Origin of the sequence: Actinomadura sp. 3N407, assembly GCF_052245875.1 — a bacterium.
GTDB lineage: Bacteria > Actinomycetota > Actinomycetes > Streptosporangiales > Streptosporangiaceae > Spirillospora.
In genome coordinates this window covers 1-55,719 of the sequence record NZ_JBQQBP010000011.1, presented here as the reverse complement: position 1 = coordinate 55,719, position 55,719 = coordinate 1, and the positions used below count along the sequence as shown (strand labels likewise).

Sequence of the window (55,719 nt, the reverse complement as noted above, 5' to 3'; positions counted from 1 at the left end):
CGCCCGCGGGCTGGCGCGGACCGCCAAGGTCATCACGGCGGCGGCCGCCATCATGATCGCCGTCTTCACGACCTCGCTGCTGGGCCCCGACGTCGCGGTCAAGCAGGGCGGCCTGGGCATGGCCGTCGCCGTGCTCATCGACGCCTCCATCGTCCGGATGATCCTCGTCCCGGCGGTGATGGAACTGTGCGGCAAGGCCAACTGGTGGATGCCCGGACGCCGGGCACCGGTGACGGCGCCGGCCTCACCGGCCGGCGTCGGGGAGGAGGCCAAGGTTTGACCGGACCTCTGAAGCGGCTGGGATGCTGAGCGCCCCGGTGGTGTGCCGGGGGCGCGGCGTGCGTCAGGGGGCCTCGGTGGGGTCCTCCTCCAGGAGGTCGTCGAACTCGCCGTCCTTGACGCCGGCGATGAAGGCGTCCCACTCGGCTTCGGTGAAGTAGAGGATCGGCCCCGCGGGGTTCTTGGCGTCGCGCATGACGACGGCCCTCTCACCGAAGTCCTTGTGCTGGACGGGGACGTCCTTGCCATCGATGAACTCGATGATGACCCCGTCGCTGAGGATCGGTTCCTGCTCGGTCACTGGCCCACCTTCTTCGTCCTGGCGCTGTCGGGCTCAAGGCTAGTGCGTGAGAGGGCGGTGACACGCCGGAACCGGATCCCGGCCGCCCGTGCGGGAGGGCGGCCGGGATGCGGGATCACGGAGTGTCGAAACCGAGGGTGTACTGGCCCGAGCCGCTGTAGGCGTGGACCCGGTACCGGTAGTAGCCGGCCGTGCCGCTGTAGGAGATGTTCTCGTCAGGGGTGGGGCTGATGGACTGCGCCACCGTCTGCCATCCCGAGCCGTTCCACTTCTGCAGGTACAGGTCGAAGTCGGTGCCGTCGGGGCCGTCGAGGCAGGCGGAGTGGGTTCCGGAGGAGGTGCTGCGGTAGTAGCTGCCGTCCGGCTGGTAGTCGCTGCCGCCGGAGCTCAGCGAGCCCGTCGCGGTGTCCTCGCGGCCGTCGCAGGCGCCGGGGTCGCCAGGCCCGGGGTCGCCGGGTCCGCCACCCGAGGTGACGAGGTCGCGGCCCTGCTGGGCGAGGATCTGCAGGACCTCGCCGACCGGCTGGAAGTACATCTGGTCTCCGCCGCCCTGGCCGTCCCGGCAGGTGCCCGAGCCGCCGGACGTGATGCCCTGCGCCTGTCCCTGCGGGGTGAACAGCGCGCCGCCGGAGTCGCCGGGGTCGGCGCAGATGTCGGTGCGGATCAGCCCGGTGACCGTTCCCTCCGCGTAGCGGACGGTCGCGCCGCGCTGGAGGATCTGGCCGCACCAGATCCGGGTGTTGGTCGTGGAGCCCGAACGGCAGACCTCGGAGCCGACCGGTGCCTCCACTGCGCCGTGGATCGTCTGGTACGTGCCGTCCCACTTGTTGACGGTGGGCGTGGGCGTCCACTGGCTGTTGGTGTTGACCCACGCGTAGTCGTTGCCGGGGAACGAGGAGCCGCCGAACGACCCCTGCGCGACCTGGTTGGCACCGCTCGTCGACTCGCCCTGGCCGCCGCAGTGGCCGGCGGTGACGTAGCCGCCGTCGACCGAGAACGCCACCGAGCAGCCTGCCGAAGGCGTCCAGTACCGTTCGCCGCCGACGATGTCGTAGAGCGGACGCGGTTCGGCCGTCGAGTGGACGTACCGCACTGCCCCGGCGTCGACGCCGCCGGCCTTGGCGAACCGCTTCACGGCGGCCTTGGACGACGCCTGCACGACGACGCGGTTGGTCTCCGGGTCGATGTACCAGGCGGTCACCGACTTGGGGGCCGACCGGGCGTGCTCGTTCAGCTTCGCCTGGACCGAGCGGAGGTCGCGGGCGTCGTACTTCACCACCTTGGGCACCGCGCCGGCCGCCTTGATCGTGGCGGTGGACGCGGCGTCGGTGGTGGCGACGACGACCTTGGAGCCGTGCTCGACCCAGGCCCCGCCGAACGCCGCGCCGAGCGAGATCTTCAGGTGCTTCTGGATTCCTGCGGCGCGGTCCGCGGGTGCGGCGGCGACCTGCGGCCGGTCGGTGGCGGTGGGGGCTGTGTGCGCGTGCACCGGGGTCGCCAGCGACGCGGTCAGGCCGGAAACGGCCATGATGCCCAGCACCAGGTGTCTGCGGGCCATGTGGGCGCTCCTGGGGGGTGGGGGAGGGATGGACGCCCCGATGCCCGGAATGCTGGACCGCCTGAACGCCGAGGACAACGAATCGCACCCGACTGGCTTTTCACAGTTGATTGCGTTTCGCCTGAACACCGCGAACGCTTGCCGGGCGGTGCCCGCCGGCCGCCGCCGTCAGGAGTCGATGAGCAGGCGGGCGGCGGAGATCTCCAGCCGGGCCTGGATCTCCTCCGCGGTGGCGTTCCCGCGCAGCATCTCGATCATCTCCATGGTCCAGATGCCGGCCAGCGCCCGGGCCACGAGGCGGCGCGGGTCGTCGTCGGCGATGTCCCGCGGCGGGCCGGACGCGGCGAGCAGCAGCAGGCCGGTCATCCGTTCGCCGAAGTCGGTCTTGACGTCCGACAGCAGCAGGGAGCGGATCAGCGCCTCGGCCAGCTCCGGTTCGCGCATCAGCCCGCGGGTGGCGCGCATGAGCACTTCCACCGCGCGCTGCGGCGGGTCGCCGGCGCGGGGCGGGCGGCGTTCGATGCTGCTTTCGAGGAGGTCGAGTTCCTCGCTGACGACGGCGACGACCAGGTCCATCTTGGACGGGAAGTAGCGGTACAGGGTGCCGAGGGCGACCCCGGCGCGCTCGGAGACGGTGCGCATCTGCATCGCCTCGATGCCGCCGCGCGACGCCAGCGCCGCGGCCGCCTGCACGATACGCTTGCGCCGCTGGTGCTGGCTGCGGGAGCGCACGCTCTGTCCCGGCCGGCCGGCCGCCTGTTCCGCGGGCTGACCCGGGGTCTGGCCCCCGGTCACTGTCGGCTCTGCGGTCACGGTCGATCCCTCCTGTGCGGGCGCGGTCGCCCGACGTGTCCTGCCAAGGATACAGCTCTTACAAGAACGTGTTATCTGATCGTCGGTGGGCGGCCGGCCCGCCGGGGCCGTCCATCAGGTCGATGAACCCTGGCATGCTAGGCGAATCTGCCCGCGAACGAGGTCGATCATGCCTCTGGACACAGACTAGAATCTGTTCTACTTTTTCGCCGTGGGGTGATCCTGGGGAGGTGGCGGGATGAGCGTCGCGGCACTGCTGGAGGCGAGGGCGGACGACGGCCGTCCCGGACTGCGCCCGGCCGACGGCGACCGGTCCTGGACGTGGCGGGAGGTCGTCGCCGAAAGCGCGGCCCGCGCCGCCTGGATGGCGGGCCGGCCGGGCGGGGAGCGTCCCGTCCACGTGGGCGTCCTCCTCGACAATCTGCCCGAGCTGGTTTTCCTCCTCGGCGGGGCGGCGCTGTCGGGCGCCGTGGTGGTCGCGCTGAACCCGACCCGGAGCGCCGCCGAACTCGCGGGCGACGCCGGACGCGCCGACTGCGACCTCGTCCTCACCCGGCCCCGGTACGCGAAGGCGGCCGCCGAGCTGGGGCTGCCCGTCCTGGACGTGGAGGACGACGACTACCGCGCGCAGCTGGCCCCCTTCGCCGGCTCCCCGCTCCCGGACACCTCGGAGATCGGCGACGGCACCCTGCTCATGCTGATCTTCACGTCCGGGACGTCGGGACGGCCGCGCGCCGTCCGCGTCACCCACCGGAAGGTGGTCGTGCCGGGCGTGATGCTCGCCGAGCGCATGCTGTCGCCGGAGTCGGTCGTCTACTGCCCGATGCCGCTGTTCCACTCCGGCGCGGTGATGGCGGCGTACGCGCCCGCGCTCGCCGCCGGCGCCGAGCTGGTGCTGCGCGCCCGGTTCTCGGCGTCCGCCGTCCTGCCCGACGTGCGCGCGCACGGCTGCACCTACCTGCACTACGTCGGCAAGGCGCTGTCGTACGTGCTGGCCACGCCGCCGGGCGAGGACGACGCCGCCAACACGCTCCAGTTCGCGTTCGGCAACGAGGCGGCGCCGCTGGAGCAGAAGACGTTCGGGGAGCGGTTCGGCTGTTTCGTGATCGACGGCTACGGCTCGACGGAGACCGCGATCTCCATGGCGCCCGACCCGTTCGGCCCGGCCGGCGCGCTCGGGAAGCTGGCCGACGGCATCGCGATCCTCGACCCGGCGACCGGGGAGCCATGCCCGCCCGCCGTGTTCGACGACGCCGGACGGGTCGTGAACGGCGAAGAGGCGATCGGCGAGCTGGTCAACACCGGTGACCTCGGCCTGTTCGACGGCTACTACAAGGAGGACGCCCCCGACCGGCTCCGCGACGGCATGTTCTGGAGCGGCGACCTGGCCTACGCCGACGCGGACGGCTACATCTTCTTCGCCGGACGCAACGCCGACCGGCTCCGCGTGGACGGCGAGAACTTCGGCGCCGCCCAGGTGGAACGTGTCCTGGCGGAACTGCCCGGCGTCCGGCAGCTCGCCGTGTACGGGGTCCCGGACGCGGCGTCCGGCGACCAGGTGATGCTGGCGATCGCCGCCGACGGCTTCGACCCGGAGGCGTTCGCCGCCTACCTGCGCGGCCGCGCCGACCTGAGCCCGAAGTGGCCACCGCGGTACGTGCGGGTGATGCGGGAGCTGCCCGCGACCGCCTCCAACAAGATCCTCAAACGCCGGCTGGTGCGAGACGGCTGGCATACCGATGACGCGGTGTGGTGGCGGCCCGGCCGGGACCTCGCCTACCGGCGGATGACCACGGAGGACGCGGCCGGCGTCCGGGCGGACTTCGAGCGACGCGGCCGGCTGCACCTTCTGGAAGGGAGCGGATGAGTGGACTTCAACCTGGACGAGACCCAGCAGGAGCTCAAGGGGCTCGCGGCGGACCTGCTCGCGCGTGAGGCGACCCAGGAGCGGCTGGAGGCGTTCGAGAAGAGCGGCTCCCGCCCGACCGGGGGGCGTGGGGGGTCGTCCCCCCACAGTGACGCGGCCTACGACGCGGTGACCTGGAAGGCCCTCGCACAGGCGGGGCTGCTCGGGGTCGTCCTGCCGGAGGACGTCGGCGGCGCGGGCTTCGGCCAGGTCGAGCTGGCGGTCATCCTGCGGGAGACCGGCAGGGCGGTCGCGCCCGTCCCGGTGTACGCGTCGCTCGCGCTGGCGGCCGTCCCGATCGGGCGGCACGGCACCGCTGAACAGCGCGCCCTGCTGGTCCCGCTGACCGAGGGCGAGACGGTCCTGACCGGCGCGTACCGCGAGGTCGGCCCTGCCGGGGAGGTCGCGACGACGGCCCGGCGGGACGGGGACGGCTTCGTCCTCGACGGGGTGAAGACGTTCGTCCCGTACGCGCGGGAGGCGTCCCGGATCCTCGTCCCGGCCCGTGTCGAGGGCGAGGGCGTCGGGGTCTTCCTCGTCGAGCCCGCCGCCACGGCGATCACGCGGCAGCCGTCGGCGACGACCGAGCCGCTGTCGCGCGTCGCGCTCGACGGTGCGCGGGTCGGCCCGGACGCCCTGCTCGGCGGGACGGCGGACGGCGCCGCCTGGGACACCCTGCGCCGCTCGGCCGTCGCCGGCGCGGTCGCCGTCTCGTCCGGCGTGATCGAGGGCGCACTGGAGCTGACCAAGGAGTACGTCAAGACGCGCGAGCAGTTCGACCGCGCCCTCGCGCAGTTCCAGGCCGTGACGATGCAGATCGGTGACGTCTACATCGCCAAGCGGGCCTTGGACGTGGCCGTCTGGGCGGGCGTGTGGCGTCTCGCGGAAGGCGCCGCCGACGCCGACGAGGTCCTCACCGTCGCCGCGTACAACGCCTGCGACCCGGTCGTGAAGGCCCTCTACACCTGCCAGCACCTGCACGGCGGCATCGGCCTGGACGTCACCTACCCGCTGCACCGCTACTTCGCTTGGGGCAAGCAGTGCGCGCACCTGCTCGGCGGTGCGGAAGACCAGCTCGACTCGCTCTGCGCGCTCGTCCCCCAGGAGGCCTGATGTTCATCGACCTGACCGACGAGCAGAAGACGCTCCGCGCCGAGCTGCGCGAGTACTTCGAGGGCTGCCTGGACGAGGAGCAGCGCGCCGCCATCCTGGCCGACCCGTTCGGGCCCGCCTACATGGAGCACTGCAAACGGCTCGGCCGCGACGGGATGCTCGGCGTCGCGCTGCCGAAGGAGTACGGCGGCCGCGGCTACGGCCCGGTCGAGCAGACGATCTTCGCCAACGAGATCGCCCGTGCGGAGGTCACCTACCCGCTCATCACGCTGAACTCCGTCGCGCCGACGATCCTGCAGTACGGGACGGACGCGCAGAAGGAGTTCTTCATCCCGCGCATCCTCGCGGGGGAGTGCCATTTCGCGATCGGCTACAGCGAGCCGGGCGCGGGCACCGACCTCGCCGCCCTGCGCACCACCGCCGTCAAGGACGGCGACCACTACGTCGTGAACGGCCAGAAGATCTTCACGTCGGGGGCGAACACCGCCGACTACGTGTGGCTCGCCGCCCGCACCGACCCGGACGCGAAGAAGCACAAGGGCATCTCGATGCTCATCGTCGACTGCCGGGACCCCGGTTTCTCCTGGACGCCGATCATCACGATGGACGGCCGCCACCACACCAACTCGACGTACTTCCAGGACATCCGCGTCCCGGCGGACATGCTGATCGGCGAGGAGAACAAGGGCTGGGACCTCATCGTCAACCAGCTCAACCACGAGCGGGTCACGCTCGGCCCCGCCGGAAACATCGGCCACACCCATGTCCGGTTCGAGCGCTGGGCCCGCACGACCGCCGGGCGGGACGGCCGGCCGCTCATCGAGGAGCCGGCCGTCCGCCGCGCCGTCGCGCAGATCTACGCCTACCTGCGCGTCAACGAGCTGCTCAACTGGCAGGTCGCCGCGAACCAGGACCTCGGCTGGCTGGGTGCGGCGGACGCGTCCGCCACCAAGATCTACGGCTCGGAGCGGGTCCAGGAGGTCGGCCGGATCGTCGGCGACGTCCTCGCCCGGTACGGCGACCCGGGCGACCCGGTGACCGCGGAGTTCATCGAGGCCACCGACCGTCTGGCCAAGGGAGCCCTCGTGCTGACGTTCGGCGGCGGCGTCAACGAGATCCAGCGCGAGCTGATCGCGATGATCGGCCTCGGGCTGCCCCGCGCCCCCCGCTGAGCCACGCGGTTCCCGGGTCGGGGGTCACCCGGTCGCCGGCGGTTCGTTGAGGCCGTTCTCCAGGATGGCGAAGGTCTGGTCGACCGTCTCGGACAGGGAGCCGAACGCGCCGCCGTGCCGGCGCATCGCGTCGGCGGCGGCTTGGAAGCCGCAGGTGGCGGCGGCCGCGATGACGTGCGGGCGCAGGTCGGTGGCGGGGTCGGCGCCGAGCCGCTCGGCGACGACCTCGATCAGCAGGGCCTGCTTCTTCTGCGCGTGCTCCAGGCTGCCGGCCATCAGGGTCGGGCTGTCGCTCATCATCGTCAGCATGCATGCGAAGCGGTCGGGGTCGAAGCCGAGTTCGCCGGCCTCGCAGGCGCGGGCGATGCCGACCACGGTATGGCGCAGCGACGTCATGATCGGCTCGTCGGGGGGACGCTCGGCCAGCACCGCCATGACGGCGCGGGTCTGCTCCTCCTGGAAGGTGAGCGCGACTTCCTCTTTCGAGGCGAAGTAGCGGAAGAACGTGCGGGACGAGACGTCCACGGCGTCGGCGATCTCCTCGACGGTGGTGGCGTCGAACCCCTTCTCGGAGAAGAGGGTGAACGCCGCGTCGACGAGCGCGTCCCGGGTGCGCTGCTTCTTGCGTTCGCGCCTGCCCGGGGGCCGGGGGCCGGGGCCGGTGGCTCCCGTCTCGGGGGCGGTCGCGGTCATGTGCGAAGTGTAACCATCCGGTGGTCCCGCGCCAAGCGTCATCGGGCGCCCAATGTCTGAATGTGACTAATGTCGTCCTACGACTGGAGTCGGTTGACGACAAGTGTCATGCCATGACACTTTTGGGTTCCGCCAATCCGGAGGTCGAATCCATGACTCACTCCCAAGGCGCCGGAACACTCGAACCCGGCGCCGTCCACGTCCCCCCGCGCGACAAGGCGCGCGGGCGCACCGCCAGGCCGGGGCACGGACATCCCTGGCTCACCCTCGTGGCGGTCGCGCTCGGCGTGATGATGGTCGGGCTGGACGCCACCGTCGTGTCCATCGCCAACCCCGCGATCGCCCGCGACCTCGGCGCGAACCTGTCCGGCCTGCAGTGGGTCACCAACGCCTACCTGCTGGCCCTCGCCGTCACGCTGATCCCGGCCGGGAAGATCGCCGACCGGTTCGGGCGCAGGCGGACGTTCCTCGCCGGCGTGGTCGGCTTCGCCGCCGCGTCGGTCCTGATCGGGCTCTCCGGCGGCCTCGGCATGGTCATCTTCTGGCGGGTCGTGCAGGGCTTCGCGGGGGCGCTCCTGCAGCCCGCGAGCCTCGCCATCCTGCGCAACACGTTCCCGCCCGAACGGCTCAACACCGCGATCGGAGTCTGGGGCTCCACCGTCGGCATCTCCATCGCGGGCGGGCCGATCGTCGCCGGGCTGCTCGTCGAGAACGTCAACTGGGAGTCGGTCTTCTTCCTCAACGCCCCGCTCGGCCTCGTCGCGCTCCTCGTCGGCATGTGGGTGATCCGCGAGTCGCGGGACGAGGAGGCCACCGGCTCCTTCGACCTGCCCGGCGTCGCGCTGCTCACCGGCGCGCTGTTCGCCCTGGTCTGGGGGCTCATCAAGGCCGGCGAGAACGGGTTCGGGGACGCCGTCCCGCTGGTGTCGTTCGCCGTGTCCGTCGTGTTGTTCGCCGGGTTCGTCCGCAACGAGCTCCGTGTGGAGCGTCCGCTGCTCCCGCTCGGGCTGTTCCGCTCGGTGTCGCTGTCGGCGGCGACGGGGCTCATCGTCCTCGGCTTCTTCGGAATGTTCGGGACGATCTTCTTCATCACCCTCTACCTGCAGCAGGTGCACGGCATGAGCCCGGTGGACGCCGGCGTGCGGATGCTGCCGATGACCGCCGTGTTCATCGTCTCCTCACCGCTGGCGGGCGCGCTGACCAGCCGGTTCGGGCCGAGGGTGCCGCTCGCCCTCGGCATGGCCTTCACCGCTGCCGCGCTGTTCGGGCTGTCGCGCATCGGGGTGGACGCCCCCTACGTCCAGATCTGGCCGTGGTTCGTGCTGCTCGGCATGGCCTTCGGGATGGTCATCGTCGCCGGCACCGAGGCCATCGTCGGCAACGCGCCGGCCCACCTCGCCGGGGTCGCGGGCGGGCTCCAGCAGACCGCCGCGCAGCTCGGCGGGGTCCTCGGCACCTCCGTGCTGGGCGTGCTGCTGTCCACCAAGGTCGGTGACGTGCTGTTCGGGCGGCTGACGGACGCGGGCGTCCCCGGCGCCGCCGCCCAGCAGCTCGCGGGCCAGGGCGGGATCGTCTCGCAGGGCGTCGCGCCGGTCCCGCCGGGCACGCCCGCACCGGCCGCCGAGGCCATCACCACCGGAAGCCATCTCGCGTTCATGGACGGTTTCCAGACGTCGCTGACCGTCGCCGGATCGGTCGCCGTCGTCGCGATCCTCGCGGCCCTGCTCGTCCGGCGCGGCACGTCCCCGGTCGAAGGCGCCGCGGCGGCATGAGCCCCGCGGCCGGACGGGCCCGGCTCCGTCCCGCTCAGCCTCCGCTTGGTGACGGCGCCGGGTTGGACGTGGGGCTGGGGCTCGGGGTCCCCGGGTCTTCCGTGCCCGGGTCGCCGGCGGGCGGGTCCGACGGGGTGTCCGGCGGCGGCGTGGTCGGGTCGGCGGAGCCGTCGTCCGGCGGGGTCGTCGGGTCGCTCGGCGTGTCCGGGGGAGTGGTCGGCGACCCGCCGGTCGGCGGGGTGGACGGGCCGTCCGGCCGCGACGGCGTGCTCGGCGGGGCCGGGCTCCCCTCCTGCGAGGGAGTGCCGGACGGGGACGTCGCCGGGGGCGCCGGGGCCGGAGCGCCGGCGCCGGGGGTTCCGCCGCCCTGCCGCGCCGGGTCGCCGCCTCCCGTGGCCGGGTCCCGCGGGGTGCCGGGCGCCTCGCCCGTCGCCCGCTCGGTGCCGCTGAGGCCGGGCAGCGGGTGCTGCGGGGCGGGGCCGCTCGTCGCGGACGCCGGGTTCGTCTGGCCGGTGCTCGCCGTCGGCACCAGTGAGGCGGCCCCGCCGCCGCCCTTGGCCGACGGCCAGGTGGCGAGCAGGCCGATGACCGCCGCGGCCGAGGCGGCGACGCCGGCGGCGGCGCCTAGGCCCTTGGAGATGCCGCCGGACAGCCCGCGCTTCACGCGGTCGCCGTCCCTGCCCGGGCGCCCGGAGCGTCCCGCGCGGGGCCCGTCCGCGCCGATCGCGACGAGGGGGCTCGGGGAGATGACGCTGTGCAGCGGCCGGACGGTCTCGTCCTCGCAGGCGGCGAGGACCTGGTCGCGCAGCCAGCCGGGCGCGCGGGCCGGTGCCCGCCGGGCGAGCAGCTGCGGCAGCCGCTTCTTCTCGAACGCGGTGATGAGGTCGAGCCGCGCCTCGGCGGTCCCGCGCATCAGGATGTCGAGGACGGAACGCTCCAGCCGTGTCCGCGCCGCGTTGAGCAGCTGGGCGACGGTGTCCGGCGCGATGCCGAGGACGCGGGCGATGTCGTGGGGTTCGAGCCATTCGCCCGCCCACAGCAGCAGCACCTCGCGGTGGTCGGAGCGCATCGCCCCGGCGGCGCGCAGCAGCGGGTCGGGGTCGGCGAACAGGAGGCCGCCCCGTCCGCCGAGGTTGCCGGTGAAGGCGCCGCGCTCGGCGCAGGCCGACCGGGAGAGCGAGTACAGCCACAGGACCCTGTCGCCGCGCGGCGGCTGGTGGACGGCCGCGGTGAAGGTGTCGCCGACGGCCGCCGCCGCGAGCTGGTCGCCGACGAGCGACCAGCAGTACGCGTACAGGCGGTCGGCGTGCGCGTCGTAGAGCGAACCCATGTCCCCGCGCATGTGACCTCCCGATCGTCTCCCCGGTACTCACAAATGGTGCATACCGCTGGTTGACGGACTCTAGCGCCTCCGGTCAATGCCTGAGAAGTCCGGGATTAGGCGTTACGTCGAATAGTACGGATGGTAACGGTGACCCCTGCGGACAGTGACGTTCACGGAGATTTAAGGAACTTCACGAAATTCGTCGGATTTCTGATGCGGTTCAGCAGGGAAGGTTGGGACGCGCCGACGAAAAGGTGAGGAGTGAGCCGTGACGCGGCTGACCGTGGACGACGTCTACCAGCACATTCGCGGTGTCTGCTTCAAGACCGGCCCACCCGGGACGGTCGGTGCGGAGACCGAGTGGTTCGTGATCGACGCGGCCGATCCCGCCGCCCACGTCCCCCGTGAGCGCGTGCGCGCGCTCGTCGGCGGGGCCGGCCCCCCGTCCGGGGGCAGCAGGGTGACCTACGAACCGGGCGGGCAGTTGGAGCTCAGCTCCGCGCCGTTCGGCGGGCTCGGCGCACTGCACTCGGCGCTCGGCGGGGACATCGCGCACGTCCGTGACGCCCTCGCGCCGGACGGGCTCGCCCTCGTCGGCCACGGCGTCGACCCCGTCCGGCGTCCGAGGTTCCAGGCCGACCACCCCCGCTACGCCTGCATGCGCGACTACTTCTTCGCGGGCGGCTTCCCCGACGCGGGCCTGGCGATGATGTGCTCAACCGCTTCGATCCAGGTCAACCTGGACATCGGCGCAGACCACACCGACGCGTTCCGCCGCTGGCGGCTCGTGCACGCGCTCGGCCCGGTGCTCGTCGCGGCGTTCGCGAACTCGCCTCTGCGCGCCGGGCGCCGCACCGGGATGCGCTCGTCCCGCCAGGGCATCTGGACAGAACTCGACCCCGGCCGGACCCTCCCCGTCCTCCGCGACGGCGCGGACGCCGACCCCGCCGAAGCGTGGACGCGGTACGCGCTGGACGCCCAGGTCATGCTCGTCCACACCGCCGAGGGCGAATGGGTGTCCGACCCCGGGATGTCGTTCCTGGAATGGCTCGACAAAGGCGAGCCGGGCGAGGACGACCTGTCCTACCACCTGTCCACCCTGTTCCCGCCGGTCCGGCCGCGCGGCTGGCTGGAGCTGCGCATGATCGACGCGCTGCCCGGCCCGTACTGGCCCGTCCCCGTCGCCGTCGCCACCGCGCTGCTCGACGACCCGGCCGCGTCGCGCGCCGCCGAGGCCGCGGCCGAGCCGGTGGCGCACCGGTGGGCGGAGGCCGCCCGGTCCGGGCTGTCCGACCCGCCCCTGGCCGCCGCGGCGCGGGCCTGCTTCGCCGCGGCGCTGGACGCGCTGCCGCGGCTCGGCGCGTCCGGCCTCGTCCCGCTGGTCGACGAGTACGCGCGCCGGTACGTCGAGCGGGGACGCACCCCCGCCGACGACCCCGCCCCCGATTCACCGCATTCGCCCCTGCCGCTGTCCGAGGAGGACCCGACATGGCCCCGATGAACCCCCCGGGCACGACCGACGCCTACACCGGTCACGCCGCCGCCGTCGACGAGGACGCGCTGAAGGAGCTGATCGCCGGCGAACTCGGCGCGGTCCGGGACCGCAGCTTCGGCCTCACCACCGACGTCCTCGCCGGGGACGACCTCACCGGCCAGGTCTCGCCGCTGATGTCGCCGCTCGTGTGGGACCTCGCGCACGTCGGCAACTACGAGGAACTGTGGTTGCTGCGCGCCGCGGCGGGGGCGGAGGCGATGCGTCCCGAGATCGACGGCCTGTACGACGCGTTCGAGCATCCACGTGCCGAACGGCCGTCACTGCCGCTCCTGTCACCGGAGGAGGCCCGCTCCTACATCGGCACGGTCCGGTCCAAGGTGCTCGACTCGCTGTCGTCGGTGCGGTTCGACACGGCGGATCCGCTCACGTCCGGTGGGTTCGTGTACGGGATGGTCGTTCAGCACGAGCACATGCACGACGAGACCATGCTGGCCACCCACCAGTTGCGCAAGGGCGCCCCCGCACTCCTCGACCCCGCCGCCGAGCCACTTCAGAAGACCTCTTCCAAGGGCCGGGACACCGACGAGGTCCTGATCGAGGCGGGCCCATTCCAAATGGGCACGTCGGACGACCCATGGGCGTACGACAACGAACGTCCCGCACACCTTGTTGATCTGCCCGCGTACTACATCGATGTCGAGCCGGTGACCAACGCCGCCTACATCGCCTTCATGGAAGCCGGCGGATACGACGACCCCCGCTGGTGGGACCCCGCGGGATGGGAATGGCGCAACGGCAGCGGCAAACGCGCCCCCGCCTTCTGGGTGCGGGAGAGCGGCCAATGGCTGCGGCGCCGGTTCGGGCGAACCGAACCCGTCCCGCCCGGCGAACCCGTCCAGCACGTGTGCTGGTACGAGGCGGACGCGTACGCGCGATGGGCCGGCAAGAGGCTGCCGACCGAGGCCGAGTGGGAGAAGGCCGCCCGCTGGGACCCGGCGGCCGGACGGTCACGCCGCTACCCGTGGGGCGAGACCTACGAAGAGGGACGCGCCAACCTCGGCCAGCGGACGCTCCGCCCGTCCGGGACCGGCGCCTACGCGTCCGGTGCGTCGGCGTACGGGGTCAGGCGCCTCCTGGGGGACGTGTGGGAGTGGACGTCGTCCGACTTCCACGGCTACCCCGGCTTCCGCTCCTTCCCCTACAAGGAGTACTCGGAAGTCTTCTTCGGCCCCGAATACAAGGTGCTGAGAGGCGGCTCCTGGGCGACGCACCCGCTCGCCATGCGCGGATCGTTCCGCAACTGGGACTACCCCATCAGGCGGCAGATCTTCTCCGGTTTCCGCTGCGCACGCTCCCTCGCGGGGGAGGCACGCTGAATGTGCCGCCATCTCGGCTACCTGGGGCCCGAACGGACGCTGCACTCGCTCATCTACGACGGTGAGCACTCCCTGGAGACCCAGTCGTACGCGCCGCGCATGACGCAGGGGTGCGTCCTCAACGCCGACGGGTACGGCGCCGGCTGGTATCAGGACGGCGAGGCCGTCCGGTTCCGGCGCGCCCAGCCCATCTGGACCGACCAGTCGTTCCGCGAGGTCGCCGGGGCCGTCCGGGCGTCGTGCGCGATCGCGGCGATCCGGTCGGCGACCGTCGGGTTCCCCGTGGACGAGTCCTGCGCCCAGCCGTTCCGCGCCGGGGCGTGGCTGTTCAGCCACAACGGGAAGATCGACGACTTCGGCGGCGTTGAGGGGAAGATACGCGAGCTGGCCGGGGACGTCGCCGGGGTACCGGACGCCCGCGCCCCGGTCGACTCCGCGCCGCTGTTCGCCCTCGCCGTCCGGCACTGGCGGGACGGGCTGCCGCTCGGCGACGGCCTGGCCGCCGTCGTCGGCGCGATCACGGCGCTCGCCCCCGGCCGCTACAACCTGCTCGCCTCCGACGGCACGTCCCTGGCCGCCACGACCTGGGGCGACTCCCTGTTCGTCCGCGAGGACGCGGACCAGATCCTGATCGCGTCCGAGCCGCTCGACGACGCCGCGGGCTGGCAGGCCGTCCCCGACCGCTCGCTCGTCACCGCCGGCCTCACCGCCGGCGTCTCCGTCACGTCCCTCTGAACACCGAACTCCCCTCCGAAGGAGAGAACCACGTGGACCGGTTCCTGACCGCCGACGACCTCGCCAAGACGCTCCGCCGGGACGTCCGGGAGGGGCTCACCGGCACGCCCAAGACCCTGCCGCCCAAGTGGTTCTACGACGAGCGCGGCAGCGCGCTCTTCGAGGAGATCACGAAGCTGGAGGAGTACTACCCGACCCGCCGCGAGCGGGAGATCCTCGTCGCGCGGGCGTCCGGCATCGCCGCCGCCACCGGCGCCCGGACCCTGCTGGAGCTCGGCGCCGGATCGGGGGAGAAGACGCGGCTGCTGCTCGACGCGCTCGCCGGCACGCTGCGCTCGTACGTGCCGGTGGACGTGAGCGGCGACTTCCTGGAGGAGGCCGCGGCGGGCATCGCGTCCGACCATCCCGGCCTGGCCGTCCGGACCGTCGTCGCCGACTACGAGCAGCACCTGCATCTGCTGCCGGGCGGCGAGCGCCGCCTCATCGCCTTCCTCGGCGGGACGATCGGCAACATGCCGCCCGCCGCGCGGATCGGGTTCCTCGGCGGCGTCCGCGCCACCATGTCCGACGGCGACTTCCTGCTCCTCGGCGCCGACCTCGTCAAGGACGCGGGGCGGCTCGTCCGCGCCTACGACGACGCGGCCGGCGTCACCGCCGAGTTCGACCGCAACGTCCTGCACGTCATCAACCGGGAACTGGACGCGGACTTCGACCCGGACGCGTTCGAGCACCGCGCCGTCTGGAACGAGGCCGAGGAGTGGATCGAGATGCGGCTGCGGTCCACCCGCGACCAGGACGTCCGCGTCGGCGGCCTCGACCTGGAGGTGTCGTTCGCCGCCGGTGAGGAGATGCGCACCGAGATCTCCGCCAAGTTCCGGCGGGAACGGCTGGAGTCCGAACTGGGCGCGGCCGGGATGGAACTCGCCGAATTCTGGACGGACGCGGAGGGCGACTTCTCCCTCAGCCTCGCCCGTCCCGCCGCCGGCTGACGCGCCCCGCCCGGCCCCGGCCGCTCACTTCTTGCGGACGGGCTGGGCGAGGCCCATCCGCTTCAGGTCCCCGGCCAGGCGGGTCGCCAGGTACCGGTGGCCCTCCGGGGTCGGATGGGTGCGGTCCCGCTTGATGTACCGCGGCGCGTTGCCCCTGCCGGCCAGCGAGTCGCCGGTGATCCACCGCTCGCCGATCGGGTCGACGAACGGGATGCCGAGCTGCCCCGCCAGGTTCTTCAGCGCGTCCCGCACGGCGATCGCGCCCCGCGCCGGCGTCCCCGTCCCCCAGATCGGGCCCATCAGCACGATGTGGGTGCCGGGCCAGCGCTGCCGGGCGCGCTCGAGGACCACGTGCGCGGCGGCGGCGACCTGCTGCGCCGGGACGCGGAAGTCGTTGTGGCCGCCGGACACGATGAGCATGTCGGGTGCGGGACGCCAGCCGAGCTGGCTCTCGAACAGCGCCAGGAACGCCTGCTGCCCCCGGCCCTTCGTGACGAAGCCGGTACCGGACCGTCCGCCGACGATGACCTGCCAGCCGAGCAGCCGCGCCGCGGCGGAGGCGTACGTCGCCTCCGGGCGGGGGCGCCCGTCGGCGACCGTGTAGCTGTCTCCGAGGAACATCACCACGGACGGGGCGTCGCGCGCCTCCCGCTCGCCGCCCTTCCCGGGGCCGTCCGCCGCCGCCGAACGGTGCACCGAGCCCCGGAGAGGGGAACAGCCGGTCGCGGCGAGGACCGCCACCAGGCTCAGGCACAGCACGAGAGTCGCCGCGCCGCGTCGGGCGCGGCGAGATGTCATCGAGGACCACCAATCATCCGGAGCCGCTCAGGGCTCGGGGGTGCATCGCATCCTACTGATCCACCGCGCCCGGCGGGCGGCGTCCGCACCGGCGTGGCGTGCCCGTACGCCCGCCGTACGGCGGCCCGCCGGGGGAACGATGTGGAATCGCGTCCTCGCCTACACCCGCCGTTCACCTCCCGGCTCAGGACGGGCAACCTGCCGTCGAGAGGGTTCCGCGGTGACTCGACGGGAACGGCTGCGTGAACTCGACCTCCTGCGCTTCCTGGCCGCGCTGGCGGTGGTGCTGTACCACTTCACCGGATTCGGCGGCGCCGGCGCGTGGCCCGACCCGGCGCGCGACGTCTTCCCCGAGGTCGCCCCGTTCACCCGGTTCGGATACCTCGGCGTCGACCTGTTCTTCGTCATCAGCGGGTTCGTGATCCTGATGAGCGCATGGGGGCGCGGGCCGGGGGAGTTCGGGATCTCCCGGCTGGTCAGGCTGATGCCCGCGTACTGGGTCAGCGTCCTGCTCGGCGCGTTCGTGTACGCGGTGTTCCGGCAAGGGCACGGCGTCCCCGGCCTGGTCGTGCCGAACCTGACCATGCTGCAGGGCGGGCTCGGTATCCGGAACGTGGACGCCGTCTATTGGACGCTCTGGGTCGAGCTGCACTTCTACGTGCTCGTCGCCGTCCTCGCGGGCATCGGGATCACGTACCGCTCCTGCCTCATCTTCATGGCGGCGTGGATGTTCGGCGGCCTGTTCGCCGACCAGGCCGACCACGAGTTGCTCCAGGTGATGCTCGTGCCGACGTGGAGCCCGTACTTCATCGCGGGCATGGCGCTCTTCATGATCCACCGGTTCGGGCCGACGCTGCTGCTGTGGGGGTACCTGGCCGTGTCGTACCTGCTGGCGCTCCGCTGGGGCGCCTGGCGCGCGGAGACGGTGTTCCGCGGGGCCGACGAGGTCGTGGTCAGCGCCGTCATCACCGGGATCTTCGGGGTGATGATCCTCGTCGCGACCGGGCGGCTGCGTCGTCTCCGGTGGAGCGGGCTGACCGTCCTCGGAGCGCTGACGTATCCGCTGTACCTCGTCCATTCGCAGCTCGCGCTGCCCCTCCTGGACGCGATGTACCCGGGCATCGGCCGCTGGGCGGCCCTCGGGGTGGTCGTCGCCGCGTCACTTCTGGCCGCCTACGCCGTGCACCGCCTGGTCGAACGTCCGGGCGCGGCGTGGATGCGCCGCCGCCTGTACGCGTCGCTGGAGCCGATGCGGGCGCCTGCGGAACCGTCCACGTCGGTCGGTCATGGCGGTCGGGGTGGACGCGGCGGTACTCGCCTCAACGGCGGTGAGCCTGAGACTCGCACCCCGGCTGATGTCACGAGAGATGTCACGCGGGTGTGACATTCCCGAGACGGTCCACGCTGAAGGAAATGTAGGCGCTCGGCCGATGTGAGCGGGCATCGGCCGAACGCGCCGCCTTCGGCGGGCTCGTTCACCCCCGGTCGAGCCCGCCGGAGGTTCCATCTCAGGACGACGCGGGCCCGGCCTCCCCGGCCTCCCCGTTCTCGTCGTTGTCGGGCTCGTCGCCGGGCTTCTCCTCCTGCGGGCGCAGTTCCTCGGTGTAGCCGACGGTCAGGCGGCGCATCACTCCCGACTCGTCGATGGAGTACTGCCCGAGGCGCTCCAGCGGCGGCGAGTACGCGTGGATCGAGACGCTCGCGTCGTCAATCCCGGTGAGCCGGTGGATGTGGTCGGGCCCGAAGCAGAACGACCGGCCCTCCGCGACCACGGTCCGCATGGGTTCGCCGCCGATGCGCGGGTTGTCCTCCTCCACGGCCCCGGCGACGACGCGGACCGCGCCGGAGGAAATGTCGTGGTCGTGCCAGCCGGTGTCGTTCTGGGGCGTCCAGCAGAGCAGCCAGACGTCCACGTGCTCGTCCCGGTACAGCGAGGCGTAGTGGCGCCGCCCGCCGGGGAACGCGACGTGCTGCCGCCACAGGTCCGGCCGCTCCGCCAGGCCGTCCACGAGCTCGTGCAGCTCGTGCTTGTCCAGGGGACGGCCGGGCAGGCTCTCGAAGCCGGCGGCGCGGGGCAGGACCTCGGATGTCACGGGTTCGCTCCTTTCGATTCTCTGGTCGTCGCGGGCCCGTTCAGCCAGGAGAGAATGCGGGATCTCCGCACCGTGCGAACAGGCTGGACACGGCTACTGAACCGCATCACTGAACCGCATCAGTTAACCGCTTCAGTGAACCGGTTCAGAGCCCCGCCCGTCAAGTCGGGTCCGCTGCGTTGTCGGTGGTGGGCCCTAGGGTTGGAGGGGTGTCGGACAAGCGCAAGCGCGCGACCATCCGGGAAGTGGCGCAGGCGACGGGGCTGTCGCCCGCCGCCGTGTCGTACGCGTTGCGCGGCATCCAGACCTCCGAGGAGACACAGGAGCGGGTCCGCGCCGCCGCCGACGAGCTCGGCTACGAGGCGCACCCGATCGCCCGTGCCCTCGCCAGCGGCCGGACCGCGCAGGTCGGGCTGCTGTGCGGCTCCCTTGAGGACTACTGGCAGCAGTCGCTCGCGGTCGGCATCGGCCGGGCGCTGCTGGCCCGCGACCGCTACGCCCTGATCGTGGACGCCGGCGGCGAACCCGAGCGGGAGCTGGCCCTCGCCCGCCGGCTGCGCGACCAGCGGGTGGACGGCCTGATCGTCCAGCCGCTCGACCCGTCCGCCGCGCTCTGGACGGAGCTGGCCGCCGTGATCCCGGTGGTGTCCATCGGCGACGCGCTGCACGGCGGGCAGGCGCAGGGCGAGGTCGTGTTCGACAACCGGCGCGGCGTCACGCTCGCGCTGGAGCATCTGCGCGACCTCGGGCACGAGCGCCTCACCGTGTTCACCCCGACGGGCGCCAGCACCCCCGACCGTCCCGCCGACGTGCACGTCAACGCCGAGGCCGAGCGTCTCGGCCTGCGGGTCGACGTGGTCGTCGTGCCGCAGTCGCTCGCCGCCTCCACCGAGGTCGCCCTGCGGATCCTCGCCGGCCCCGACCGTCCCTCGGCCGTGTTCTGCTTCGCCGACTCCATCGCCTACGGCGTCTACGCCGCCACCCGTGAACTCGGCCTCGCCGTCCCCGGCGACATCGCCGTCTGCGGGTACGACAACCATCCGATGTCGGCGCTGCTCACGCCCCCGCTGACCACCGTCGACTGGGACATCGACGGCATCGTGCACTCCGCCGTCCGGCTCATCGTGGACGTCATCGAGGGCAAGCCGCGCAAGCGCCGCGTGGTCCGCGAGCCGTCCCTGCGCGTCCGCGCCTCGACGGGCGAGCCTCGGGAGTAGGGGTCAGGGGTGGAGCCGGGCCAGGCCGGGCAGGAGGTCCGCGGCGGCGGCGATGTCGGTGTCGAGCGGCCGGTCCTCCACGTGCGGGTCGAGCACGGCGGAGGCCATGTCGTACGCCGACCGGAGCGGGCCGCCCGACGGCGCGCGCCCCTGCATCCGCAGCGCACGCGCGGCGGCGACCAGCTCGCAGCCGAGCCCCAGCCGGTAGGCGGCGACGGCGTCGGTCGTCGCGCGGGCCGACTGGGTGGAGAAGCCGGCGTGCTCCTCGACGCCGCGCGACAGGACCGCGCTGCCGAGCGCCGCCGGGGTCGCGAGGCGGCGGACGTCGGCGAGGCACGAGTGCGCCACATACTCCAGGATCATGATCCCCGAGGACGCCTCGGTGGCGCCCTGGAACGGGTACAGCCCGGTGAACGACGGCTCGGCGAGCGTCCCGAGGCGGGCGGCGGCGAGGGCCATCGTCTGGAACAGCGCGGCGCGGGCCGAGTCCAGGGCGAGGCCGACGTAGCCGGTGTGGAAGTTGCCGTTGTGCCAGGCCGTCCGTCCGGCGACGTCGATGAGGGGGTTCTCGGCCGCCGCGTTGATCTCGCGGGTGACGACCTCCCCGGCGTAGGCGCCCGCCTCCAGCGCCGGGCCGTGCACCTGCGGGAACGCCCGGTAGCCGTACGGGTCCTGGATGCGCATCGGCGCGGGCCGGTCGAAGGCGAGCAGCGCCCGCATCGCCGCCGCGACCTCCTGCTGGCCGGGATGCGGGCACGCGTCCTGCACCGCCTGCGCGTACGGCTCCTCCGAGCCCCGCACGGCGAAGTGCGACAGCGCCGCCACGACGGTGGACGCGCGGAGCATCTCCCGCAGATCGGCGACCGCGAGCGCCGCCTCCCCGAGCGTGGCCGCGTTGGAGCTGATGAACGCCAGCGCGTCGGGCGAGCGAAGCCGGTAGCCGGGGCCGCGCTCGGGGACGTCGTCCGGCTCCGCCAGCCAGGCACGCTCGCCCAGCAGGCACAGCGCGGTCGAGGCCAGCGCGGTCAGGTCGCCCGTGCCGATCGCGCCGTGCACCGGCACCGGAGGAAGCAGGCCCAGGTTGAGAACGTCCGCGAGGGCTTGCAGCACGCCCGGCTCGACGCCCGAGCCGCCCGCCGCGATCTGGTTCAGCCGGATCGTCAGCATCGCCCGGACGATCTCCGGCGCGACCAGGGGCCCCGCACCCGCCGCGTGGCTGCGCAGGAGCCGCAGGCCGTGCGCGTCGGCGTCCTCCCACTCCACGTCCACCACGCGGTTCGCGCCGACCCCGGTCGTCCGCCCGTACACCGGCTGCGACGCGGAGACCTCACCGGCCACCCGCCAAGCCTCACGGGCCCGTGCTGCGCCGTCCGGGGCTATGGCGATGGTCACATCTTCGCGGGCGGCGCGGACGACCTGGGCGCAGGTGAGCGCGGTGCCGTCGATAACGATTCGGCTGTTCTCCACGCCGCGAGGCTACTTTCCCTGGATTCCAGGTAGGTAGGCTCCACACCCGATGTTCCGGACAAGCTGGGACACTTCGCTGACCGTATCCCTTGGCTACGGTTGGGGAGAAGGCCGAATCGATCATCGGCGTCGCGGGCGCCCAACGAGGACGTGAATCGTTGATCACCTTTGAGGGCGTCACCAAGCGCTACCCGGGCGGCACCGTCGCCCTGGACGACGTCAGCCTCGACTGCCCCACGGGCCGCATCACCGTGTTCGTCGGCACGTCCGGCGGCGGCAAGACCACCGCGCTGCGCGCCATCAACCGGATGGTCGAGCCCACGTCCGGCCGGGTCCTCATCGACGGGCAGGACGTCCGCGAGCACAAGCCCGCCCAGCTGCGGCGCGGCATCGGCTACGTCATCCAGCACGCCGGGCTGTTCCCGCACCGCACCATCGAGGACAACATCGCGACCGTCCCGCACCTGCTGCGCTGGAACAAGAAGAAGGCGCGGGCGCGGGCCCACGAGCTGATGGAGCGGGTAGGGCTCGAACACTCGATGGCGCGGCGGTACCCGTTCCAGCTGTCCGGCGGCCAGCAGCAGCGCGTCGGCGTCGCGCGGGCCCTCGCCGCCGACCCGCCGATCATGCTGATGGACGAGCCGTTCAGCGCCGTCGACCCCGTCGTCCGCGCCGAACTCCAGGCCGAGTTCCTGCGCCTCCAGGCCGAACTGCACAAGACGATCGTGTTCGTCACCCACGACATCGACGAGGCCATCAAGCTCGGCGACCGGATCGCGGTGTTCCAGACCGGCGGGAAACTCGTCCAGGTCGACAGCCCCGAAGCGCTGCTGGCCCGCCCCGCGAACGACTTCGTCGCCGGTTTCATCGGGCACGACCGCGGCATCCGGCGGCTGTCGTTCGTCCCGGCCGCCTCCGCGCCGCTGACCGACCGGAACGTCCTGCCCGCCGACGCGCCGGTGGATCGGGCGCGGGACGCCGCCGACGGCTGGGTGCTGGTCGTGGACGCCGACCGCCGTCCCCTCGGCTGGGCCGCGTCCGGCACGCTGCCCGCGTCGGGCGCTCTCGGTGACGCGCGGCTCGCGCCGATCGGGCACACGTTCAACGTCGAGGGCGACTCGGTGCGGGCCGCGCTCGACGCCGCGATCCTGTCGCCGTCCGGCCGCGCCATCGGGGTGGACGAGGAGGGACGGCTCCTGGGCGTCGCCGACCAGCACGACCTGAGCGCCGTCATCGCCCGCTCCGGCGCGGACGTCGAACCGGAGCCCGCCGCCGAGCCCGCCGCCGAGCCCGCCGCCCAGGCCACCGCCGAGCCCGCCGACGAGGCCGCCGACGGCGACGAACCCGCCGTCACCAAGGACGGTGGCTGATGGAGATCGACTGGGGCTGGATCGCCGACCACACCGACTCGCTCGGCGAGCACGCCCTCATCCACCTGCGGCTCGCGCTGCTGCCGGTGGTGTTCGGGCTGCTCATCTCGCTCCCGGTCGGCGTGCTGTGCCGCCGCTGGGGCTGGCTCTACCCGCCGGCGCTGACGATCGCGAACGTGTTCTACGCGATCCCGTCGCTGGCCCTGTTCATGATCTTCATCCAGTACACCGGGCTCACCGCGTCCACCGTCATGATCCCGCTGACGCTGTACAGCCTGTCGGTGCTCGTCCCGAACGTGGTGGACGGCCTGGCGTCGGTGTCGGAACCCGTCCGGCAGGCCGCCACCGCCATGGGCTTCGGCCCGCTGCGCCGCCTCCTGCGGGTCGAGCTGCCGATCGCCGTGCCCATCGTCATCGCCGGGACGCGCGTCGCCGCCGTCTCGTCCATCAGCCTCGTCGCCGTCGGCCAGCTGATCGGCCAGGGCGGGCTCGGCTACGACATCATCCGCGGCTACCAGCTGTCGTTCCAGACCCAGATCATCGCCGCCACCGTCCTGATCGTCGTGCTGGCCCTCGTCACCGACGCGATCCTGGTCACCGTCCAGCGGCTGCTCACCCCGTGGGCGCGGGCGCGCGGGAAGGCATCATGACCGAGCGGAGCCGGGCCGGGGGGTGTGGGGGGTCGTCCCTCCACAAGGAGGCAGCATGAACGACCTGTGGAACCAGATCGACCTGTTCTGGACGTGGCTGACCGCGTCGTCGCAGTGGCAGGGCGACGACGGCATCCCGCACCGGATGCTCCAGCACCTCTTCTACACGGGGGTCTCGCTCTTCGCCGCCGCCGTGATCGGCCTCGCCCTCGGCCTCCTCGTCGGCCACACCGGCCGCGGCGGCTTCCTCGCGATCAGCGTCGCCAACGTCGCCCGCGCGATTCCCACCTTCGGCCTGGTGCTGTTCATCGTCGTCATCGAGTACAGCATCACCCCCGTCCTCATCGCGCTCGTGGCGCTCGCCATCCCGCCCATCCTGGTCAACACCTTCGAAGGCGTCCGCGGCGTCGACGCCGACGCGAAGGACGCCGCCCGCGGCATGGGCATGACCGGCTGGGGCGTACTGTGGCGGGCCGAACTGCCGATGGCGCTGCCGCTGATCCTGCTCGGGCTCCGCACGTCCGCGATCCAGGTCGTCGCCACCGCCACCATCGCCGCCTACCCCGGCTTCGGCGGCCTCGGCCGCTACATCATCGACGGGCTCGCCCGCAACGACTACCAGCTCGTCGTCGGGGGCACAGTCCTGGTGGTGCTGCTCGCGCTGATCGTCCAGCTGATCTTCGCGGGGCTGCGCCGCCTCGTCGTGTCCCCGGGCCTGCTCGGCTCCGCCCGTTCCTCCTGACCGACCGAACAGAGGAAATAGCAATGAAGAAACTCATCCGTGGCGCGGCCGTCGGCCTCGTGGCCGCGCTGACGCTGTCCGCCTGCGGCGGCGGAGACTCCGGCGACGACAACCCCCTCGCCGGCGGCGGCGAGAGCGGCACCATCACCGTCGGCGGCGCCAACTTCCCCGAGAGCAACCTCCTCGGCGAGATCTACGCCCAGGCCCTCGAAGCCAAGGGCATCAAGGTCAGCCGCAAGTTCAACATCGGCGCCCGCGAGGTCTACTACGACCAGGTCGTCAAGGGCGGCATCAGCGTCATGCCCGAATACAACGGCGCCCTGCTGACCACGTCCGTCGACGAGAACAGCAAGGCCGCCACCACCGAGGAGATCAACGCGGAGCTGAAGGCGAAGCTGCCCGCGGCCGTGGAGATCCTCGACTCCGCGGAGGCCGAGGACAAGGACTCCGTCACGGTCAACCCGCAGACGGCCGCCAAGTACGACCTGAAGAGCATCGCCGACCTCAAGCCGGTCGCGGGCGAACTCATCATCGCGGGCCCGTCCGAGTTCGAGACCCGCCAGCACGGCCTCAAGGGGCTCAAGGAGGTCTACGGCCTCGAGTTCAAGAAGTTCCAGCCGTTCGACGCCGGCGCCCAGTCCACGCTGGTGAAGCTCCTCACCGAGAACAAGATCCAGGCCGCGGACCTGTTCACCACCGACCCCACCATCCAGCAGAACAAGCTCGTCGTCCTCGAAGACCCGAAGAACGTCTTCAGCGCACAGAACGTCACGCCCCTCGTCTACAAGAAGGCCGTGAACGACACGGCGCGGGCCGCCCTCAACGCCGTCTCCGCCAAGCTCACCACCCAGGACCTCCTGGACATGATGAAGCGCATCGCCATCGACAAGGACGACCAGGAGAAGGTCGCCAAGGACTGGCTCACCAAGTCCGGCCTGCTCTAAGCCCTCCGCATTCGGAAGCCCGCCGTCCCCCGACGGCGGGCTTCCGCCACGTGTCACCGGGCTCGCGGCCCGCGCTATCGGTAACCCCGCTTGAGCAGATACTTGGCTCCCGCCTCGAAGCCCTCGGGGGTGAGCAGCTCGAACCCGAAGGCGTCGGCGAGCCGGTCGGTGATGTTGAAGGCGGCGCAGCCCCGGGCACCGTAGAAATCGGGCCGGTAGAAGACCAGCCTGGCGGCGTCCGGCACGGGGTGCCTGGAGAACAGCCGGATCAGCGCGAACAGCAGCTTGGTCCCCGGGCCGTAACCGCGGTTGAGGATGTCAAGTCGCATGACCCGGCCTCCCCTCGACGGTCGCTTCGGCCAAGGCCGCCAGGCCGGCTTCGTACAGCCGGGCGGACCGGCCGACCGCGGCGCATATCACCAGCTCGAAAAGCTCGTCCTCGGTGCAGCCCGACGCCTTCGCCGCGGCCAGGTCCGCCTCGGTGACCTGCGCCGGCCTGTCGGCGACCTTGCCGATCAGCGCGTCCAGCGGCGGGGGGAGGCCGTCGTTGCCGAAGGCACGCGCCCGCAGCTCCGCAGATGCCCTGCCCTCCCCGTTCAGCACGCGATCCACCAGGGCCCGGTGTGCTGCTCGCTTCTTGTCGTCCTCCGGCACGGCGCCCCACCTCCTTTCCGGCTGGGCTATCTGCCCTCATGTACAAGACGATCGGCACGCCGCCGAACACGACACACAGCCGAAGAAAGCCGACCACCGAGAAGCTCCTGCTGATCGGGATCGGGTTGCTGTGGGCCTCGGTGTACTTGATGGCGGTCGAATTCCCAGAGCGCAAGGACGAGCTGTACGCATTGCACGACGCGGTGCCCTGCCAGGGGCCGCCCCAGCGTCCGGCGGACTGCCTGTGGGACGAGGAGTCCATCGTCTCCGACGTCCGGCTCTAAACCAGGGGTACCAGTGGCCGACGGAGTGCCGGAACGACGGGCGGCTGCCGGAGACGCTGCGCGACGGCGACCGGGTCTCGGGCACCATCTGGCGCGGCGACGTCACGGTGGTGGTGTACCGCATGCTCGTCAGGGGGAACCTGCGGCCGGACTGAGGCATCTGAATCAGAGCTTTCGTTATCCGCTACATGATGAGGGACTGCACATGCGTCGGACGGTCGTGATCCTGCCGGTTCTGGTCACGGTGTCGGGCTGCGTGGTGACCTGGCCGGACGAGGCCGCGCCCCCGGAGAGGAAGGCCCCGGCTGCGAGCGAGACGCCGGCGACGACCGCCGATCCGTGCGCCAAACGTCGGTCGACGGCGAGTCCGCGGCCGAGGCCTACGAAGACGCGTATTCCTTGGCGCACCGAGAAGATGCCGGACGGGTCGGTACGGGTGACGGTCGGGGACCTGGACGCCGCGCCTGCGGATCCGGCCGCCGAACGGACCACAGATCATCGGGCTCCGCGCAGTCGCCACGAATGCGAAACGGTGCGGTACGCGCCCGTCCGCGGCTGGTGGTGCAGGACGACGGTCAAAGCGATCCAAGTGTCGGGAGAGATCGTGGTGAACGGGCCCACCCCGACCGCGAGGATTCAGGGGGCCGGTTTCTCGACGCATTGCTCTGACCGGCCCGGTCGGATGCGCCACGTATTCCAGATCGAGCGCGATAGCTGGAGCGGCTGGCGCTCGTACGGAAAGCGCCACATGACCGCGTGGACGGCGAACCAGGACCAGGCCGTGGGGGCGGTCAAGGAAGCCTGCCCCAATGGACGTGTAGGCACCTACAACTACCGGTTGTCGGTCCGTATCGAGAGTGACCGGGTGCCCGTCGGCGACGTCGACGCGACCAGCGCCCCCATCCGCACCCACTGCGGCACGGGTCTCAGCTAGCTTCTTGCGCCGTACAAGCGGTATGGGTTGTGACTCAGCCGCCGACCTTCAGGTGGGCGATCACGGGATAGTGGTCCGAGGCGTAGAGGCCCCCTACGCGGTACGGGTCGATCTCGGTCCACGCTGTCTCGATCTTGCCGCGTGCCAGGATCCAGTCGACTCGTTTGCCGCCTCGGAGCGGGGGGCGCCAGCGGCCGATGGTGCGGTACTGCGGGCCGCGCTGACGGGCCGTCCTCCACGTGTCGTGGAACGCGTCGGAACCGGTGAGGATCGTGTAGACCGGTGATGCTTCGGCGGTGGCGTTGAAGTCTCCGGTGAATATCACGGGGACGCCCCGCTGGAATGCGCGGACGCGGTCGAGGATCAGGTGGGCGCTCTTGACGCGGGAGTCCGCGGACTTGTTGTCCAAATGCGTGTTGACCTGGTAGAGCGTCGCGCCGGTGCGCCGGTCGCGGAACTTCGCCCACGTCACCATCCGGACGTACCGGTTGCCCCAGGTGGCCGAACCGATGACGTCGGGGGTGTCGGACAGCCAGAAGTGGTCGAAGTCCAGGACCTCGAACCGTTGCTCGCGGTAGAAGATCGCGAGGAACTGGTCGCGAGTCCCGCCCTTGCTGCCCAGCCCGATCCAGCGGTAGTCCGGCAGCGCCTCGGCCAGGTCGCGGATCTGATGCCATCGCGCCTCCTGGACGCCCAGCAGATCCGGGTCATGGCGGCCGAGGAGATGCCCGACCAGCTTCAGCCGGGTGCGCCAGTCTCTGGGCGGCGGGTCGTTCACGCCACGGACGTTATAGGTCATCACGCGGACCGTCGCGTCGCCCCTCGCCATGGGCTCGGTGAGCGCGAAGCCGGAGATGAGGACCAACGCCCCCGCTGCGACCAGTGGCCAGAACCATCGGTGGCGGAGCAGGCGTCTGGGCATGACGGTCCCCTCACTCCGGACTCGGGACCGGCCCACCCCGCAATTCGGACATGCCGACCGCATCCGATTGATCAAGGGTAACCGGGATGTGCCGGGCGGCCATGCCTTGCACCTTCGCGGACGCCGAGTCAGACCCGTGCGCTCCCCCCGGTCACGGCCGTCTGCGGCCGGCTGCGGGAGAGGCTTCGGTCGAGCAGGACGGCCGGAACGACGGCCACTGCCAGGGCGGCGCCGATCCAGGTGATCGAGGTGATGCCCGCGCCGGCGTTCAGGGCGATCCCCGCGAGCGCCGGTACGAGGCTGATGCCGAGTTGGAACGCCGATACGGTGGTGGCCCCGGCGAGCGTCGGTGCCCCTGACGCGATGGTGAAAACCCGTCCGTAGATGGCCGGGTTCAAGACGAATCCGGCGACCCCGAGGAGCAGGACCAAGGGGACCACGGCCGGCGCGTGCGGGGCCAGGAGCGCGAGCAGGACCGAACTGGCCGCGATCCCGAGCGCCCCGGCCAGCAGTGCGTGGGCGGGGCGCCGGTCGGCGATCCTGCCTCCGACCGACAGGCCGACGAAGGCGCCGGCACCGAACAGCGCGAGGATCGCCGGGACCCAGACGCCGGGAATGCCGGTGACGTCGGTCAGGAACGCCGCGAGATAGTTGAACGTGATCATGTAGGCGGCGGTGCTGAGGATGGTCACGGCGTACACCGCCCACAGTTGCGGCCGCCTCATCGTGCGCAGTTCCCGCCGTACGCTGGGCTCGGTGTCCGCGCTGGTGACGGGAACCGCCAGCAGGGTCAAGACCGCGCCGGCGGTGGTCAGGACGACCACGCCCCAGAATCCGCCCCGCCAGCCGGTGAAGTGGCTGAGCAGCGCGCCCGCCGGGCCGCCGGCGACCATCGCAACGCTGAGCCCGCTGACAACGACTCCGGAGGCGCGTGCGGTGCGGTCGGGGGTGACGAGGCTGATCGCGGTGACCGCTGCGACCGCCCAGAAACCCGCGTAGACCAGGCCGCAGACGAAGCGGGTGGCCAGCAGCACAGGGTAACTGTCGGTCAGCAGGCCGATCGCCACCGAGGCGGCGAAGAGGGCCTGCGTGGTCACCAGCGTGGTGCGCCTGGGCCAGCGCAGCGTCACGATGGCGAAGGGGGGCCCGCCGATGACGACACCGATGGCGAACGCCGAGATCAGCGCACCGGCGGAGGACAAGCTGATCTTCAGATCTTCGGCGACCTCCGGCAGCACCCCGGCCAGCAGGAACTCCGCGCTGCCCATCGCGAACAGGCTGAACGCCAGCAGATGGACGCCGATCGGCAGCCTCACGCCGGAGACCTGCGCCCGCCGCGGCGCGGTGTCGACGCTCACCGGCACGCACCGCCCACCGTGGCGACGCCCGCCGGTTTCACGCGGCCTTCGTTGAACGCCGTTCCGTACCCGGCGTTTCCTGCACTCCCGGTCACATCGCTCATTGCGATCACCTCCGGCGCAGACGCTGTCCCCCGACCGGGCGAGCTGACAACTCTTGTTGCCATTTCTGGGACGGCGGCAGTGAAATGGAGGCATGGAACACCCGTCCCCGCTGGCCGCCGCGCTCGCCGAGGTCGGCCCGCGCCTCAGGCGGCTGCGCACCCGGCGCAACGTGACGCTGGCCGGCCTCGCCGAGGCCACCGGGATCTCCAAGAGCACCCTGTCCCGGCTGGAATCGGGCCAGCGCCGCCCCAGCCTGGAGCTGCTGCTTCCCATCTCCCAGGCGCACCAGGTCCCCCTCGACGAACTGGTGGGCGCACCCGAGGTCGGCGACCCCCGCGTCCGGCTGACGCCCAAGCGCGTGAACGGCAACACCGTGCTCCCGCTGACCCGCCAGCCCGGCCCGCTCCAGGCGTACAAAATGGTCCTGCCGACCGAGAGGTGCGAGCCCGAGACCTGCACCCACGAGGGCTACGAGTGGCTCTACGTCCTGTCGGGGCGACTGCGGCTGCTCCTGGCCGACCACGACCTGCTCTTGGGCGCCGGTGAGGTCGCCGAGTTCGACACCCGGCTGCCGCACTGGTTCGGCACCACCGGCGACGGCCCGGTGGAAGTCCTCAGCCTCTTCGGCAGCCAGGGCGAACGCATGCACGTCCGTGCCAGACCACGTCCCCGGCAGAAACCGGCCACCTGAGCGAAACCGGACCAGGTGGCCGCCCACCTGGATCCCGAGACCGTGCTGCATCAGGCGCCGGGGGATCCTGCAGGTGGTCACCGTCGGAGACGGACGCATGGTCGAATGCCGTCCCTTCTACTGGGACCCGGCCTCCGTGGCCGCGGCCTGCACCGACCGTTGGTCTGCCCGCGGTGGATCCCGCCTGGAGCACGTCCCGCAAGTAGTGGTCACAGGCCCGGGTGCGGTGGGCGGCCGGTCAAGCGGGTCGTCAGGAACGCCGCCGTCGCGCGGATCGGCGTTGCCAGGGCCGGCCAGGTTTCGGGTGGGTGGTCTTCGCGGCGGAAGGTGACGGTGATCGCGGCGGTGGGGTGGCCGGTGTGGTCGAAGGCGCAGGCGGCGATGCTGGCGAAGCCCTCGGTGATGTGGCCGTCCTCCGCCGACCAGCCTCGGCGGGCGTCTTCGGAGAGGACGCGGCGGAGTTCGCTGAGGGACGAGGGGCCCCGGCCGGTCCGGTCGATGAAGGTGCGGGGGAACAGGGCGCGGACCTGGGCGGCGGGCAGGTGGGCGAGCATCGAGCGGCCGCTCGCGGTGAGGTGGGCGGGCATGCGGACGCCGACGTCGGTGACGAGGGTGGCGTGCCGTGGTGGCTGCTCTTTGAGGAGGTAGAGGGTTTCCGGGCCGTGGAGGACGCCCAGTTGGGCGATCTCGCCCAGGTGGTCGACCAGGCGGCGGAGGAGGGGGCGGGCGAGGCGTTCGAGGGGTTCGTGGCGCAGGTAGGCGGAGCCGATCTCGAAGGCCGCGACGCCCAGGCCCCAGCGGCGTTCTTCGGGGATGTAGGTGACGAAGCCGTCCTCCGCCATGGCGGTGAGGAGGTGGTAGGTGCTGGAGCGGGGAAGGCCGAGCGAGCGGGCCATCGCGGAGGCGGGGAGCGGGCCGGGCGCGGAAGCGAGCAGGCGCAGGACCGCCAGGGCGCGGCGGGCGGCGGGGACCTGGCTCATGCGCGCATTGTCTCGTATGTGAGACACATCGGCAGTCGCGGGACTGGGGTAAGCAGCGGCGGGGCGTTCCAATGGTGGGTATGGGTTTTGGCATGGGGGACGCAGACGTCGAGGTCGGGCCGGAAGCGCTGACGTTCGGCCAGGTCGTGGCAGTGGCGCGGGGCGGCGCCCGGGTTTCGTTGTCGGGCGAGGCGCTGAAGCTGATCGGTGAGGCGCGGGCCCATATCGAGGAACTCTCCGCCCGGGCCAGGCCTGTCTATGGGGTTTCGACCGGGTTCGGGGCGCTCGCCACCCGGCATATCCCTCCGGAGATGCGGGCGCAGTTGCAGCTCAACATCGTCCGGTCGCACGCGGCGGGGTCGGGGCCGGAGGTCGAGCGGGAGGTCGTCCGGGCGCTGATGCTGCTGAGGCTGCGCACGCTCGCCACGGGACGGACGGGCGTTCAGCCCGTGACGGCGCGGACGCTCGCGGAGCTGCTGAACGCCGGCATCACCCCCCAGGTCTTCGAGTACGGGAGCCTCGGGTGTTCCGGGGACCTGGCGCCGCTCGCGCATGTGGCGCTGGCCTTGATCGGCGAGGGGTCCGTGCGGGACGCCGGCGGGGAGCTGAGGCCGGCGGCGGAGGCGCTGGGCGAGGCGGGGATCACGCCGGTCAAGCTCGGGGCCAAGGAGGGGCTCGCCCTCCTGAACGGGACGGACGGGATGCTCGGCATGCTCGTCCTGGCCGTCGGCGATCTGCGGCGGCTCCTCACGACGGCGGATCTCGCCGCCGCGATGAGCGTCGAGGCGCTGCTGGGCACCGACCGGGTCTTCGCCGCCGACCTGCAGAATCTGAGGCCGCATCCCGGGCAGGCCGCGTCGGCCGCCAACATGCGGGCGCTGCTCGGCGACTCGGAGATCATGGAGTCGCATCGCGGGCCCGACTGCACCCGGGTCCAGGACGCGTACTCGCTGCGCTGCGCCCCGCAGGTGAACGGCGCGGCCAGGGACACGGTCGAACACGCCGAGCTGGTCGCGGCCAGGGAGCTGGCGTCCGCCATCGACAACCCGGTGGTCCTGCCGGACGGGCGAGTGGAGTCCAACGGCAACTTCCACGGCGCCCCCATCGCGTACGTGCTGGATTTCCTGGCGGTGCCCGCGGCCGATGTCGCGTCGATGTCGGAGCGGCGCACCGACCGGATGCTCGACAAGGGACGCTCGTACGGGCTGCCCGCCTTCCTCGCCGACGACCCGGGCGTCGACTCCGGCCACATGATCGCCCAGTACACGCAGGCCGGGATCGTGTCGGAGCTGAAGAGGCTCGCGACCCCCGCGAGCGCCGACTCGATCCCCAGCTCGGCGATGCAGGAAGACCACGTGTCGATGGGGTGGAGCGCCGCCCGCAAGCTGCGCAGGGCGGTCGACGGGCTGGCCCAGGTCGTCGCCATCGAGGTCCTCACCGCCGCGCGGGCGCTGGACCTGCGGACCCCGCTGCGTCCCGGACCGGCGACCGCCGCCGTCGTCGCGAAGCTGCGGGAGGCCGTCCCGCCGCCCGGCCCGGACCGTTACCTCGCGCCCGAGATCACCGCCGCGACCGCGATGGTCCGGGACGGTTCGCTGGTCGCCGCCGCCGAGGCCGTCACCGGCCCCCTCTCCTGAAGGAGCGTTCCCATGTCAGGCCCACGTCCCGTCCGCGCGCCGCGCGGCACCTCGCTGACCGCCGCCAAGGGCTGGCCGCAGGAGGCCGCCCTGCGCATGATCCAGAACAACCTCGATCCGGAGGTCGCCGAGCACCCCGATGAGCTGGTCGTCTACGGCGGCTCGGGGAAGGCGGCCCGGAACTGGGACGCCTTCGACGGCATCATCCGGTCGCTGTCCGACCTCGAGGGGGACGAGACGCTGCTCGTCCAGTCCGGCAAACCGGTCGGGATCTTCCGGACGCACGAGTGGGCGCCCCGGGTGCTGATCGCGAACTCGAACCTGGTGCCGCAGTGGGGGACGTGGGAGGAGTTCCGCCGGCTGGAGTCGCTCGGCCTGACGATGTTCGGGCAGATGACCGCCGGGTCGTGGATCTACATCGGTACCCAGGGCATCCTGCAGGGCACCTACGAGACGTTCGCCGCCGTCGCGGAGAGGCATTTCGGCGGAACCCTCAACGGGACGATCACGCTGACGGCCGGGCTCGGCGGGATGGGCGGCGCGCAGCCCCTCGCCGTCACGATGAACGGCGGCGTCGCGATCTGCGTCGAGTGCGACCCGTCCCGGATCGAGCGGCGTGTCGAGCACCGGTACTGCGACGTCCGGGCCGAATCGCTGGACGAGGCGCTGCGGCTCGCCGAGGAGGCGAAGGCCGAGCGGCGTCCGCTGTCGATCGCGGTGCTCGGGAACGCCGCCGACGTCGTCCCCGAGCTGCTGAGCCGCGGCGCCCCGATCGACATCGTCACCGACCAGACCAGCGCGCACGACCCGCTCGCCTACCTGCCGCGCGGCGTCGCGTTCGAGGACATGGCCGCCGAGCGCGACAAGGACCGGGGCGCCTTCATCGACAAGGCGCGCGCGTCGATGGCCGCGCATGTCGAGGCGATGGTCGGTTTCCAGGACGCGGGCGCCGAGGTGTTCGACTACGGCAACTCGATCCGGGGTGAGGCGCAGCTCGCCGGCTACTCGCGGGCGTTCGCGTTCCCCGGGTTCGTGCCCGCCTACATCCGCCCGCTGTTCTGCGAGGGGAAGGGCCCGTTCCGGTGGGCGGCGCTGTCCGGCGACCCGAAGGACATCGCCCGCACCGACCGGGCGATCCTCGACCTGTTCCCCGACAACGAGCCGCTGAACCGGTGGATCAGGATGGCGGGGGAGAGGGTCCACTTCCAGGGGCTGCCGTCCCGGATCTGCTGGCTCGGCTACGGCGAGCGCGACAAGGCGGGCGAGGTGTTCAACGATCTGGTGGCGCGCGGCGAGATCAGCGCGCCGATCGTCCTCGGCCGCGACCACCTCGACTGCGGGTCCGTCGCCAGCCCGTACCGGGAGACCGAGGGCATGGCGGACGGTTCCGACGCGATCGCCGACTGGCCGCTGCTGAACGCGATGCTCAACACCTCGTCCGGCGCGACGTGGGTGTCCATCCACCATGGCGGCGGTGTCGGCATCGGCCGCTCCATTCACGCGGGCCAGGTCTGCGTCGCGGACGGGACGGCCCTCGCCGCCGAGAAACTCCGGCGCGTCCTGACCAACGACCCCGGCACCGGCGTGATGCGGCACGTCGACGCCGGCTACGACCGCGCCGCCGAGGTCGCCGGCGAACGCGGCGTCCGCATCCCGATGCGCTCATGAGCTTCGAGGAGATGTGGGCGGCGTTGCTGCCCATCGGGCGGGACGAGGCGACCGGCGGCTACCACCGGTTCGTGTGGACGCCGCCGGAACTGGAGTGCCGCGCCTGGTTCCTGGACGAGGCGCGCCGCCGTGACCTGGACGTCGAGCACGACCCCAACGGGAACATGTTCGCCTGGTGGCGCCCCGCGGACGGTTCGCGCGGCGACGCCGTCCTGACCGGGAGCCACCTGGATTCGGTGCCCGGCGGCGGGGCGTTCGACGGGCCGCTCGGCGTCGTGTCGGCGTTCGCGGCCGTCGATCTGCTCCGTGAGCGGGGCCGCGAGCCGAGGCGGCCGATCGGTATCGGGGCGTTCGCCGAGGAGGAAGGGGCCCGGTTCGGGGTGGCGTGCCTCGGGTCGCGGCTGCTGTCCGGTGCCATCGACCCCGCCCGTGCACGCGCCCTCACCGACGGGGACGGCCACACGTTCGCCGAGGTCATGCACAACGCCGGGTTCGACCCCGACGCGATCGGCGCGGACGACGGCCTCATCGGGCGGATCGGGTGCCACGTCGAACTCCACGTCGAGCAGGGCCGGGCGCTGCGGGAGCCGGTCGGGGTGGCGAGCGCGATCGTCCCGCACGGCCGGTGGCGGTTCGACTTCGTCGGCGAGGGCAACCACGCGGGGACGACCGGGCTGCCCGACCGGCGCGACCCGATGCTGCCGTTCGCGGGCATGGTGATCGCCGCGCGGGAGGCGGCCGAGCGGAACGGGACGGTCGCGACCGTGGGGAAGGTCCGGGTCGTGCCGGGCGGCGTGAACGCGATCGCCTCGTCCGTCACGGCCTGGCTGGACGCCCGCGGACCGGCGGACGAGGCGGTCCGGCGGACGGTCACGGAGATCGACGAGGCCGCGCGGGTCGCCGCGCGGCCGCACCGGGTGAGCGTCGATTTCGCCGAGGAGTCCTACACCGAGATCGTCGACTTCAGCCTGGCCCTGCGCGACCGCATCGGCAAGACGCTCGGCGGCGTCCCCGTCCTGCCGACCGGCGCGGGGCACGACGCGGGCGTCCTGTCGGCCCGGCTGCCGGCGGCGATGCTGTTCGTCCGCAACCCGACCGGGGTTTCGCACGCCCCCGCGGAGTTCGCCGAACCGGCCGACTGCCTGGCGGGAGTGGAGGCCCTGACCGGGGTACTGGACGACCTGGCGTGCGGGTAGGACTCCGGATATGCAGTGGCATGCCCAGTTCGCCTGGCTCGGGGACGGCGTGGCGTCCGACGTGCTCATCGAGGCCGACGGCGAGCGGATCACCCGCGTCGCGGCCGGCGTCCCCGCCCCGCCGGACGCCGATCGCCTGCCCGGCCTGACCCTGCCGGGCCTCGCCGACGCGCACTCCCACGCCTTCCACCGGGCCCTCCGCTCCCGTGCCCAGGCCCACGGGGGGTGGCGGGGCGAAGCCGTGGAGGCGAAACACGCGGGGTGGCGGGGCGAAGCCATGGGGGCGAAGCACGGCGGGACGTTCTGGACGTGGCGCGAGCAGATGTACAAGCTCGCCGACCGGCTCGACCCCGCCTCCTACCGCGCCCTCGCCACCGCCGTGTTCGCCGAGATGGCCCTCGCCGGGATCAGTTGCGTCGGCGAGTTCCACTACCTGCACCACGGCCCCGGCGGCGTCCCCTACGACGAGCCGAACGCGATGGGCGAGGCGCTGATCGCCGCCGCGTCCGACGCGGGCATCCGGATCACGCTCCTGGACGCCTGCTACCTCAGCGGCGGCATCGGCAAGCCCCTCAAGGGCCCGCAGCTGCGCTTCGGCGACGGATCCGCCGGCAACTGGGCGCGCCGCGTCGACAGCCTGTACGAGGAGACGGACAAGGCGGGACGGCTGCACGCCCGCGTCGGGGCCGCGATCCACTCCGTCCGCGCCGTGCCCCGCGAGCAGATGCGGGCCGTCGCGTCCTGGGCGAAGGAGCACCGCGCGCCCCTGCACGTCCACCTGTCGGAGCAGCCCGCCGAGAACGAGGCGTGCCTGGACGCCTATGGCATGACGCCCACCCGCCTCCTGGCCGAGTCGGGGGCGCTCGGCGCGCTCACCACGGCGGTCCACGCGACGCACCTCACCGAGGAGGACATCGGGCTGCTCGGGACGACCATGACCGGCGTGTGCATGTGCCCGACCACCGAACGGGACCTCGCCGACGGAATCGGCCGTGCCCGCGACCTGGCGGACGCCGGCTCGCCGATCTTCCTGGGCTCCGACCAGCACGCCGTCATCGACCTGTTCGAGGAGGCCCGCGCGGTCGAGCTGAACGAGCGGCTCCGCACCCGCGTCCGGGGCCACTGGACGGCCGGGGAGCTGCTCGCCGCGGCCACGTCCAACGGCCACTACGGGCTGGGCTGGCCGGAGGCGGGACGGCTGGAGCCCGGCGCGTACGCCGATCTCGTCACCGTGGCCCTCGACTCGGTCCGGACGGCCGGTTCCGGCCCCGACCACGCGGCGGAGGCCGCCGTGTTCGCCGCCACCGCCGCCGACGTCCGGCACGTGGTCGTCTCCGGCCGCCAGATCGTCCACGACGGCCGCCACCTGCTGATCGACGACGTCCCCGCCGCCCTCGCGGCGGCGGTCACCGCCGTCACGGACCACGGCGCGCAGAGGTCACGCGGCCGGGCGGGGTGACAGTGGAAGATCCTTCCGGTTAGGTGGCGGCCCGGCGGGCTCATGCGATCATGCCCTGGTTGATCTTGAGTGGTGGATCTGGACACGGGGTGGCGCCCATGCTGTACGGCAGAGCCGCTGAGATCGCGGAGGTGGAAAGCCTGGTCGCGGGAGCGCGCGCCGGGTCCGGCGGGGCGGCGATCATCCGCGGTGAGGCGGGCATCGGCAAGACCGCCCTGCTCCGGCACGCGGCGGACGCGGCGGACGGCGCGCTTCTCCTGCGCTGCGCCGGCTCCGCGCTGGAGGAGGAGCAGCCGTTCGCGTTCCTCGAACTGATGCTGCGGCCGGTGCGGGACCGGTTCGGCGACCTGCCCGCCGCGGACGCCGAACGCCTGCGCGCCATCGGCGAACCGCGCGGCGTCGGCGAGTGGCGCGGGGTCGGCGAGTCGCGTGCCGCGCGATCTCGCCCCGAGGGGGAGCGGCGGGCCGCCGGTGAGCCGCGTGTCGTGGGGCGGGAGGGGCCGTTCGGTGTGGGGCGCGCGCTGCTGGGGCTGCTGCGCCGGGTCGCCGCCGAGCGTCCTGTGCTGTGCCTGGTCGATGACGCGCAATGGCTGGACGCGGCCTCGGTGGCCGTGCTGGCGTTCACCGCCCGCAGGCTCGGCGGCGAGCCGGTAGCGCTGCTGGCCGCCGTCCGCGGCGAGGAGGCGTTCGGGTCGTCCGGGCTCCCGGAGATCAGGCCGCGGCGGCTCGCCCCGGACGACGCCGCGGCGCTGATGCGCGGCGGCGGCGAGGACCTGTCGCCGCCCGCGCGGGAGCGGGTCCTCGCCGAGGCGGGCGGCAACCCGCTGGCGCTCAGGCTCCTGCCCGCCTCGCTGAGCCCGGCCCAGCGGGCGGGCCGCATCAACCCGATCACGTTCCACGACGGCACCACACCCCTTGCCGGAACGTTCCAAACGCGGGTGTCGGCACGGCTGGCCGCGATGGCGCCCGCGGCGCGGGTCATTCTGCTCGCCGCCGCCGCGGACGACACCGGCGACTGCGCCCGGATCTCGGCGGCGGCCGGGCGCCTCGGCGCGACCGTCGCCGACCTGGCGCCCGCCGAACGGGCCGGGCTGCTGGAGGCGGCCGGGATGACCGTCCGATTCACGCATCCGCTGGTCCGGGCCGCCGTCTACCACCGCGCCACCACGTCCGAGCGGCGGTCGGTCCACCGCGCGCTCGCCGAGTTCTCCGGGCGTGAGCAGGCCGAACGGCGGGCGTGGCACATGGCGGCCGCGGCCGCGGGACCCAGCGAGCACGTCGCGGCGGAACTGGAACGTGCCGGAAGGCGGTCGGACGCCGCCCGCGCCTATGCGTGCTTGGCGCGGGCGGCGGAGCTGACCCCGGGCGGAGCCGCCCGCGTGAACCGGCTCGCGGCCGCCGCCCGCTCGGCGGCCGAGGCGGGCCTGTTCGGCGGGGCGGCGGAACTGGCCGCCTCCGCCGCCGGGCTCGCGGCGGGCCCGCGCTCGCGCGCCGCGCTGGCGCAGGCGGAGGCGGCGGCGGAGTTCGAGCGCGGGTCGCCGCGCGGAGCGTGCCGGACGCTGCTCGACGGGGCCGCGCCCATCGGCGGCAGCGATCCGGTGGAGGCGCTGCTGATGCTGGCCGACGCCGTCCGATGCGGGTGGCACGCCGGTGACCCGCGGCTCGTGCGGGAGGCGCTGGACGCGATGGCGTCGGTCCCGGTCGCCGGGGACTCGCCGCTGGCCGCGCTGCCCCGGGCCCTCGTCGCGTCCGCGTCGCCGGGAGGCGCGGGCGAAGCCGTGGTCACGCTGATCGGCGCGGCGCGGCGGTCGCTCCCGGACGAGACGGGCCGCCGGCTGGCGGCCTCGCTCATCGCCCTCGCGGACGGCGCGCACGAGGCGGCCGCGGACCTCGTCCGGGACTGCCGGGACTCCGGCGGTGCGGGGCCGCTGCCGTACGCGCTGCAGTCGCTGGCCCACGCGCAGATCATGCGAGGCAGGCTCCGTGAGGCGCGGGAGACCGCGGCCGAGGGGCTGCGGCTGGCGGAGACCGGTTCGCGGCACCGGGCGGGTCACCTGCGCTGCCTGCTCGGCTGGCTCGCCGCGGTCGAGGGGGACGAGGAGCGGTGCGCGGCCCTGGTGGCGGCCGGCACCGAGCACGCCGCCCGCGAGGGGATCACGCCGACCGTCGCCCTGGGGACGTGGGCGCTCGCCCTCCTCGATCTGGGCCACGGGCGGAACGAGGACGCTCTGGCACGCCTGGAGGACGTTCCGGACGGCGTGCCGGAGGCGGGCCCGATGGCCGACGTCGTCCGGCAGGCGTCCGACCGGGTGGAGGCCGCGGTGCGCTGCGGGCGGCCGGAAAGGGCGGAACCCTCCCTGGCCCGGCTGGAACGATGGGCGGAGCGAAACCCGTCACCGGTCACGGTGGCGATTCTTAAACGCTGCCGGGCACTGCTCAACTCGGGACGCAAGGCCGAGCGGAATTTCTCGGAAGCGGTGGCGCTGCTGTGCCGGGAGAGTGACAGTCCTTACGAGGAGGCGCGCACTGAATTATTATACGGCGAATGGCTTCGGCGGGAACGCCGGCGCGCCCATGCGCGAGAACATCTGAGCCGCGCCATGGACCTGTTCGACACACAGGGCGCGCTGATCTGGGCGCGGCGCGCACGGGCCGAGCTGGGGGCCGCGGGCGCCCGGCAGGCGGGAGGGGCGCCCGAGGGGAACGGGACGGGCGGCCTGACCCACCAAGAGCTCCAGATCGTGCGGCTGGCGGCGGCCGGCGCGAGCAACCGGGAGATTGCGGCCCGGCTCTATCTCAGCCCGCGGACTGTCGGAAACCACCTCTATCGCGCGTATCCGAAGCTCGGCGTCCGGACACGGGTGGAGCTGCGGGGCCTGGACCTGGACGTCGCCGCCCGGGGACGGCACCGGCCCGCGCCCGATTGAGCAACCCGCCCCGGCCGATTGAGCAACCGACTCAATTCTCCTCCCTCCAGAATGTGCATTGACGCGGTGATCAAGCTGGGTTACAAAGATCACAGCGAATGAATTAGCTCCCGATTAGCCATGCGAGTTCGTCGACGAGCTCGCAGAAACCGCGTTAGGCCGGTCGGTCAATGACTGTTCACGATCTGCTTCCGGTCGCCGTGAACTCCGCGGCGGCCTCCATTCTTTTCGTCGCGGGCGTCGCCAAGACCGTTTCTCCGGTCCAGCTCGGACGATCTTTGAACGAACTCCTCCGGCTGCCGGGAAGAGGGGTCACCGCCCGTCATGTGCGCGTGTTCGCCGCGGTGGAACTGCTGACGGCGCTGTCGCTGACCGCCGCCGCCACACGGCCGGCCGCCGCATGGGCCACGGGCGTCCTGGGCGCGGCGTTCGCGCTGGCCGGCGCCATGGGACTGCTGCGCGGCGGCCGCACCGCCTGCGGCTGCTTCGGCGGCTCCGCCGACCGGCCCCTCGGCCCGTTCAACATCGTCGTCGGGGTGCTGCTCATGGCGGTCCCGGCGGTGAACCTGGTGTCGGGGATCGGCGGCGCCACGACGTACTTCTTCCAGGCCAGCACGGGGTTGTCCGGCGGCGCGCTGCTGCTGTGCCTCTGGGCGCACCGCGGCCTCGTCAAGGACTTCACCCGCCCCCTGCCCGCATCGCGATAGACGGAGGAACCACCCGCATGATGGAGATCTTCTTCGGCGCCGTGCTGCTGATCCTTGTGGCGGCGGTCGTGCTGCTCTTCGCGATGTTCGGCGAGCTGACCTCGCGGCTGCCGACCGAACGCGAGGCGGCCGCCGCCCGCGATCCCGAGATCTGGCCGCTGGAGGACGCGCGGCTCGGCGTGGAGCCCGCGAGGTGGCCCGCCGAACTCTCCGGCCTGTCCGCCGCCGGAGCCGCCGGGGCCGCCGGAATCGACGCGGCCCATCCCGTCCTGGTGCTCAGCACCGCCTGCTCGACCTGCAAGGACGTCGCCCAGCAGCTCTCGGAGGAACTCGACCGGGGCGCCGGAGGCGACATGGCCGTCGTCGTCTCCACCGCGGAACGGGCGCGCGGCGAACGCTTCGTCCAGCAGTACGGGCTGCACCGGCTCGCGCACTACGTCGACGAGGGCGGCGAATGGGTCGCCGACGAGTTCAACGTCCGGATGAGCCCGACCGCGCTGGTCGTGCGCGGCGGGCGGCTCGAGTCCGCCCTGGTCTTCCAGGACGTCCAAGGGCTGAGAACGATGGTCAACCAACCGAAGGGAGTGGCATGAGCGCGCTGACAGGCAAACGCGTCGGCGGAGCCGCGACGAGGTTCGCGCGCCGGGGGTTCCTCGGCGCCCTGGGCGCGGGCGGCCTGACCGCCGCATCGGCGGTGTTCGGCCGGTCGGAACCCGCCTACGCCATCTGCCGCAGGAACTGCTGCAACCTCCTTGTATGCCCCAACATCTCCATCTCCACCTGCCGGAACAACGCGGACTACATCTGGGGCTGTGCCATGAGCGCCTACCTGCACTGCTCCTGCTGCGAGGCGTACTACAGCGGCAAGCAGCACTCGGCCATGGACTGCCGCTACAACTGACGGGACCCGCATGGTCGTCTGGCTTGTCATCGGCGGGATCGGCGCGGTCCTGCACGTCCTGAGCCCATGAGGCCGGTCGATGGCCGGAGTCTCCGGCCCCCTGATGCGCCGCCGTCCGGCGGACGGCGCGCGCTTCCTGGCCGGCCTGGCGCTGGGCGGCGTGCTGTCGGGAATGCTCGTGGCCCTGCTGCTGTACGTGGTGGGGCGCGGGGCGCGGGAGGTGCTGCCGGAGACGCCGCGGGCGCTGGCCCTGGCGACGGTGGCGCTCGGTTTCGGTCTCGCCGACCTCGCCGGCCGCACGCCCCATGTGTGGCGGCAGGTCCCGCAGGTGCTCGTGCACCGGCTGGCGCCCGGGTTCCGCGGCGTGGTCTGGGGTTTCGACCTCGGCCTGCTCGTCACCACGCAGAAGGCGGTGTCGCTGGTGTGGGTCACGATCGCCGCCGTCGTGCTGCTGGACCCGTGGATGGCGGCGCCCGTGATGATCGGCATGGCGCTGCTGTCCAATCTCGGCGTCGTGCTGTGGAGCGTCCGCTTCACCCCCGCGATGACCGAGATGGGCACGAGAAGGGAACGGCTTTGGCTGAGATCGATCCGCGCCCTGTCCGGGACGGCCCTGGTGACGCTCGCGGCCGTGACGGCCGCCCAGGCGATCTGACCTCCGCGGAGGGGGTGATCGTGGTGACGAGGTTCGAGTGCCCCGGCCTGTGGAAGCTCCTCCTCCTCATCGTCCTCCACAAACGGATGGCGCGGGACGTGCGGCGCCGCGCGACCGGGTTCCTCGGAACGTCGCTGCTGGTCGGCTGGCGCACCCGGACGCTGCTCAACATCTCGCTCTGGCGCGACATGGAAGGCGTCCACTCGATGGGACGGGTGCGCCGGCACGTGGACGTCACCAGGGTCCCGTCGAGGCTCGGCGTCACCACGTCCGGCGGGATCTACTCGTTCACCGGCGACTGGAAGCAGGTGATGTTCGGCATCGACAGCGAGGGCGTCTCACCCGTCCGCCCGCTATGACCGAGATCCGCACGTACATCAGAAAGGGACGGTTAGATGAGTTCGGACTACCACCTGCCGACCGACCACGGGGTCGCGGTCGTGCAGGACATGAATGACGGAACGAAGAAGGTGATGGTGTGCGACGCCGTCGTCGGAGGCGAGCCGCAGAACGTCTACGCCATCCACTTCAAGTGCACCTCGCTGCGCGTGGGACCCGGTGTGCGGATGGAGCACGGCGCCGCGGGCAGCCACACCCGCCAGGTCGTCGAGGTCTTCTCCGTAGAGCGCGGCGTCGTGGAGGTGCGGACGCTGCGGCGGGGCGGGAACCCGGTCCTGGAGGCGGAGGCGCTCCGCCGCTGACGGCCGCGGGGCCGCTCGCGCGGGCGGTGGCCTGTGTCGTCCTTCTGGCCGCCGCCGGATGCTCGGCCGGTGGGCGGGACGGCGGCGCGGCGCCGCCCGACCGCTCACCGGAGACCGCCGGCGCGACGGCGGCCACCGGTCCCCAGGGCCCCGACGGGGCGCCGGGATGCCGCCCGGCGTCACCGGTCGCCCCGTACGGCGGTGACGGGCTGCCGGAGGTCCGCGCCACCGGGAACGGGATCCGGGCGCGGGGCCTGATCATGGTGCCGGGCGGGTATCCGCCGCTGCGCGCCGGGCGGGAACTCAAGATCGTCTGGCGGGTGACCGGATCGGAACCCCTGCGGGCCACGACGACCGGGCCCGACGGCCGTGACCGCCCCGTCCTCTGGGGACCGGAACGGCACGGCGGCAGCAGCTACCACCGTCCCGGCGACGAGTGGGGCGTGGGCTACCGCCTCGACGAGCCCGGCTGCTGGCGGCTGCGCCTGACCCGCGGCACCGGGTCCGCCGACGCCTGGCTGCGCGTCGCGGCGTGAGATCCTGCCCGGGTGAGCACCACTGGCACCGGAAGCACCCTCATCGCGAACATCGGGGAACTGGTCACCAACGACCCCGCCCTCGGCGGCCTCGGCATCGTCCGCGACGCCGCCCTGGTGATCGAGGACGGCCGGGTCGCGTGGACGGGCCCGTCCCGGGACGCCCCCGCCGCCGACGCGTCCTTCGACGCCGCCGGCCGGGCCGTCCTGCCCGGCTTCGTCGACTCCCACGCCCACCTCGTCTTCGCCGGTGAACGCGCCGAGGAGTTCGCCGCCCGGATGAGCGGCCGCAAGTACGCCGCGGGCGGCATCCGCACGACCGTCGAACGCACCCGCGCCGCGTCCGACGACGACCTCCGCGCCAACGTCCGCCGCCTGATCACCGAGATGGCGCGCCAGGGCACCACGACCGTCGAATGCAAGTCGGGCTACGGCCTCACCGTCGACCAGGAGGAGCGCGCCGTCCGCATCGCCGCCGAACTGGCGGACGAGGTCACCTACCTGGGCGCCCACATCGTCCCCGCGGAATACGAGGACGACGCCGCCGCCTACACGCGCCTGGCCGCGACCGACATGCTCTCGGCCTGCGCCCCCCACGCCCGCTGGGTGGACGTCTTCTGCGAACAAGGCGCCTTCGACGCCGACCAGGCACGCGAAGTCCTGCAAGCCGGGGTCAAAGCGGGCTTGAGTCCCCGCCTGCACGCGAACCAGCTCACCCAGGGCCCCGCCGTGCGGCTCGCCGTCGAACTGGACGCCGCGTCCGCCGACCACTGCACGTTCCTCAGCGACGCCGACGTGGACGACCTGGCGTCCTCCCAGACCGTCGCGACACTCCTGCCGGGCGTCGAGTTCTCCACCCGCCAGCCCTACCCCGACGCCCGCAGACTCCTGGACGCGGGTGCCGCCGTCGCGCTCGCCACCGACTGCAACCCCGGCTCCTGCTACAGCTCCAGCATGGCGTTCTGCGTCGCCGTCGCCGTCCGCGACATGCACATGACCCCCGCCGAGGCCGTCTGGTCCGCCACGGCGGGCGGCGCCCGCGCCCTACGCCGCACCGACGTCGGGCACCTGACCCCCGGCGCCCGCGCCGATGTCCACGTCCTGGACGCCCCGTCCCACATCCACCTCGCCTACCGCCCCGGCGTCCCCCAGTCGGCCGCCGTCTGGAAGGCCGGTGCTCAGGTCAGGTAGCGGCGGTTGACCCTTATCAGGGGTTCCTGGTCGCGGGTTATGTAGTCCGCGGAGAGGACCTCGGCGATGAAGAGGGTGTGGTCGCCGGCCTCGACGGTCCGGCGGGTTTCGCATTCCATGGCGCTCTGGCCTGTTTCCGGGATCAGCGCGTCCGAGTGGTCGCCACGGTGATGGGGTTCGCCGGCGAGGAGGATGCGGGCGCTGGGGCGCCCCTCGGCGGCGAAGCGTCCGGCCAGGGCGCGCTGGCCCGAGGACAGGACGGTCGCGGCCCAGCGGCTCTGCCGGTTCAGGACCTCCGTCAGGTAGGAGGACGTCGCCACGCTCGCCACCACCGTCGGCGGGTCCAGCGACACCGACATGAACGAGGTCACCGTCGTGCCGAGGTCGTCGCGGCCGTCACGGACGGTCAGGACGACGACGCCCGTCGCGAAGCCGGCGACGGCCTCGACGAAATCGGTGCCGGCGGTCAGCGGATCTCCCAGGTGCCGGGCAGGGTGAGCGGGCCGGCGGCGGGCAGGCCGAGGCGGGCGGCGAGGCCGCCCAGGGAACCCCAGGCGTCGAAGCGGGCCGAGGCGGCGGCGCGGTCCTCGCTGGACTCCGGCGGGCGCAGACGCTCCAGCGGCGAGGTGTGCGGGTAGACCCGGACAGGGGCGTCGGTGGCGAGACCGGCCTTCTTGCGGGCCACGTCGAGGGCCCGGTCGATGCCGCCCAGTTCGTCGACGAGACCGCGCTCCTCGGCGTCGGCGCCCGTCCAGACGCGGCCGCGGGCCAGCTCGTGGACGCGGTCGCGCGACAGACCGCGGCCCTCCGCGACCCGTGAGGTGAAGTCGTCGTAGATCTTGTCGAGGGAGGCGTTGACGCGTTCCCACTCGGAGTCGCTGAAGTCCTTCGTGGCGCTCGACATGCGGGCGTGGTCGCCGTTCGCGACGCTCCCGAGCGTGATGCCGATGCGGTCCAGGAGGCCGTTCACCACGGCCTTGCCGGTGACGACGCCGATCGAGCCGGTGATGGTGCCGGGCTGCGCGACGATCGTGTCCGCGGCCATCGCGACGTAGTAGCCGCCGGACGCGGCGACGTTGCCCATCGACACGATCACGGGCTTGCCGGCACGGCGGGCCAGGACGACCTCCCGCCAGATCGCGTCGGACGCGACGGCGGAGCCGCCGGGGCTGTTGACCCGGAAGACGATCGCCTTGACGTTGTCGTCCTTCACGGCGGCGCGGAACGCCGCGCCGATCGTGTCCGACCCCATCGCGGGGCCGGAGCTGGGGAGCGGGCCGCCGCGGCCGCTGCGGCCGAGCCGGATCGGGCCGTGCCCGTTGATCAGCGCGATGGCGTCCTGCCTGCCGGGCTGCGGGAGGCGGCTCGCGAGGCCGTGCGCGCGGCTGTAGCGGGCGACATACCGGAGCTGGGCGTCCTCGCCGAACTCCTTGCGCAGGTCGGCGTAGACCTCGTCGCGGTAGGCGAGGTGGTCGACGAGGTTCTCCTCCAGCGCCTCGCCGGCGAGGAAGGGGCCGCGGTCGGTCAGCTCCCGGACCTTGTCCTCGGGGAGGCCGCGGGCGGCGGCGACGGCGGCGGTGATCTGCTCGCCGATCGAGGCGACGAGGCGCTGCGACGACTCCTCGTGCTCGGGCGTGTAGGTCTTCTCCATGAACGCGTTCGCCATGGTCTTGTACTCGTGACGCTGGCCGAACCGCGGCTGGACGCCCGCCTTCTCCAGGGCGCCCGCGAAGAACGGCTCTTCGAGCGCCATGCCGACCAGGCCGACCTCGCCGGTGGGCTGCAGGTAGACCTTGTCGAAGCCGGTGGCCAGGTAGTACGGGACGGTGCCGCGGCCGCTCTCGCCGTACGTCTCCGCCCACGCGACGGTGAGCTTGCCGGCGTCCCGCAGCGCCTGCACGGCCTCCCGCAGCTCCTGGACGAGCGCCAGCCCGATGCCGCCGCTGACCTTCACGACGAGGGCGCGCACCCGGCTGTCGGAGCGGGCGCGGCGCAGCCCGTCCAGGACGTCCCGCAGGTTCGTGCGGCGCATGGACAGGATCGCCGAGATGGGATCGGACGGCGCGGTCTCCACGATGCCCTCGGTGAGGTCCAGTTCGAGGATCAGCGGGGCCGTCCGCCGGTCGCGGGCCTGTTTGATGATGTTGACGACTGTGCCGGGATCCACCATGGACCCAGCCTATGCGTTCGGGTGCGGGTGTTCCTGCGCCGCTGGTCCAGGCGGCCTCCGCCGTAAGGACCAGGCGCGGGTCAGCGCATGAACGCCTTGTTGGGGATGACGCTCGCCGACGCCTGCGCCACCGGACGCCCTCGCGTGTCGGCGATCACCGCGTTGGCGACCATGCGGGTGCTGCCGGGGTGCACGCACGTCCCGGTCACCGTGTGGGTCTGGCCGGACTGGACAGCGCGCAGGTAGTCGATGTTCAGGTTGAGCGTGAGCATCGGCAGGAAACGGTCGCACGTGCTGCTCGCGGCGAGGCAGACCGCGTTGTCGAGGATCATCGCGATGTAGCCGCCGTGGACGATGCCGCCCGGGTTGCACAGCTTCTCGGCGGGCGTCCAGGAGATCTCCACCCGGCCCGGGTCGGCGGCCGTGACGACCTGCCCGATGTAGTCGCTGATGTCGGAGATCTCGGGGAGCCGCTTGTCCCGCATCGCCCGGATGAAGTCCACGCCGGACAGCGTGTTCCACAGATCGGCGGCCTCCTGCAGGGCCTCCGGGCTCGCCTCGACGCTCAACTCGCACTCCTTGATCACAACCGACCTTCGAATGGTATTCGGTATCGCGGGCCCGGTGCTGTGCCGTTCGTCACGGGCGCCGCCCCGGCCGCGGCTTCAGCCGGACTTGCGGAGGGTGCCCCTGGTGGTGCCGATTCCCGGGGACGTGTACTCCAGCCCGTCCGCCACCTTCCTGAGCGTCAGGGTGCCGCCGACGCAGAAACCCTGGTTCCCCTGCGCGTTCTCGGGGGTCTCCTGGAACTGGACGGTCGTGTCGGACGCGCTCGTGACGGTCAGCGTGTCGTGGCAGCCCCAGTCGGGGTAGTCGGACGTGCCGCCCGTGGTGCCCGCCGCCAGGGTGATCGTCACCTTTGTGCTGGTGTCGCCCACGGTCAGCCCGCCGGTCTGGGTGACCGTGCCCGTCCAGATGCCGGCGAAGCCGGCGGGAACCTTCGCGGCGCCATCCGGGCCGTCGCTCGGGGACGCCGATGTCGTCTCCGTGGGCCCCCTCGTCTGCGGGGGCGGCGTCGTCCCGTCGGCGGCGCTCGTCGAACGGCCGGGGCCGGGGGTGCCTTCGTTGTCGGTGTTCGCGAGGATGAGCGCCGTCGCGGCGATCGCGACGACGGCGATGGCCGCGGCGCCGCCGACCACTCCCGCGATCGCGCGGCCGCGACGCCGGCGGGGTTCGGCGCCGGGGCCCGGGCCGGGGTTGTTGGGCTCCGTGGGCCCGTAGGCCGCGGGCGGGTGGCCCTGACCGGCCGGGGGAGGCGGCGGCTGCGCCCAGGCTCCGGGCCCGGCCGTGGCGGACGGGTCGACGAGGCGGACCATCAGGTCGCGGGCGGCCGGGCGGCGGGCCGGGTCCTTCGCGAGGCACTCGGTGAGCAGGGGGAGCAGCGAGGGCGGCACCCCGCCGAGATCGGGCTCCCCGTTGGCGATGCGGTGCATGGTGGCCGGGATGCTGGTCGCCGGGCCGAACGGCGGATGCCCGGTGGCCGCGTACACGATGGTGCCCGCCCAGGCGAAGACGTCCGACCTGTCCGTCGGCGGATGCCCGTCCAGCCATTCGGGGGCGAAGTACGCCGGGGTGCCGACGAGCTGGGTGTGGGTCTCGGCGTCGATGGCCCGGGCGATGCCGAAGTCGACGACGCGCGGGCCGTCCGGGCCGAGCAGCACGTTGGCGGGCTTCAAGTCGCGGTGGACGATCCCCGCGCCGTGGATCGCCGCCAGCGCGCTCGCGGTGTTCACGGCCAGCCGTTCCAGGTCGCCGCCGCGCAGCGGCCCGTTCTCCACGACGCGCTGCTGGAGGGACGGCCCGTCGATGAACTCGCTGACGACGTAGGGCGCCTCTCCGCCCGCCGACGAGTCGAGGACGGCGGCGGTGCAGAACGGGGCGACCTGCCGGGCGGCCTGCATCTCGCGCGCGAAACGGCCGCGGGCCGCGGCGTCGGTGGTCTTGAGCATCTTGACGGCGACGCGTTCCCCGGACGGCCCCTCCCCGAGGTAGACGACGCCCTGGCCGCCCTCGCCGAGGCGCCCGGTCAGCCGGTAGCGGCCGATCGTGCGCGGATCGTCGTGGTCCAGCGGGTGGGCGGGCATCGGCGGGCTCCTCGGGCATGGTCGGCGGGTGTCGTCCCCAACGACTCGTCAACCGTACTTGGCTCGGCGGACGGATGACGTCCAGCGGATATTGTCGTCGCATGGGAGACGGCGACGGCTGGGCCGGCTGCGGGCTCGGGCACACGCACTGGGGACGGTTCGGTGCGGCCGGGCTGCTGGCCTACCACCGCGACCCCGGCGGCCAGGTGTGGGTCCTGTTGCAGCAGCGCGCGTGGTGGGGGATCGGCGGCGGGACGTGGGGCATGTTCGGCGGCGCGCTGCACAGCCACGAGGACGCCGTGACGGGCGCCCTGCGGGAGACGTCCGAGGAGTGCACGCTCGACACCGGGATCGTGAACGTGCACGGCACGAGCGTCGAGGACCACGGCGGCTGGTCGTTCACGTCCGTGATGGGGTCGCTGTCCGAACTCCCGCCCGTCCGGCCCGCGTCGCGTGAGACGCGCCGCGCGGAATGGGTGCGCGCCGAGGACGTCACCGACCGCAAGCTGTTCGAGCCGTTCGCGCGGTCCTGGCCCCGGCTGCGGGACGCGATGACGGGCGTCGTGCTCGTCGTGGACGCGGCGAACGTCGTCGGTTCGCGCGCCGACGGCTGGTGGAAGGACCGCGCGGGAGCGAACGCCAGGCTCCGCGACGACCTGAAGGCCCTGGGCGCGGGCGTGAGCGGTGTGCCCGGCGGGCTCGTCCGGTTCGACCGCTGCTTCCCCGAGGTCGTCCTGGTCGTGGAGGGGGCGGCGAGACGCGTCGCCGACGAGCCGGCGAACGGGGTACGGGTCGTGGCCGCGCCCGGCAGCGGCGACGACCAGATCGTTGATCTCGTGCGCGGGACCGGGCCCGGCACGGCCCACCTGGTGGTGACCGCCGACCGGGAGCTGCGGGCCCGCTGCGAGGCGGCCGGCGCCGCCGTCATCGGCCCGCGCTGGCTCCTCGAACGCCTCTAGAACCTCTGCAACCTCTGGAACCTCTGAACCTCTCAGTCCTCGACGCGGTGGCCGGCGTCGCGCAGGGCCTCGGCCGCCTCCTTGCGCCGGTGCTCGGGGACGAGGACGAGGTCGGCGTGGTAGGTGGAGGCCACGAAGATCGGGATCTCGGCGTCGGCGAGCGGGCCCACGATCTCGGCCGGAGTGCCGGGCACGCGGAGGCCATGGCGGGCGTCGCCGTAGAAGCCGACCCAGCGTTCCGTCTCGGTGAACGGTGACGCGTCCCGGATCACGGTGAGTCCCTCGGGGGCGCGTATCAGCGCGATCCAGTCGTCGTCCTCCGGGAACGTCGCGTGCGGCAGATGCTCGACGATGAACTGGCCGGGGACGACGTGCAGGCGCTGCGCTTCCATCCCGCCAGCCTATTCAGGCACGGGCCGCCCAAGTACCGGTTGCCCACGGGCTGCCCAGGCACGGGCTACTCGGGCACGAGCCATACCGCGCCCAGAGGCGGGACGCGCAGCATCGCGGACGCGGGCAGACCGTGGCAGGGTTCGGCGGTCGCCTCGACGCGGCCGAGGTTCCCGACGCCGCTGCCGCCGTACTCGTAGGAGTCGGTGTTGACCAGCTCGCGCCAGCCGCCCTTGCGGGGCAGGCCCAGCCGGTAGTTCTCGTGCGGATTCCCGGCGAAGTTCACGATGCACGCGAGGACCGGCGGCTCCCCGTCCCGCGCCGTGCCGTACCGCAGGTAGGACAACGTGTTGCCGCCGGCGTCGTTGCCGTCGATCCAGCGGAACCCCTCGTGGTCGCTGTCGCGCGTCCACAGCGCGGGCTCGCCCTGGTAGGCGCGGTTCAGTTCGCGGACGAGCCTCTGCAGGCCGACGTGGTGGGCGCCCTCGGCGGCGTTCTCCAGCAGCCACCAGTCGAGCGGACGTTCCTCCGCCCATTCGGCGCCCTGCCCGAACTCCTGCCCCATGAACAGGAGCTGCTTGCCGGGGTGCGACCACATGTAGGCGAGGAGGGCGCGCAGCCCGGCGAACTGCTGCCAGGCGTCGCCCGGCATCTTGCTCAGCAGCGACCCCTTGCCATGGACGACCTCGTCGTGCGACAGCGGCAGGACGTAGTTCTCAGAGAACGCGTACACCAGCGAGAACGTGATCTCGTTGTGGTGGTAGTGCCGGAACACCGGCTCGTGGCGCAGGTACTCCAGCGTGTCGTGCATCCAGCCCATGTTCCACTTGAACCCGAAGCCGAGGCCGCCGAGATGGGTGGGACGGGACACGCCCGGCCACGCCGTCGACTCCTCGGCGATCGTCATGACGCCCGGGCTGCGCTTGTATACGGTCGCGTTCATCTCCTGGAGGAACGAGATGGCCTCCAGGTTCTCGCGGCCGCCGTAGATGTTGGGCGTCCACTCGCCCTCGTTGCGCGAGTAGTCCAGGTACAGCATCGAGGCGACGGCGTCCACGCGCAGCCCGTCGATGTGGAACTCCTCCAGCCAGTACGACGCGTTGGCCACCAGGAAGTTGCGGACCTCGGCGCGCCCGAAGTTGAACACGAGCGTCCCCCAGTCGGGGTGTTCGCCGCGCGCCGGATCGTCGTGTTCGTACAGGGCGGTGCCGTCGAACCGGGCCAGCGCCCATTCGTCCTTGGGGAAGTGGGCGGGCACCCAGTCCATGAGGACGCCGATGCCGGCCTGGTGGAGCCGATCGACCAGATGCCGGAAGTCGTCCGGGCTTCCGAACCGTGCGGTCGGCGCGTAGTACGACGTCACCTGATAGCCCCAGGACGGGCCGTACGGGTGTTCGGCGACCGGCAGCAGCTGCACATGCGTGAAGCCCATGTCGCGGACGTACTCGGTCAGTTCGTCGGCCAGTTCCTTGTAACCCAGCCCAGGGCGCCACGACCCGAGATGCACCTCGTACGCGCTCATGGGTTCGTGCAACCAGTCGTGTTCCTTGCGGCCGTCCATCCATTGGCCGTCGCCCCACTCATAGGACGAGGTGTAGACGCGGGACGCCGTCGCAGGAGGACGCTCGGTGCACTGCGCCATCGGGTCGGCCTTGGATCGCCACACACCGTCCGCGCCGAGGATCTCGTACTTGTAGCACATGCCGTCACCGATGCCGGGGACGAACAGTTCCCAGACGCCGGTGGAGCCGAGCGACCGCATCGGATACGCGCGGCCGTCCCAGTGGTTGAAGTCGCCGACCACGCGAACGCCTCGCGCCGTCGGCGCCCACACCGCGAAACCCGTCCCGTGCACGGTGCCGAACGCGGAGGCGTAGCTGCGGACTTGCGCGCCGAGCGCCCGCCACAGCTCCTCGTGCCGTCCCTCACTGATCAGATGCAGGTCGAGGTCGCCGAGGGTGGGCAGGTGCCGGTACGGGTCGTCCTGGAGCGTCTCGACACCGTCCCCGTAGGTGACGGCGAGCCGGTAGTCGGGGACGGCGAGGGGTGCCTTGTCCCCGTCGTCGCCCGCCAGGGACGAGCCGTCCGGGAGCGTGCCGGTGAACAGGCCCTCGTGGAAGTGGCGGAGCGGGTGCCGGTCGCCGTTCGGCAGGACGACCTCGACCCGCTCGGCGAGGGGCCGCAGCGCCCGGATCGTCACGCCGTCGCGGCCGGGATGCGCCCCGAGGATCCCATGCGGATCGTGGTGGTCGCCGCCGACGAGCCGGTCGATCTCCGCGCGCGTCACCCGTGCCATGACCTCACGGCCTCCCGTCCCAGTGCCATCACCTCAGTAGAGGTGCCCCGAGATCGGCCGGTCTCACTTCGGGAACGCACCTGTTTCCGGGAGCTTGGAAGTAGCCGAGCGGGCGGGGCTGGAGGACCGGTGGTCGAGCGGGAGCTCGTCGGTCGGTTGGCGGTGGGTGGGGCTGGAGGACGGTGCGACCGCACGGGCGGCACGACTCTTTGTCGAGGGGGTCGCGCCGATTGTGCCGACCGTGCGGTCACGTCTACCTGGCCCCAGTGGTGACATTCACCCCGCCACCCCGGGCTCCACTCCTGTGTCACCCGAGCGCCACAGGTACCTGCCGTACCGGAACGTCCCGGCCCGGTCCGCCCCCGCTCGCGGACCGGGCCGCGCCGTTCCCCAACGGTGTCCCGTCATCCGTCCCCGCGCTCCTCGCGCGTCTGGTCGAGCAGCAGCCGGCGGAGCCCCGCGGAGTCGTCGGCGGCCACCGTCCTGGCATATCCCGCCTGGAGCTGGGAGTCGCTGAGATCGCCGCTGCGGGTCGCATACCAGCGTCCCGCGTCGCTCCGCCACACCTGCCAACCCGGAAACTCCCCCTCGATGGCCGCCTTCAGATCATCGAAGTCGCCCATCAAGGTCGTCCTTTCCCCGAGGCCGCTCTTCTGTATACAAAAGTCGTACTCGGTCTTAGAGGTGTCAAGCTGTCCGTAAGCGGACCATGCCCCCGCGGATAGCGCGCGGAAGGTATGGATGAGAGGGAGGGCGAGCCAGGATCGAACACCGCGTCGAACGCCATGTCGAACGGCCGGACGGCGCGTCCGGAGGAAGGGGAGGTGACGCCGGTGCCGGACCGTCCCGCCTACCTGCGCATCGCCGACACGCTGCGAGCGGGCATCCGGGACGGCAGCCTCCCGCCGGGAACGCGGCTGCCGACCATCGCGGAGCTGTGCGAGGCCCACGGCGTCTCCGAGATCGTCGTGCGGCAGGCCATCGCGCTGCTGCGCGGCGAGGGGCTGGTCGAGACCCGCCGCGGCGGCGGCACCCTCGTCCGGGTCGTTCCCCCTGCTCGCAGGGTCGCGATGGACCGGTACCGCGCGGTGACCCGCCCCATGGCGGTCCCCGAGACCACCTTCACCCGGGACCAGGAGATCACCTGGGAGGAGTACCGGCTCGACAAGGAGTTCACCCGGGTGCGGGCCGATGACGAGCTCGGCGCGCTGTTCGAGCTGCCGCCCGGCACCGAGCTGCTGCGCCGCCGGTTCGTCTTCTACGCCCGCGGCGAGCCGCAGCAGATCTCGGTCAACTACCTGCCGTGGGACCTCGTCGGCGACACCCCGGTGTCCGACCCGGCGCGCGAGCCGTGGCCCGGGGGGACGCTCGCGCAGCTGGCCTATCTCGGCCACCCGCCCACCCGCGTCGAGGAGGCCGTCCGCTCCCGCATGCCGACCCCGGAGGAGGCCGAGACGCTCCGCATGACCGGCGGGGTGCCCGTCCTGGCCATCACCCGCCGGCTGCTGTCGGGCGCCGGTGTGATGGAGGTCTGCCGCGACATCGTGCTGCCCGCCGACCGCGTCGTCCTCGACTACTCGATCGACCTGTGAACGCCCGCCCGGCGCCGGGTCAGCCGGCGAGGCGGGCCAGGGACCGCAGGGGGACGGGCAGCCACGACGGACGGTTCCGCGCCTCGTAGCGGATCTCGTAGACCGCCTTGTCGAACTCGAACGCCCGCACCAGGGCCGCGTGCGCGGCGGGGTCGGGCCCGCCGGCCGCCGCGTAGCCGGCGCAGAACGCATCCCGGTTCCGGTCCGCCCACGCGCGGGCGCGCAGCTCCAGCGCCTCGGCCGTGTCCGGCTGCAGGTCCCCGTCCCGCGCGAGCAGGAACCTCGCCGCGTACTCGAACGAGCGCAGCATCCCGGCGACGTCCCGCAGCGGATGCGCGGGCGCCCGCCGCTCGGCGGGAGTGCGGGCCGGCTCGCCCTCGAAGTCCAGCAGCACCCAGCCGGTGTCGGTGCGCAGCACCTGGCCGAGGTGGTAGTCGCCGTGGACGCGCTGGACGGGCAGCGTCCGCGCCTCAGCCGCGACCTCGTCGAACACCGCGCGGATCGCGCGGGTGTGCGGGCGTATCTCGGGGACGGCGGAGCTGACCTCGTCGAGCTGCTCGTTCATCGCGAAGACCGACTCCCGCAGCGCCGTGGCCGGCGCCTGCGTCACCCCGAACGCGGCGGCGAGGTCGCGGTGCACCTGCGCGGTCGCCGCGCCGAGCCGCTCGGCCTCCGCGGCGAAGTCGCCGCCGGCGGCCGCGGCGTCGCCCGCCGTGAACCCGCCCGGCGTCCCGGGCGGGCCGGGCGGGGCGGGCTGGGCGAACCAGTCGCGGACGCTGGTGACGGCGAGCTGCCAGCCGTCGGTCGCGGTGCGCAGGAACTCCGAGAGCAGCGCCAGCGTGACGGGCTCGCCCCCGGCGGCGCTCCCGATGCCGCCCGCCCCCGGCTCCAGCTCGATCCAGCCGTGCACGGCGGCGATGTGCTCGCAGCCCTCGCGGGACAGCGCCAGGTTGACCTCCAGGTCCGGGTTGACCCCGGGGGAGAGGCGGCGGAACAGCTTGCAGATGTAGGCGTCGCCGAAGACGAGCGAGGTGTTGCTCTGCTCGGCCCCGATGGGGAACCCCTCCAGGTCCGTGCGGACGCCGGTGCCGGGCGCGCGGCGGAACTGCAGCGGGCCGACCAGCGTCTCGTTGGCCATGTAGGTCAGCAGCGGGCGGGTGAGCTCCGGGTCGTACGCGGCGTCGTAGACGTAACCGGTGATCCCCGGTTCCCCCGCCGGCCGTCCGATCACGCAGGAGCGCAGCCGCTCGGGCAGGTCGCGGCGGACGCCGAGGAGCAGCTGGTAGTGGTCGGTGGTGCCGTCCTGGGTGACGTCGAGGATGAGGTGGTGCAGGCCCGGGTCGCCGGTGCGCAGTTCGGTGGCGGTGCCGATCGACAACGCGTCGACGGGACCGTCCTTGCCGCCGAACCACCGCTGGCGTGGCAGCCAGCCGGCCAGGAGCCGTGCGAGGGATTGGTCGGGCGGCGGCACGGTCACATCACTCCTTCTCCCGGGTCGCGTTCCTCGGGCGGCGGCGGCAGCAGGAACCAGTAGAAGCCGTGCCCGGGCAGGGTCAGCAGGTAGGGCAGGTCGCCGATGGCGGGGAACTGGACGCCGCCCATGCATTCGATCGGGGTGGAGTCGCGGAAACGCCGCAGGTCCAGTTCCACGGGCTGCGGGAACCGGGACAGGTTGTTCACGCAGAGGATGGTGTCCATGCCGCCCCACTGGTTGCTGTCGCCATTGCCGATCTCGCGGGTGAAGGCGAGGACGGAGGGGTTGGAGGCGGAGAGTTCGACGTAGGAGCCGACGCCGAAGACGGGGTGGCGTTGCCGGATCTCGATCATTTTGCGGGTCCAGTGCAGGAGTGATCCG

The 55,719-nt window shown here is 72.5% G+C and carries 55 protein-coding genes (1 of these 55 only partly in view); 33 read left to right on the top strand and 22 right to left on the bottom strand.

Features of this window, described 5'->3' with window-relative positions:
- Window positions 1–280 carry the 3' end of an MMPL family transporter gene (locus tag ACTWPP_RS26395; protein ID WP_443107053.1) on the top strand. The gene continues 1,898 nt to the left of window position 1, outside the view, so only the last 280 of its 2,178 coding nucleotides appear in the window; its start codon lies off the left edge, out of view; it ends in the stop codon at window positions 278–280.
- Window positions 281–343: 63 nt separating this feature from the next.
- On the opposite strand, the gene ACTWPP_RS26390 is transcribed toward ACTWPP_RS26395, so the two are convergent.
- The 3 genes from ACTWPP_RS26390 to ACTWPP_RS26380 all read right to left on the bottom strand — a co-directional run bounded on the left by ACTWPP_RS26390 (window position 344) and on the right by ACTWPP_RS26380 (window position 2,870).
- Window positions 344–580 carry a DUF397 domain-containing protein gene (locus ACTWPP_RS26390; protein ID WP_358454994.1) on the bottom strand — a complete coding sequence of 79 codons (237 nt, stop codon included), beginning with the start codon at window positions 578–580 and terminating at the stop codon, window positions 344–346.
- A 115-nt stretch (window positions 581–695) separates the two neighbouring features.
- Window positions 696–2,138, bottom strand: coding sequence for a S1 family peptidase (locus tag ACTWPP_RS26385; RefSeq protein ID WP_443107052.1), 1,443 nt, complete (start codon window positions 2,136–2,138; stop codon window positions 696–698).
- A gap of 168 nt (window positions 2,139–2,306) precedes the next feature.
- Window positions 2,307–2,870 carry a TetR family transcriptional regulator gene (locus ACTWPP_RS26380; RefSeq protein ID WP_443107051.1) on the bottom strand — a complete coding sequence of 188 codons (564 nt, stop codon included), beginning with the start codon at window positions 2,868–2,870 and terminating at the stop codon, window positions 2,307–2,309.
- 319 nt (window positions 2,871–3,189) lie between these two features.
- Between ACTWPP_RS26380 and ACTWPP_RS26375 the strand changes: the two genes are divergently transcribed.
- The 3 genes from ACTWPP_RS26375 to ACTWPP_RS26365 are packed head-to-tail and all read left to right on the top strand — an operon-like array spanning window position 3,190 to window position 7,142.
- Window positions 3,190–4,818, top strand: a complete 1,629-nt coding sequence (locus ACTWPP_RS26375) for an AMP-binding protein (protein WP_443107050.1) — start codon at window positions 3,190–3,192, stop codon at window positions 4,816–4,818.
- A complete protein-coding gene (locus tag ACTWPP_RS26370; RefSeq protein ID WP_443107049.1) occupies window positions 4,819–5,970 on the top strand; it encodes an acyl-CoA dehydrogenase family protein in 1,152 nt (383 codons plus the stop codon).
- Window positions 5,970–7,142 carry an acyl-CoA dehydrogenase family protein gene (locus tag ACTWPP_RS26365; protein ID WP_443107048.1) on the top strand — a complete coding sequence of 391 codons (1,173 nt, stop codon included), beginning with the start codon at window positions 5,970–5,972 and terminating at the stop codon, window positions 7,140–7,142. Before ACTWPP_RS26370 ends, ACTWPP_RS26365 begins: the two co-directional genes overlap by 1 nt.
- 24 nt (window positions 7,143–7,166) lie before the next feature.
- Here ACTWPP_RS26365 and ACTWPP_RS26360 read toward each other — a convergent pair whose 3' ends face one another.
- Window positions 7,167–7,835: a TetR family transcriptional regulator gene (locus ACTWPP_RS26360; RefSeq protein ID WP_443107047.1), complete on the bottom strand. Its 669-nt coding sequence runs from the start codon at window positions 7,833–7,835 to the stop codon at window positions 7,167–7,169.
- A gap of 152 nt (window positions 7,836–7,987) precedes the next feature.
- On the opposite strand from ACTWPP_RS26360, the gene ACTWPP_RS26355 reads away from it, so the two are divergent.
- Window positions 7,988–9,607, top strand: a complete 1,620-nt coding sequence (locus tag ACTWPP_RS26355; protein WP_443107046.1) for an MFS transporter — start codon at window positions 7,988–7,990, stop codon at window positions 9,605–9,607.
- A 34-nt stretch (window positions 9,608–9,641) separates the two neighbouring features.
- Here ACTWPP_RS26355 and ACTWPP_RS26350 read toward each other — a convergent pair whose 3' ends face one another.
- Window positions 9,642–10,949, bottom strand: a complete 1,308-nt coding sequence (locus ACTWPP_RS26350) for a hypothetical protein (protein ID WP_443107045.1) — start codon at window positions 10,947–10,949, stop codon at window positions 9,642–9,644.
- Between the two features lie 250 nt (window positions 10,950–11,199).
- Between ACTWPP_RS26350 and egtA the strand changes: the two genes are divergently transcribed.
- From egtA to egtD, 4 genes are read left to right on the top strand one after another with little or no spacing between them, the layout of a single operon-like run.
- Window positions 11,200–12,432, top strand: a complete 1,233-nt coding sequence (gene egtA / locus ACTWPP_RS26345) for an ergothioneine biosynthesis glutamate--cysteine ligase EgtA (RefSeq protein WP_443107044.1) — start codon at window positions 11,200–11,202, stop codon at window positions 12,430–12,432.
- Complete coding sequence (gene egtB, locus ACTWPP_RS26340; RefSeq protein ID WP_443107253.1) at window positions 12,429–13,802, top strand: ergothioneine biosynthesis protein EgtB; 1,374 nt, start codon at window positions 12,429–12,431, stop codon at window positions 13,800–13,802. Before egtA ends, egtB begins: the two co-directional genes overlap by 4 nt.
- Complete coding sequence (egtC, locus tag ACTWPP_RS26335; RefSeq protein WP_443107043.1) at window positions 13,803–14,537, top strand: ergothioneine biosynthesis protein EgtC; 735 nt, start codon at window positions 13,803–13,805, stop codon at window positions 14,535–14,537.
- Window positions 14,538–14,569: 32 nt separating this feature from the next.
- A complete protein-coding gene (gene egtD / locus ACTWPP_RS26330; RefSeq protein ID WP_443107042.1) occupies window positions 14,570–15,526 on the top strand; it encodes an L-histidine N(alpha)-methyltransferase in 957 nt (318 codons plus the stop codon).
- A gap of 24 nt (window positions 15,527–15,550) precedes the next feature.
- Here the strand turns inward: egtD and ACTWPP_RS26325 are convergent, their stop codons facing one another.
- Window positions 15,551–16,324: an SGNH/GDSL hydrolase family protein gene (locus tag ACTWPP_RS26325; protein WP_443107041.1), complete on the bottom strand. Its 774-nt coding sequence runs from the start codon at window positions 16,322–16,324 to the stop codon at window positions 15,551–15,553.
- Window positions 16,325–16,544: 220 nt separating this feature from the next.
- Here ACTWPP_RS26325 and ACTWPP_RS26320 point away from each other — a divergent pair, with 220 nt between their 5' ends.
- A complete protein-coding gene (locus tag ACTWPP_RS26320) occupies window positions 16,545–17,708 on the top strand; it encodes an acyltransferase family protein (protein ID WP_443107040.1) in 1,164 nt (387 codons plus the stop codon).
- Window positions 17,709–17,832: 124 nt separating this feature from the next.
- Here the strand turns inward: ACTWPP_RS26320 and ACTWPP_RS26315 are convergent, their stop codons facing one another.
- Window positions 17,833–18,417, bottom strand: a complete 585-nt coding sequence (locus ACTWPP_RS26315) for a cysteine dioxygenase (protein ID WP_443107039.1) — start codon at window positions 18,415–18,417, stop codon at window positions 17,833–17,835.
- A 209-nt stretch (window positions 18,418–18,626) separates the two neighbouring features.
- On the opposite strand from ACTWPP_RS26315, the gene ACTWPP_RS26310 reads away from it, so the two are divergent.
- Entirely contained in the window at window positions 18,627–19,634 is a 1,008-nt protein-coding gene (locus ACTWPP_RS26310) for a LacI family DNA-binding transcriptional regulator (protein ID WP_443107038.1), read from the top strand.
- Between the two features lie 3 nt (window positions 19,635–19,637).
- On the opposite strand, the gene ACTWPP_RS26305 is transcribed toward ACTWPP_RS26310, so the two are convergent.
- The gene (locus ACTWPP_RS26305; protein WP_443107037.1) at window positions 19,638–21,101 is read right to left on the bottom strand and encodes an aromatic amino acid ammonia-lyase; all 1,464 of its coding nucleotides are present in this window, start codon (window positions 21,099–21,101) and stop codon (window positions 19,638–19,640) included.
- A gap of 158 nt (window positions 21,102–21,259) precedes the next feature.
- Between ACTWPP_RS26305 and ACTWPP_RS26300 the strand changes: the two genes are divergently transcribed.
- The 4 genes from ACTWPP_RS26300 to ACTWPP_RS26285 are packed head-to-tail and all read left to right on the top strand — an operon-like array spanning window position 21,260 to window position 24,807.
- Window positions 21,260–22,471, top strand: coding sequence for an ABC transporter ATP-binding protein (locus ACTWPP_RS26300; protein ID WP_443107036.1), 1,212 nt, complete (start codon window positions 21,260–21,262; stop codon window positions 22,469–22,471).
- On the top strand, window positions 22,471–23,121 hold the full coding sequence (locus ACTWPP_RS26295; protein WP_443107035.1) for an ABC transporter permease: 651 nt from the start codon (window positions 22,471–22,473) through the stop codon (window positions 23,119–23,121). The genes ACTWPP_RS26300 and ACTWPP_RS26295 overlap by 1 nt, the downstream gene beginning before the upstream one ends.
- 55 nt (window positions 23,122–23,176) lie before the next feature.
- Window positions 23,177–23,863, top strand: coding sequence for an ABC transporter permease (locus ACTWPP_RS26290; protein WP_443107034.1), 687 nt, complete (start codon window positions 23,177–23,179; stop codon window positions 23,861–23,863).
- Between the two features lie 23 nt (window positions 23,864–23,886).
- Window positions 23,887–24,807, top strand: coding sequence for a glycine betaine ABC transporter substrate-binding protein (locus ACTWPP_RS26285; protein ID WP_443107033.1), 921 nt, complete (start codon window positions 23,887–23,889; stop codon window positions 24,805–24,807).
- A gap of 74 nt (window positions 24,808–24,881) precedes the next feature.
- Here ACTWPP_RS26285 and ACTWPP_RS26280 read toward each other — a convergent pair whose 3' ends face one another.
- Window positions 24,882–25,136, bottom strand: a complete 255-nt coding sequence (locus tag ACTWPP_RS26280; RefSeq protein ID WP_443107032.1) for a hypothetical protein — start codon at window positions 25,134–25,136, stop codon at window positions 24,882–24,884.
- Window positions 25,126–25,461 (bottom strand): hypothetical protein, encoded by a 336-nt coding sequence (locus tag ACTWPP_RS26275; RefSeq protein ID WP_443107031.1) that lies wholly within the window; start codon window positions 25,459–25,461, stop codon window positions 25,126–25,128. Before ACTWPP_RS26275 ends, ACTWPP_RS26280 begins: the two co-directional genes overlap by 11 nt.
- A 38-nt stretch (window positions 25,462–25,499) precedes the next feature.
- Here ACTWPP_RS26275 and ACTWPP_RS26270 point away from each other — a divergent pair, with 38 nt between their 5' ends.
- Window positions 25,500–25,745 carry a hypothetical protein gene (locus ACTWPP_RS26270; protein ID WP_443107030.1) on the top strand — a complete coding sequence of 82 codons (246 nt, stop codon included), beginning with the start codon at window positions 25,500–25,502 and terminating at the stop codon, window positions 25,743–25,745.
- Window positions 25,746–25,950: 205 nt separating this feature from the next.
- Window positions 25,951–26,679: a hypothetical protein gene (locus ACTWPP_RS26265; protein WP_443107029.1), complete on the top strand. Its 729-nt coding sequence runs from the start codon at window positions 25,951–25,953 to the stop codon at window positions 26,677–26,679.
- Between the two features lie 34 nt (window positions 26,680–26,713).
- Here ACTWPP_RS26265 and ACTWPP_RS26260 read toward each other — a convergent pair whose 3' ends face one another.
- Together ACTWPP_RS26260 and ACTWPP_RS26255 are read right to left on the bottom strand one after the other, a co-directional pair.
- A complete protein-coding gene (locus ACTWPP_RS26260; RefSeq protein ID WP_443107028.1) occupies window positions 26,714–27,601 on the bottom strand; it encodes an endonuclease/exonuclease/phosphatase family protein in 888 nt (295 codons plus the stop codon).
- 128 nt (window positions 27,602–27,729) lie between these two features.
- Window positions 27,730–28,959, bottom strand: coding sequence for a Cmx/CmrA family chloramphenicol efflux MFS transporter (locus ACTWPP_RS26255; protein WP_443107027.1), 1,230 nt, complete (start codon window positions 28,957–28,959; stop codon window positions 27,730–27,732).
- Between the two features lie 196 nt (window positions 28,960–29,155).
- On the opposite strand from ACTWPP_RS26255, the gene ACTWPP_RS26250 reads away from it, so the two are divergent.
- Complete coding sequence (locus ACTWPP_RS26250; RefSeq protein WP_443107026.1) at window positions 29,156–29,755, top strand: helix-turn-helix domain-containing protein; 600 nt, start codon at window positions 29,156–29,158, stop codon at window positions 29,753–29,755.
- Window positions 29,756–29,964: 209 nt separating this feature from the next.
- On the opposite strand, the gene ACTWPP_RS26245 is transcribed toward ACTWPP_RS26250, so the two are convergent.
- Complete coding sequence (locus ACTWPP_RS26245; RefSeq protein ID WP_443107025.1) at window positions 29,965–30,735, bottom strand: IclR family transcriptional regulator; 771 nt, start codon at window positions 30,733–30,735, stop codon at window positions 29,965–29,967.
- A 92-nt stretch (window positions 30,736–30,827) separates the two neighbouring features.
- Between ACTWPP_RS26245 and hutH the strand changes: the two genes are divergently transcribed.
- The 13 genes from hutH (at window position 30,828) to hutI (ending at window position 44,313) form a co-directional block, all read left to right on the top strand.
- Window positions 30,828–32,372 carry a histidine ammonia-lyase gene (hutH, locus tag ACTWPP_RS26240; RefSeq protein WP_443107024.1) on the top strand — a complete coding sequence of 515 codons (1,545 nt, stop codon included), beginning with the start codon at window positions 30,828–30,830 and terminating at the stop codon, window positions 32,370–32,372.
- Between the two features lie 12 nt (window positions 32,373–32,384).
- Window positions 32,385–34,040, top strand: coding sequence for a urocanate hydratase (gene hutU, locus ACTWPP_RS26235; protein ID WP_443107023.1), 1,656 nt, complete (start codon window positions 32,385–32,387; stop codon window positions 34,038–34,040).
- Window positions 34,037–35,236 (top strand): allantoate amidohydrolase, encoded by a 1,200-nt coding sequence (locus ACTWPP_RS26230; RefSeq protein WP_443107022.1) that lies wholly within the window; start codon window positions 34,037–34,039, stop codon window positions 35,234–35,236. Before hutU ends, ACTWPP_RS26230 begins: the two co-directional genes overlap by 4 nt.
- Window positions 35,237–35,246: 10 nt before the next feature.
- Complete coding sequence (locus ACTWPP_RS26225) at window positions 35,247–36,695, top strand: formimidoylglutamate deiminase (RefSeq protein WP_443107021.1); 1,449 nt, start codon at window positions 35,247–35,249, stop codon at window positions 36,693–36,695.
- A gap of 98 nt (window positions 36,696–36,793) precedes the next feature.
- Entirely contained in the window at window positions 36,794–39,622 is a 2,829-nt protein-coding gene (locus ACTWPP_RS26220) for an AAA family ATPase (RefSeq protein ID WP_443107020.1), read from the top strand.
- A gap of 170 nt (window positions 39,623–39,792) precedes the next feature.
- A complete protein-coding gene (locus ACTWPP_RS26215) occupies window positions 39,793–40,329 on the top strand; it encodes a MauE/DoxX family redox-associated membrane protein (RefSeq protein ID WP_443107019.1) in 537 nt (178 codons plus the stop codon).
- Between the two features lie 17 nt (window positions 40,330–40,346).
- The gene (locus ACTWPP_RS26210; protein WP_443107018.1) at window positions 40,347–40,922 is read left to right on the top strand and encodes a hypothetical protein; all 576 of its coding nucleotides are present in this window, start codon (window positions 40,347–40,349) and stop codon (window positions 40,920–40,922) included.
- Window positions 40,919–41,230: a twin-arginine translocation signal domain-containing protein gene (locus ACTWPP_RS26205; protein ID WP_443107017.1), complete on the top strand. Its 312-nt coding sequence runs from the start codon at window positions 40,919–40,921 to the stop codon at window positions 41,228–41,230. Before ACTWPP_RS26210 ends, ACTWPP_RS26205 begins: the two co-directional genes overlap by 4 nt.
- A gap of 79 nt (window positions 41,231–41,309) precedes the next feature.
- A complete protein-coding gene (locus tag ACTWPP_RS26200; RefSeq protein ID WP_443107016.1) occupies window positions 41,310–41,885 on the top strand; it encodes a hypothetical protein in 576 nt (191 codons plus the stop codon).
- Between the two features lie 23 nt (window positions 41,886–41,908).
- Window positions 41,909–42,244, top strand: a complete 336-nt coding sequence (locus ACTWPP_RS26195) for a hypothetical protein (protein WP_443107015.1) — start codon at window positions 41,909–41,911, stop codon at window positions 42,242–42,244.
- Window positions 42,245–42,280: 36 nt separating this feature from the next.
- Window positions 42,281–42,586: a hypothetical protein gene (locus tag ACTWPP_RS26190; RefSeq protein WP_443107014.1), complete on the top strand. Its 306-nt coding sequence runs from the start codon at window positions 42,281–42,283 to the stop codon at window positions 42,584–42,586.
- Window positions 42,587–42,612: 26 nt separating this feature from the next.
- Window positions 42,613–43,122 carry a hypothetical protein gene (locus ACTWPP_RS26185; RefSeq protein ID WP_443107013.1) on the top strand — a complete coding sequence of 170 codons (510 nt, stop codon included), beginning with the start codon at window positions 42,613–42,615 and terminating at the stop codon, window positions 43,120–43,122.
- Between the two features lie 12 nt (window positions 43,123–43,134).
- On the top strand, window positions 43,135–44,313 hold the full coding sequence (gene hutI, locus ACTWPP_RS26180; protein WP_443107012.1) for an imidazolonepropionase: 1,179 nt from the start codon (window positions 43,135–43,137) through the stop codon (window positions 44,311–44,313).
- On the opposite strand, the gene ACTWPP_RS26175 is transcribed toward hutI, so the two are convergent.
- The 4 genes from ACTWPP_RS26175 to ACTWPP_RS26160 form a co-directional block, all read right to left on the bottom strand.
- Window positions 44,301–44,723 (bottom strand): flavin reductase family protein, encoded by a 423-nt coding sequence (locus ACTWPP_RS26175; protein ID WP_443107252.1) that lies wholly within the window; start codon window positions 44,721–44,723, stop codon window positions 44,301–44,303. The two genes, hutI and ACTWPP_RS26175, sit on opposite strands and share 13 nt — an antisense overlap.
- Before the next feature lie 56 nt (window positions 44,724–44,779).
- Complete coding sequence (gene sppA / locus ACTWPP_RS26170; RefSeq protein WP_443107011.1) at window positions 44,780–46,483, bottom strand: signal peptide peptidase SppA; 1,704 nt, start codon at window positions 46,481–46,483, stop codon at window positions 44,780–44,782.
- A gap of 80 nt (window positions 46,484–46,563) precedes the next feature.
- The gene (locus ACTWPP_RS26165; protein ID WP_443107010.1) at window positions 46,564–47,052 is read right to left on the bottom strand and encodes a PaaI family thioesterase; all 489 of its coding nucleotides are present in this window, start codon (window positions 47,050–47,052) and stop codon (window positions 46,564–46,566) included.
- A gap of 96 nt (window positions 47,053–47,148) precedes the next feature.
- Complete coding sequence (locus ACTWPP_RS26160; protein WP_443107009.1) at window positions 47,149–48,627, bottom strand: serine/threonine-protein kinase; 1,479 nt, start codon at window positions 48,625–48,627, stop codon at window positions 47,149–47,151.
- Window positions 48,628–48,728: 101 nt separating this feature from the next.
- On the opposite strand from ACTWPP_RS26160, the gene ACTWPP_RS26155 reads away from it, so the two are divergent.
- Window positions 48,729–49,586, top strand: coding sequence for an NUDIX domain-containing protein (locus ACTWPP_RS26155; RefSeq protein WP_443107008.1), 858 nt, complete (start codon window positions 48,729–48,731; stop codon window positions 49,584–49,586).
- 32 nt (window positions 49,587–49,618) lie between these two features.
- Here the strand turns inward: ACTWPP_RS26155 and ACTWPP_RS26150 are convergent, their stop codons facing one another.
- From ACTWPP_RS26150 to ACTWPP_RS26140, 3 genes are all read right to left on the bottom strand, one after another.
- Window positions 49,619–49,978, bottom strand: coding sequence for an ACT domain-containing protein (locus ACTWPP_RS26150; protein ID WP_443107007.1), 360 nt, complete (start codon window positions 49,976–49,978; stop codon window positions 49,619–49,621).
- A gap of 65 nt (window positions 49,979–50,043) precedes the next feature.
- Window positions 50,044–52,272: a 1,4-alpha-glucan branching protein GlgB gene (glgB, locus tag ACTWPP_RS26145; RefSeq protein WP_443107006.1), complete on the bottom strand. Its 2,229-nt coding sequence runs from the start codon at window positions 52,270–52,272 to the stop codon at window positions 50,044–50,046.
- A gap of 404 nt (window positions 52,273–52,676) precedes the next feature.
- Window positions 52,677–52,895 carry a hypothetical protein gene (locus ACTWPP_RS26140; protein WP_443107005.1) on the bottom strand — a complete coding sequence of 73 codons (219 nt, stop codon included), beginning with the start codon at window positions 52,893–52,895 and terminating at the stop codon, window positions 52,677–52,679.
- A 201-nt stretch (window positions 52,896–53,096) separates the two neighbouring features.
- Between ACTWPP_RS26140 and ACTWPP_RS26135 the strand changes: the two genes are divergently transcribed.
- Window positions 53,097–53,864, top strand: coding sequence for a GntR family transcriptional regulator (locus tag ACTWPP_RS26135; protein ID WP_443107004.1), 768 nt, complete (start codon window positions 53,097–53,099; stop codon window positions 53,862–53,864).
- 19 nt (window positions 53,865–53,883) lie between these two features.
- Here the strand turns inward: ACTWPP_RS26135 and ACTWPP_RS26130 are convergent, their stop codons facing one another.
- Both ACTWPP_RS26130 and ACTWPP_RS26125 read right to left on the bottom strand, forming a co-directional pair.
- A complete protein-coding gene (locus tag ACTWPP_RS26130) occupies window positions 53,884–55,341 on the bottom strand; it encodes a maltokinase N-terminal cap-like domain-containing protein (protein WP_443107003.1) in 1,458 nt (485 codons plus the stop codon).
- Window positions 55,338–55,719 (bottom strand): alpha-glucosidase C-terminal domain-containing protein (locus ACTWPP_RS26125; protein ID WP_443107002.1); only part of this gene is annotated, 382 nt, incomplete at its 5' end. The genes ACTWPP_RS26125 and ACTWPP_RS26130, both read right to left, overlap by 4 nt.

What these genes read in the sequence shown, in the direction of transcription:
- ACTWPP_RS26385 (WP_443107052.1), bottom strand. Translation starts at nt 2,138, where the DNA reads ATGGCCCGCAGACACCTGGTGCTGGGCATCATGGCCGTTTCCGGCCTG.
- ACTWPP_RS26375 (WP_443107050.1), top strand. Translation starts at nt 3,190, where the DNA reads ATGAGCGTCGCGGCACTGCTGGAGGCGAGGGCGGACGACGGCCGTCCC.
- ACTWPP_RS26365 (WP_443107048.1), top strand. Translation starts at nt 5,970, where the DNA reads ATGTTCATCGACCTGACCGACGAGCAGAAGACGCTCCGCGCCGAGCTG.
- ACTWPP_RS26360 (WP_443107047.1), bottom strand. Translation starts at nt 7,835, where the DNA reads ATGACCGCGACCGCCCCCGAGACGGGAGCCACCGGCCCCGGCCCCCGG.
- ACTWPP_RS26355 (WP_443107046.1), top strand. Translation starts at nt 7,988, where the DNA reads ATGACTCACTCCCAAGGCGCCGGAACACTCGAACCCGGCGCCGTCCAC.
- ACTWPP_RS26350 (WP_443107045.1), bottom strand. Translation starts at nt 10,949, where the DNA reads ATGCGCGGGGACATGGGTTCGCTCTACGACGCGCACGCCGACCGCCTG.
- egtB (WP_443107253.1), top strand. Translation starts at nt 12,429, where the DNA reads ATGAACCCCCCGGGCACGACCGACGCCTACACCGGTCACGCCGCCGCC.
- egtC (WP_443107043.1), top strand. Translation starts at nt 13,803, where the DNA reads ATGTGCCGCCATCTCGGCTACCTGGGGCCCGAACGGACGCTGCACTCG.
- ACTWPP_RS26325 (WP_443107041.1), bottom strand. Translation starts at nt 16,324, where the DNA reads ATGACATCTCGCCGCGCCCGACGCGGCGCGGCGACTCTCGTGCTGTGC.
- ACTWPP_RS26295 (WP_443107035.1), top strand. Translation starts at nt 22,471, where the DNA reads ATGGAGATCGACTGGGGCTGGATCGCCGACCACACCGACTCGCTCGGC.
- ACTWPP_RS26290 (WP_443107034.1), top strand. Translation starts at nt 23,177, where the DNA reads ATGAACGACCTGTGGAACCAGATCGACCTGTTCTGGACGTGGCTGACC.
- ACTWPP_RS26285 (WP_443107033.1), top strand. Translation starts at nt 23,887, where the DNA reads ATGAAGAAACTCATCCGTGGCGCGGCCGTCGGCCTCGTGGCCGCGCTG.
- ACTWPP_RS26280 (WP_443107032.1), bottom strand. Translation starts at nt 25,136, where the DNA reads ATGCGACTTGACATCCTCAACCGCGGTTACGGCCCGGGGACCAAGCTG.
- ACTWPP_RS26270 (WP_443107030.1), top strand. Translation starts at nt 25,500, where the DNA reads ATGTACAAGACGATCGGCACGCCGCCGAACACGACACACAGCCGAAGA.
- ACTWPP_RS26265 (WP_443107029.1), top strand. Translation starts at nt 25,951, where the DNA reads ATGCGTCGGACGGTCGTGATCCTGCCGGTTCTGGTCACGGTGTCGGGC.
- ACTWPP_RS26260 (WP_443107028.1), bottom strand. Translation starts at nt 27,601, where the DNA reads ATGCCCAGACGCCTGCTCCGCCACCGATGGTTCTGGCCACTGGTCGCA.
- ACTWPP_RS26250 (WP_443107026.1), top strand. Translation starts at nt 29,156, where the DNA reads ATGGAACACCCGTCCCCGCTGGCCGCCGCGCTCGCCGAGGTCGGCCCG.
- ACTWPP_RS26245 (WP_443107025.1), bottom strand. Translation starts at nt 30,735, where the DNA reads ATGAGCCAGGTCCCCGCCGCCCGCCGCGCCCTGGCGGTCCTGCGCCTG.
- hutH (WP_443107024.1), top strand. Translation starts at nt 30,828, where the DNA reads ATGGGGGACGCAGACGTCGAGGTCGGGCCGGAAGCGCTGACGTTCGGC.
- hutU (WP_443107023.1), top strand. Translation starts at nt 32,385, where the DNA reads ATGTCAGGCCCACGTCCCGTCCGCGCGCCGCGCGGCACCTCGCTGACC.
- ACTWPP_RS26230 (WP_443107022.1), top strand. Translation starts at nt 34,037, where the DNA reads ATGAGCTTCGAGGAGATGTGGGCGGCGTTGCTGCCCATCGGGCGGGAC.
- ACTWPP_RS26225 (WP_443107021.1), top strand. Translation starts at nt 35,247, where the DNA reads ATGCAGTGGCATGCCCAGTTCGCCTGGCTCGGGGACGGCGTGGCGTCC.
- ACTWPP_RS26220 (WP_443107020.1), top strand. Translation starts at nt 36,794, where the DNA reads ATGCTGTACGGCAGAGCCGCTGAGATCGCGGAGGTGGAAAGCCTGGTC.
- ACTWPP_RS26215 (WP_443107019.1), top strand. Translation starts at nt 39,793, where the DNA reads ATGACTGTTCACGATCTGCTTCCGGTCGCCGTGAACTCCGCGGCGGCC.
- ACTWPP_RS26210 (WP_443107018.1), top strand. Translation starts at nt 40,347, where the DNA reads ATGATGGAGATCTTCTTCGGCGCCGTGCTGCTGATCCTTGTGGCGGCG.
- ACTWPP_RS26205 (WP_443107017.1), top strand. Translation starts at nt 40,919, where the DNA reads ATGAGCGCGCTGACAGGCAAACGCGTCGGCGGAGCCGCGACGAGGTTC.
- ACTWPP_RS26200 (WP_443107016.1), top strand. Translation starts at nt 41,310, where the DNA reads ATGGCCGGAGTCTCCGGCCCCCTGATGCGCCGCCGTCCGGCGGACGGC.
- ACTWPP_RS26190 (WP_443107014.1), top strand. Translation starts at nt 42,281, where the DNA reads ATGAGTTCGGACTACCACCTGCCGACCGACCACGGGGTCGCGGTCGTG.
- sppA (WP_443107011.1), bottom strand. Translation starts at nt 46,483, where the DNA reads ATGGTGGATCCCGGCACAGTCGTCAACATCATCAAACAGGCCCGCGAC.
- ACTWPP_RS26160 (WP_443107009.1), bottom strand. Translation starts at nt 48,627, where the DNA reads ATGCCCGCCCACCCGCTGGACCACGACGATCCGCGCACGATCGGCCGC.
- ACTWPP_RS26155 (WP_443107008.1), top strand. Translation starts at nt 48,729, where the DNA reads ATGGGAGACGGCGACGGCTGGGCCGGCTGCGGGCTCGGGCACACGCAC.
- ACTWPP_RS26150 (WP_443107007.1), bottom strand. Translation starts at nt 49,978, where the DNA reads ATGGAAGCGCAGCGCCTGCACGTCGTCCCCGGCCAGTTCATCGTCGAG.
- glgB (WP_443107006.1), bottom strand. Translation starts at nt 52,272, where the DNA reads ATGGCACGGGTGACGCGCGCGGAGATCGACCGGCTCGTCGGCGGCGAC.
- ACTWPP_RS26140 (WP_443107005.1), bottom strand. Translation starts at nt 52,895, where the DNA reads ATGGGCGACTTCGATGATCTGAAGGCGGCCATCGAGGGGGAGTTTCCG.